General features: G+C 52.1%; 52 protein-coding genes and 1 tRNA gene (2 of these 53 cut by a window edge). 35 read left to right on the top strand and 18 right to left on the bottom strand.

The genetic code is table 11. The annotated features are described in order from the left end of the window. The 3 genes in view from NSU18_RS12850 to NSU18_RS12840 are tightly spaced (each overlapping or abutting the next) and all read right to left on the bottom strand, a layout consistent with a single transcriptional unit that may run on beyond the window. Positions 1–389, bottom strand: partial view of a Ger(x)C family spore germination protein gene (locus tag NSU18_RS12850; protein ID WP_341149192.1) — the beginning only. The gene continues 835 nt to the left of window position 1, outside the view; only the first 389 of its 1224 coding nucleotides appear in the window; the start codon lies at positions 387–389; its stop codon lies off the left edge, out of view. After that, a complete protein-coding gene (locus NSU18_RS12845) occupies positions 386–1483 on the bottom strand; it encodes a GerAB/ArcD/ProY family transporter (protein ID WP_341149191.1) in 1098 nt (365 codons plus the stop codon). Before NSU18_RS12845 ends, NSU18_RS12850 begins: the two co-directional genes overlap by 4 nt. Beyond that, entirely contained in the window at positions 1476–3086 is a 1611-nt protein-coding gene (locus NSU18_RS12840; protein ID WP_341149190.1) for a spore germination protein, read from the bottom strand. Before NSU18_RS12840 ends, NSU18_RS12845 begins: the two co-directional genes overlap by 8 nt. Before the next feature lie 187 nt (positions 3087–3273). Between NSU18_RS12840 and recQ the strand changes: the two genes are divergently transcribed. From recQ to NSU18_RS12815, 5 genes are all read left to right on the top strand, one after another. Next, a complete protein-coding gene (gene recQ / locus NSU18_RS12835; RefSeq protein ID WP_341149189.1) occupies positions 3274–5100 on the top strand; it encodes a DNA helicase RecQ in 1827 nt (608 codons plus the stop codon). A gap of 15 nt (positions 5101–5115) precedes the next feature. Continuing rightward, the gene (locus NSU18_RS12830) at positions 5116–7152 is read left to right on the top strand and encodes a B12-binding domain-containing radical SAM protein (RefSeq protein ID WP_341149188.1); all 2037 of its coding nucleotides are present in this window, start codon (positions 5116–5118) and stop codon (positions 7150–7152) included. Between the two features lie 14 nt (positions 7153–7166). Further along, a complete protein-coding gene (locus NSU18_RS12825) occupies positions 7167–7430 on the top strand; it encodes a hypothetical protein (RefSeq protein ID WP_341149187.1) in 264 nt (87 codons plus the stop codon). After that, positions 7423–8538 carry a nucleotidyltransferase family protein gene (locus tag NSU18_RS12820; protein WP_341149186.1) on the top strand — a complete coding sequence of 372 codons (1116 nt, stop codon included), beginning with the start codon at positions 7423–7425 and terminating at the stop codon, positions 8536–8538. The genes NSU18_RS12825 and NSU18_RS12820 overlap by 8 nt, the downstream gene beginning before the upstream one ends. 295 nt (positions 8539–8833) lie before the next feature. Then, positions 8834–9700 (top strand): hypothetical protein, encoded by an 867-nt coding sequence (locus tag NSU18_RS12815; RefSeq protein ID WP_341019352.1) that lies wholly within the window; start codon positions 8834–8836, stop codon positions 9698–9700. Between the two features lie 348 nt (positions 9701–10048). On the opposite strand, the gene NSU18_RS12810 is transcribed toward NSU18_RS12815, so the two are convergent. The 4 genes from NSU18_RS12810 to NSU18_RS12795 form a co-directional block, all read right to left on the bottom strand. After that, positions 10049–11011, bottom strand: coding sequence for an alpha/beta hydrolase (locus NSU18_RS12810; RefSeq protein WP_341149185.1), 963 nt, complete (start codon positions 11009–11011; stop codon positions 10049–10051). 87 nt (positions 11012–11098) lie between these two features. After that, positions 11099–12067 (bottom strand): type I phosphomannose isomerase catalytic subunit, encoded by a 969-nt coding sequence (locus tag NSU18_RS12805; protein ID WP_341149184.1) that lies wholly within the window; start codon positions 12065–12067, stop codon positions 11099–11101. 65 nt (positions 12068–12132) lie between these two features. Then, positions 12133–12732, bottom strand: coding sequence for a tRNA (mnm(5)s(2)U34)-methyltransferase (locus NSU18_RS12800; protein ID WP_341019356.1), 600 nt, complete (start codon positions 12730–12732; stop codon positions 12133–12135). Continuing rightward, positions 12732–13688 (bottom strand): TIGR01212 family radical SAM protein, encoded by a 957-nt coding sequence (locus tag NSU18_RS12795; protein ID WP_341149183.1) that lies wholly within the window; start codon positions 13686–13688, stop codon positions 12732–12734. The genes NSU18_RS12800 and NSU18_RS12795 overlap by 1 nt, the downstream gene beginning before the upstream one ends. 245 nt (positions 13689–13933) lie before the next feature. On the opposite strand from NSU18_RS12795, the gene NSU18_RS12790 reads away from it, so the two are divergent. Together NSU18_RS12790 and trmB are read left to right on the top strand one after the other, a co-directional pair. Continuing rightward, positions 13934–14107, top strand: a complete 174-nt coding sequence (locus NSU18_RS12790) for a hypothetical protein (protein WP_179090500.1) — start codon at positions 13934–13936, stop codon at positions 14105–14107. Positions 14108–14308: 201 nt separating this feature from the next. After that, positions 14309–15025, top strand: a complete 717-nt coding sequence (gene trmB, locus NSU18_RS12785) for a tRNA (guanosine(46)-N7)-methyltransferase TrmB (RefSeq protein ID WP_341019359.1) — start codon at positions 14309–14311, stop codon at positions 15023–15025. Between the two features lie 79 nt (positions 15026–15104). Here the strand turns inward: trmB and NSU18_RS12780 are convergent, their stop codons facing one another. Further along, on the bottom strand, positions 15105–16244 hold the full coding sequence (locus NSU18_RS12780) for an MGDG synthase family glycosyltransferase (RefSeq protein ID WP_341151036.1): 1140 nt from the start codon (positions 16242–16244) through the stop codon (positions 15105–15107). A 55-nt stretch (positions 16245–16299) separates the two neighbouring features. Further along, entirely contained in the window at positions 16300–16827 is a 528-nt protein-coding gene (locus NSU18_RS12775) for a phosphatase PAP2 family protein (protein ID WP_341019361.1), read from the bottom strand. A 412-nt stretch (positions 16828–17239) separates the two neighbouring features. Between NSU18_RS12775 and NSU18_RS12770 the strand changes: the two genes are divergently transcribed. The 4 genes from NSU18_RS12770 to rplT all read left to right on the top strand — a co-directional run bounded on the left by NSU18_RS12770 (position 17240) and on the right by rplT (position 19912). Then, complete coding sequence (locus tag NSU18_RS12770) at positions 17240–18481, top strand: glycosyltransferase family 2 protein (protein WP_341019363.1); 1242 nt, start codon at positions 17240–17242, stop codon at positions 18479–18481. Between the two features lie 284 nt (positions 18482–18765). After that, on the top strand, positions 18766–19263 hold the full coding sequence (infC, locus tag NSU18_RS12765) for a translation initiation factor IF-3 (protein ID WP_036696103.1): 498 nt from the start codon (positions 18766–18768) through the stop codon (positions 19261–19263). A gap of 57 nt (positions 19264–19320) precedes the next feature. Then, complete coding sequence (gene rpmI, locus NSU18_RS12760; RefSeq protein WP_036696104.1) at positions 19321–19521, top strand: 50S ribosomal protein L35; 201 nt, start codon at positions 19321–19323, stop codon at positions 19519–19521. Between the two features lie 31 nt (positions 19522–19552). Beyond that, entirely contained in the window at positions 19553–19912 is a 360-nt protein-coding gene (rplT, locus tag NSU18_RS12755; RefSeq protein ID WP_036649386.1) for a 50S ribosomal protein L20, read from the top strand. 86 nt (positions 19913–19998) lie between these two features. Here the strand turns inward: rplT and NSU18_RS12750 are convergent, their stop codons facing one another. Beyond that, positions 19999–20541: an acyl-CoA thioesterase gene (locus tag NSU18_RS12750; protein ID WP_036696107.1), complete on the bottom strand. Its 543-nt coding sequence runs from the start codon at positions 20539–20541 to the stop codon at positions 19999–20001. Between the two features lie 308 nt (positions 20542–20849). Between NSU18_RS12750 and NSU18_RS12745 the strand changes: the two genes are divergently transcribed. The 5 genes from NSU18_RS12745 to NSU18_RS12725 all read left to right on the top strand — a co-directional run bounded on the left by NSU18_RS12745 (position 20850) and on the right by NSU18_RS12725 (position 26205). Continuing rightward, on the top strand, positions 20850–21932 hold the full coding sequence (locus NSU18_RS12745) for a BMP family lipoprotein (protein WP_341019365.1): 1083 nt from the start codon (positions 20850–20852) through the stop codon (positions 21930–21932). A 178-nt stretch (positions 21933–22110) separates the two neighbouring features. Further along, complete coding sequence (locus NSU18_RS12740; protein WP_341019368.1) at positions 22111–23649, top strand: ABC transporter ATP-binding protein; 1539 nt, start codon at positions 22111–22113, stop codon at positions 23647–23649. Continuing rightward, a complete protein-coding gene (locus tag NSU18_RS12735) occupies positions 23642–24718 on the top strand; it encodes an ABC transporter permease (protein ID WP_341019370.1) in 1077 nt (358 codons plus the stop codon). Before NSU18_RS12740 ends, NSU18_RS12735 begins: the two co-directional genes overlap by 8 nt. Then, complete coding sequence (locus tag NSU18_RS12730; protein ID WP_341149182.1) at positions 24719–25669, top strand: ABC transporter permease; 951 nt, start codon at positions 24719–24721, stop codon at positions 25667–25669. Positions 25670–25857: 188 nt separating this feature from the next. Then, on the top strand, positions 25858–26205 hold the full coding sequence (locus tag NSU18_RS12725; protein ID WP_341019373.1) for a hypothetical protein: 348 nt from the start codon (positions 25858–25860) through the stop codon (positions 26203–26205). Positions 26206–26227: 22 nt separating this feature from the next. Here the strand turns inward: NSU18_RS12725 and NSU18_RS12720 are convergent, their stop codons facing one another. Further along, the gene (locus NSU18_RS12720; RefSeq protein ID WP_341019375.1) at positions 26228–26674 is read right to left on the bottom strand and encodes a GNAT family N-acetyltransferase; all 447 of its coding nucleotides are present in this window, start codon (positions 26672–26674) and stop codon (positions 26228–26230) included. Positions 26675–27261: 587 nt separating this feature from the next. On the opposite strand from NSU18_RS12720, the gene ilvB reads away from it, so the two are divergent. From ilvB to NSU18_RS12695, 5 genes are all read left to right on the top strand, one after another. Beyond that, on the top strand, positions 27262–29013 hold the full coding sequence (gene ilvB / locus NSU18_RS12715; RefSeq protein ID WP_341019377.1) for a biosynthetic-type acetolactate synthase large subunit: 1752 nt from the start codon (positions 27262–27264) through the stop codon (positions 29011–29013). Positions 29014–29018: 5 nt separating this feature from the next. Further along, complete coding sequence (ilvN, locus tag NSU18_RS12710; RefSeq protein ID WP_036696181.1) at positions 29019–29498, top strand: acetolactate synthase small subunit; 480 nt, start codon at positions 29019–29021, stop codon at positions 29496–29498. A gap of 187 nt (positions 29499–29685) precedes the next feature. Then, positions 29686–30678, top strand: a complete 993-nt coding sequence (gene ilvC, locus NSU18_RS12705; protein ID WP_341019378.1) for a ketol-acid reductoisomerase — start codon at positions 29686–29688, stop codon at positions 30676–30678. A gap of 106 nt (positions 30679–30784) precedes the next feature. Beyond that, positions 30785–32326, top strand: coding sequence for a 2-isopropylmalate synthase (locus tag NSU18_RS12700; RefSeq protein ID WP_341019379.1), 1542 nt, complete (start codon positions 30785–30787; stop codon positions 32324–32326). Between the two features lie 462 nt (positions 32327–32788). Further along, positions 32789–37621: a SpaA isopeptide-forming pilin-related protein gene (locus NSU18_RS12695; RefSeq protein WP_341149181.1), complete on the top strand. Its 4833-nt coding sequence runs from the start codon at positions 32789–32791 to the stop codon at positions 37619–37621. A 154-nt stretch (positions 37622–37775) separates the two neighbouring features. Here NSU18_RS12695 and NSU18_RS12690 read toward each other — a convergent pair whose 3' ends face one another. Next, positions 37776–38924, bottom strand: coding sequence for a response regulator (locus tag NSU18_RS12690; protein WP_341019382.1), 1149 nt, complete (start codon positions 38922–38924; stop codon positions 37776–37778). A gap of 212 nt (positions 38925–39136) precedes the next feature. Between NSU18_RS12690 and NSU18_RS12685 the strand changes: the two genes are divergently transcribed. The 4 genes from NSU18_RS12685 to NSU18_RS12670 all read left to right on the top strand — a co-directional run bounded on the left by NSU18_RS12685 (position 39137) and on the right by NSU18_RS12670 (position 41813). Next, positions 39137–39679, top strand: a complete 543-nt coding sequence (locus tag NSU18_RS12685; RefSeq protein ID WP_341149180.1) for an RNA polymerase sigma factor — start codon at positions 39137–39139, stop codon at positions 39677–39679. Next, positions 39676–40134 carry a zf-HC2 domain-containing protein gene (locus tag NSU18_RS12680; RefSeq protein WP_341019384.1) on the top strand — a complete coding sequence of 153 codons (459 nt, stop codon included), beginning with the start codon at positions 39676–39678 and terminating at the stop codon, positions 40132–40134. Before NSU18_RS12685 ends, NSU18_RS12680 begins: the two co-directional genes overlap by 4 nt. Before the next feature lie 70 nt (positions 40135–40204). Beyond that, positions 40205–40702 carry a hypothetical protein gene (locus NSU18_RS12675; RefSeq protein WP_341019385.1) on the top strand — a complete coding sequence of 166 codons (498 nt, stop codon included), beginning with the start codon at positions 40205–40207 and terminating at the stop codon, positions 40700–40702. Positions 40703–40721: 19 nt separating this feature from the next. After that, positions 40722–41813 carry a LiaF transmembrane domain-containing protein gene (locus NSU18_RS12670; protein ID WP_341149179.1) on the top strand — a complete coding sequence of 364 codons (1092 nt, stop codon included), beginning with the start codon at positions 40722–40724 and terminating at the stop codon, positions 41811–41813. 118 nt (positions 41814–41931) lie between these two features. On the opposite strand, the gene NSU18_RS12665 is transcribed toward NSU18_RS12670, so the two are convergent. Next, complete coding sequence (locus NSU18_RS12665) at positions 41932–42912, bottom strand: aldo/keto reductase (RefSeq protein WP_341149178.1); 981 nt, start codon at positions 42910–42912, stop codon at positions 41932–41934. Between the two features lie 228 nt (positions 42913–43140). Between NSU18_RS12665 and leuB the strand changes: the two genes are divergently transcribed. From leuB to NSU18_RS12640, 5 genes are all read left to right on the top strand, one after another. Beyond that, the gene (gene leuB, locus NSU18_RS12660; protein ID WP_341019388.1) at positions 43141–44223 is read left to right on the top strand and encodes a 3-isopropylmalate dehydrogenase; all 1083 of its coding nucleotides are present in this window, start codon (positions 43141–43143) and stop codon (positions 44221–44223) included. 237 nt (positions 44224–44460) lie between these two features. Further along, positions 44461–45000, top strand: a complete 540-nt coding sequence (locus tag NSU18_RS12655) for a peroxiredoxin (RefSeq protein WP_341019389.1) — start codon at positions 44461–44463, stop codon at positions 44998–45000. 321 nt (positions 45001–45321) lie between these two features. After that, positions 45322–45729, top strand: coding sequence for a hypothetical protein (locus NSU18_RS12650; RefSeq protein WP_341019390.1), 408 nt, complete (start codon positions 45322–45324; stop codon positions 45727–45729). 333 nt (positions 45730–46062) lie between these two features. Further along, a complete protein-coding gene (locus NSU18_RS12645; protein WP_036727689.1) occupies positions 46063–47166 on the top strand; it encodes an ATP-binding protein in 1104 nt (367 codons plus the stop codon). A gap of 130 nt (positions 47167–47296) precedes the next feature. Continuing rightward, entirely contained in the window at positions 47297–48829 is a 1533-nt protein-coding gene (locus tag NSU18_RS12640) for a leucyl aminopeptidase (protein ID WP_341149177.1), read from the top strand. Positions 48830–48937: 108 nt separating this feature from the next. On the opposite strand, the gene NSU18_RS12635 is transcribed toward NSU18_RS12640, so the two are convergent. The 4 genes from NSU18_RS12635 to NSU18_RS12620 form a co-directional block, all read right to left on the bottom strand. Next, positions 48938–49069: a hypothetical protein gene (locus tag NSU18_RS12635; RefSeq protein WP_256707444.1), complete on the bottom strand. Its 132-nt coding sequence runs from the start codon at positions 49067–49069 to the stop codon at positions 48938–48940. Between the two features lie 110 nt (positions 49070–49179). After that, on the bottom strand, positions 49180–49362 hold the full coding sequence (locus NSU18_RS12630) for a FeoB-associated Cys-rich membrane protein (protein WP_341149176.1): 183 nt from the start codon (positions 49360–49362) through the stop codon (positions 49180–49182). A gap of 43 nt (positions 49363–49405) precedes the next feature. After that, positions 49406–51418, bottom strand: coding sequence for a ferrous iron transport protein B (feoB, locus tag NSU18_RS12625; RefSeq protein WP_341019394.1), 2013 nt, complete (start codon positions 51416–51418; stop codon positions 49406–49408). Further along, on the bottom strand, positions 51415–51657 hold the full coding sequence (locus tag NSU18_RS12620; RefSeq protein ID WP_341019395.1) for a FeoA family protein: 243 nt from the start codon (positions 51655–51657) through the stop codon (positions 51415–51417). Before NSU18_RS12620 ends, feoB begins: the two co-directional genes overlap by 4 nt. A gap of 218 nt (positions 51658–51875) precedes the next feature. On the opposite strand from NSU18_RS12620, the gene NSU18_RS12615 reads away from it, so the two are divergent. From NSU18_RS12615 to NSU18_RS12595, 5 genes are all read left to right on the top strand, one after another. Further along, complete coding sequence (locus NSU18_RS12615; protein ID WP_200869575.1) at positions 51876–52835, top strand: aldolase catalytic domain-containing protein; 960 nt, start codon at positions 51876–51878, stop codon at positions 52833–52835. Between the two features lie 187 nt (positions 52836–53022). Further along, positions 53023–55146 carry a putative bifunctional diguanylate cyclase/phosphodiesterase gene (locus tag NSU18_RS12610; protein WP_341019397.1) on the top strand — a complete coding sequence of 708 codons (2124 nt, stop codon included), beginning with the start codon at positions 53023–53025 and terminating at the stop codon, positions 55144–55146. 86 nt (positions 55147–55232) lie between these two features. Beyond that, positions 55233–55306 (top strand) — tRNA-Gly (locus tag NSU18_RS12605). 278 nt (positions 55307–55584) lie between these two features. Next, entirely contained in the window at positions 55585–55899 is a 315-nt protein-coding gene (locus NSU18_RS12600) for a helix-turn-helix domain-containing protein (RefSeq protein WP_341147862.1), read from the top strand. A 5-nt stretch (positions 55900–55904) separates the two neighbouring features. Further along, the gene (locus NSU18_RS12595) at positions 55905–56837 is read left to right on the top strand and encodes an IS3 family transposase (protein ID WP_341149175.1); all 933 of its coding nucleotides are present in this window, start codon (positions 55905–55907) and stop codon (positions 56835–56837) included. A 258-nt stretch (positions 56838–57095) separates the two neighbouring features. On the opposite strand, the gene NSU18_RS12590 is transcribed toward NSU18_RS12595, so the two are convergent. Then, positions 57096–57671: the final stretch of a dipeptidase gene (locus NSU18_RS12590; protein WP_341149174.1), read on the bottom strand. Its footprint extends 780 nt past the window's final position; only the last 576 of its 1356 coding nucleotides appear in the window; the start codon falls outside the window, past its right edge; the stop codon is at positions 57096–57098.

Below are 57671 nucleotides of genomic sequence, written 5' to 3'. Positions count from 1 at the left end.
CGCAGGTGGACCAGATAACGCGGGTCGGCAATCTGCTGCTGCAGATTATTCATGGCATCGTCGAGAGAGATGCCGCGCACGCTGACTACCCAGACGGGACTCGTCTTGCCTTCCCCTGCGCTGCCGCCGGTGCCGGGGCCCAGCGGGACTCTGCCCGGGACGGCAATCTGAGCGGTGACACTGATCATCTCCGTAGGCAGAGAGTTATCATGGATGTGAGTCACCCGGTCTTCTTTTTGCGTATCGTCTGCAGAGATCTTGTCAATGGATAAGCCAAGAACCAGCGCACGGTCCTCAATCTCCACCTGATCCCAGCATCCGCTGAGCAGCGGGGCGGCTATCGCCAGCAATAGGAGCAGGGCGAGCGTGCGCGGAAGCTGTATATTCATGAGGTCACCTTCTTCTTGTGGCGTCTGAGCAGATAGACCGTCCAGAGCAGCAGCGGATAGCCGAACATTAGCATCATGCCGGCATTGCCGAGGTGAAGGGCCCACCGGTAAGATTCGAACACATTTGAAGGCAGCATAGCCAGGATGAACACTACCGGCAGCAGAATCGTGGAGGCCATCCGCTGGTCGCGGAACCGCAGCAGCTTGTGCAGCAGATAGGCAGATATGTAATAAGTGGTGTAGATCGTCGTGTAGACAGAGATGACCCAGATAATAATGAAGATCGCATCCAGCCGCTCCAGGAATCCCTCGCCAAAGGCCGCCGAACGGGCCATCTCCAGGGTAGGGTAGATCAGCAGCTTGGTCTCCTCGGCACCGAATATCCCTACAGAGGCAATGACGATCAGCACGTAGATTGCTCCCGACAGGAAGATGGCCCAGGCCCCCGCACGAACCGCATGCCCGGGCTTCTCCATGAATGGAATCAGCAGTACGATGACGAAGGAGCTTTGGAACAGGTAGGTGGCCTCCCGCACCCCTTTCCAGAACTGGAAGCTTGGGGGCATCAGGACAGGCTGCAGATTGAGTATATCCACATTTTTGAGTGAGAGCAGAATGGTGACCAGAATAGAGCCGGTAATCAGCGGCAGATAGAAGAAGTGGATATAGGAGAACTTCACAACGTTGCGCCTGGAGGACAGCAGACTGATGAGCAGCATCAGGAAGATGGTTGCTTCGATCGGTGTTTTTTTGTACAGCACGGTTGTGGCAACATCCCCGAATTGGCGTACAGTGAGGCCGGTGAGTACAATGAACAGCAGCATAATTACCACAGTGAAAATAGCAGCAAGCGGGCGTCCAATCAGGCGGCGGCTGAACACAAACAGGGTCTCCTGCGGAAACCGCTGACAGAGGGAGGCCAGGAGCCAGTAGCTGATGAAGGAGAGCAGTACACCGCAGAGCGCAACAAGGGGAGCGCTGCTGTTGCCTGCTTCGGTCATATAACGCGGGAAGCTGAGGATGCCCACTCCGATAATGGTGCTGCTGATCACGGCTGCTGCGCGCAGAGTCGTAATCTGGCGCGGATTATTCATCGGTCTCATCTCCCTGCCTGAGAATCTGGTCAATCTCTGCGGATGGCACGCTGCGGGGCAGTCTGTCTGTATCCCGGACATGCAGGAAGCTGGGGCGGCGGCGCATCCACCAGAGAGGTACCCGCACCAGCGTATCCTTCAGATCACGCCATTTGCCGGGAATGTAAGGGGACATATAAGGAACGCCGAAGGACTCCAGGAACAAGAGATGATTCAGAATCAGAATCGTGCCAATCATGACTCCATAGAGGCCGAACATACCGGCCAGAAGGATTAGCGGAAACCGCAGCATCCGCAGGGCGATCGCCGCATTGTAGGCGGGGGTGGCGAACGAGCCGATGGTCGTCAGAGCCACAATGACAACCGTGATCGGACTGGCCAATCCTGCGCCCACGGCAGCCTGTCCGATGACGAGCACGCCCACAATAGATAATGCTCCGCCGATCATCTGCGGCAGCCGGATCGTCGCTTCCCGCAGCACCTCCATCGATACCTCCATAATCAGCACCTCCAGCACAGCCGGAAACGGCACGCCCGCCCGGCCTCCCGAGATCGCCACAGCGAAATCAGTAGGCAGCAGCTCGGGGTTGAAGGAGATTACAGAGACATATAACGCAGGGAAAAATAGTGAGCTGGCCAAAGCAATCAGCCGGATGATCCGGATCAGGCTGCCCATAATGAAGCGTTCCGTATAGTCATCCACCGTCTGGAAGAACTGGTTGAAGAGGGCGGGAACAATCAGGGCAAACGGGGAGCCATCGACGAGAATGGCGACCCGTCCTTCCAGAAGGGCGGCAATAGTCTTGTCCGGCCGCTCGGTGCTCTGAACCTGAGGGAAGGGGGAGAGCGGCTGGTCTTCGATGAACTGTTCGATGTATCCGGCATCGAGGATGCCGTCGGTATGAATCAGCGAGATTCGGCGCATGACTTCAGCCACCAGAGCGCTGTCTGTGACACTGTCTATATAGCATAGAGCCACCCTTGACTGGGTACGCTCCCCAAGCGGACTGATCTCAATCCGGAAGTCTGTGCTCTGCAGCCGGTAGCGCAGCAGGGACAGGTTGTTCTCCAGCTTCTCCACATAGCCTTCACGGGGCCCGCGGATGACCTGCTCCGTCTGCGGCTGCTCGACCCCGCGCATTTCAATCTGGCGCATCTCCATACGGAGCGCTTCGGGAACCCCGTCGATCAGCAGAATCAGGTCACCCTTCACAGCCGCTTGAGGGAGAGCGGACAGATCGGCAGTTGTGGTGCCTTGAGTGACCTGGACGGCAGTACTCCAGATATAATGAATCATTCCGCCCGTATCTTCCGGGATCTCAGGCTTGCCTGGCGGCGGGGCCATCAGCGGCTTCAGTACATGCTCGCGCACCTGCTCCATATTCACGAGTGAGGAGAAGAAGAGCATGGCAGCAGGATAAGCCCCGAAGAGCAGGAATTCGCGTACCACCAGGTCGCCGTTCTCTCCGAGCCTGGCCTGAAGGTCCGGCAGATCGGTCTTTAGCTCTCCTGTCAGCTTGCTGCCGCTGGCAGGCTCCTGATCTGTAGGAGAAGACTGTTGCTTATCTATGTAGGAGGCATATTTTTCTTTCCAATCTTGCAAACGGGCGACCTCCTTTATGGGGCAGATGGATGAATCTATCTAAAGTGTTGCTTGATCGTGCGGTTTTTATGTAACTTCTATGCGGACGGCCCGGAAGGAGTGCTATGATATCTGCTTCAGGCGGTTGCTTGGCAGCCGGTTGCCCGGTAAACTAAAAGGTAGAAAGCCTTAAGGAGTTTGAAGCGATATGGAGATGCAAGGATCATTAATGGAGCAGGCCCAGGCCGAGCTGCAAAAATATTACGGTTATCCCGATTTCCGGGACGGCCAGAAGAAAATTGTGAACAATCTGCTGGAAGGCCGCGATACGCTGGGCATTCTGCCCACCGGAGGCGGCAAATCCATCTGTTATCAGGTTCCGGCGCTGCTGCAGCCGGGGCTTACCCTGGTCGTCTCGCCGCTGATTTCCCTGATGAAGGATCAGGTGGATGCTCTTACGACGGCAGGGATTCCCGCTGCTTACATCAACAGCACCCTGAGCGGCAAAGAAGTGAATGAGCGCATCCGCGCGGCCCGCCGCGGCGACTTGAAGCTGCTCTATGTGGCTCCCGAGCGTCTGGAGCTGGACTGGTTCCGCCTGGAGATGGCGGGACTGAACATCTCCTGCGTAGCTGTCGATGAGGCGCACTGCGTCTCGCAGTGGGGCCATGACTTCCGTACCAGTTATCTCGCGGTCTCTCCGTTCGTGGAGCAGCTGCCGCAGCGTCCGATTCTGGCGGCCTTCACCGCTACGGCTACCCCGGAGGTCATGGAGGATATGGTCCGGCTGCTGCGCCTGCGCGAGCCGGGCGTCTTCATGACCGGCCTTGGCCGCGACAACCTGGCGATGTCCGTGCTGCGCGGAGAGAACAAGCGCGAATTCGTGCTGGATTACGCGGCTCAGCATGCCCATCAGCCGGGCATCGTGTATGCCGCCACCCGCAAGGAGGTGGATGATCTCTACCAGCGCCTTCAGGCCGCAGGGATCACTGCCGGGCGCTATCATGCCGGAATGAACGACCAGGAGCGGGCGGACAGCCAGGAAGGCTTCCTGTATGACGATATCCGCGTCATGGTCGCTACGAATGCCTTCGGGATGGGGATCGACAAGTCTAACGTGCGTTATGTCATTCATTACAATATGCCGAAGAACATGGAGGCTTATGTTCAGGAGGCGGGCCGTGCCGGGCGTGACGGGGAGCCGAGCGATTGTATCCTGTTGTTCAGTGCGCAGGATATCATGACGCAGAAGTTCCTGATTGAGCAGAACCCGCAGGACCCGGAACGCAAAGCCAATGAATACCGCAAGCTTCAGCAGATGATTGAATACTGCTATACCACCCGCTGCCTGCGCAGTGCGCAGCTCGACTATTTCGGCGAGAGCCATGACGATGATCACTGCGGGATCTGCAGCTCCTGTACCGATGAGCGTGAGCTGGTGGATATCACCGTAGAAGCGCAGAAGATCTTCTCCTGCATCCACCGGATGCGGGAGCGTTACGGCGTGGCGCTGGTCTCCTCCGTGCTGAAGGGCTCGCGTAACCAGAAGGTGCTGCAATACGGCTTCGAGCAGCTGCCGACCCACGGCGCTATGTCCAGCCGCAGTGAGAAGGAGATTACCGAGATCATCAACATGCTGATCTCGGAAGGCTATCTGGCCTTGTCCGAAGGCCAGTATCCGGTGGTCCGGCTGCAGCCGCTGGCAGCCGAGGTGCTGCGCGGCCAGCGCCAGGTGCATCAGCGCGTGGCCCGCACGCTGGTCACCTCCGGCACGCGGGACCGCAGCCGCCCGCGCGATACTTCGCCGTCTGCGGTCAACGAGACGGTGTTCGAGCAGCTGCGCCTGATCCGCCGCGAGCTGGCGGGGCGCGAGCATGTGCCGTCGTACATCATTTTCAATGATGCGACGCTGCGCGAGATGAGCGTGGTCTGTCCGCAGACGGAAAGCGAGATGCTGAGGGTGAAGGGTGTCGGTGAAGTGAAGTACCGGAAGTACGGCAAGGCCTTCCTGGAGTTTTTTCAAAATGACATGTAAAGAAGGTTATAAGGCATGAGAATCATCCTGGCCACATTAAATGCCAAATATATTCATACATCGCTGGCGATCCGGCTGCTGAAGGCGTATAGCGAGCATGAGTTCAAGGATATCCTTTTGGCGGAATATACCATCAAAGACCCCGCGATGAACATCGTGTCTGACCTTTTTCAGAAGCAGCCGGATGTGATTGGCTTCTCCTGTTACATCTGGAACATCGAGGAGACCATCAAGCTGGTCGGAATTCTCAAGCAGGTCATGCCGGAGGTCAAGATTGTGCTGGGCGGGCCGGAGGTATCCTATGAGCCGCTCTACTGGATGAAAAGGGAGGCCGGAGTAGATTTCGTCGTGAACGGTGACGGGGAAGAGACCTTCCACCATCTGCTGCAGGAGATCCGGGATGAACACAAGTACCATTTCGTATACGGTGCAGCTTACCGCAAGGGCGAAGAGCTGATCGTCAATCCTCCCCGTCCCAAAAGCGATCTCAATACCCTGCCGACCCCGCACCGCTTCGCGGAGGATCTGCCGGAGCTGAGTAAGCGTATCGTTTATTTTGAGACAAGCCGGGGCTGTCCCTTCAACTGCCAATTCTGCCTGTCCAGTATTGAGGTGGGCGTGCGCTATTATGATATCGAACGGGTGAAGTCCGATCTGCTCTATCTGATTGAGGGCGGTGCCAAGGTGATCAAGTTTCTGGACCGCACGTTCAATATCAACCGCAATTATGCGATGGAGATGTTCCAGTTCCTGATCGATAATCATCAGGGCTGCGTGTTCCAGTTCGAAATTACCGCCGATATTATGCGTCCCGAGGTGCTGGATTTCCTGGCGCAGAACGCCCCTCCGGGCGTCTTCCGCTTCGAGATCGGCGTCCAGTCGACGAATGATGAGACCAATGAGCTGGTCAAGCGCCGCCAGAACTTCACCAAGCTGTCGCGCACGGTGATGAAGATCAAGGCCAGCGGCAACATCGACCAGCATCTCGATTTGATCGCCGGACTGCCAATGGAGGATTACGCCACCTTCCGCAAGACCTTCAATGACGTCTTCGCCATGGAGCCGGAGGAGCTGCAATTAGGTTTCCTCAAAATGCTGCGCGGCACAGGGCTGCGCGCCCAGGCCGCCAAATACGACTACACGTATATGGAGCATGCGCCATACGAAATTCTCAGCAGCCATGTCATGCCGTTCGCCGATATTATCCGGCTCAAGCGGCTGGAGGATGTGCTGGAGAAGTACTGGAACAGCCAGCGGCTGGCTCATTCGGTCAAGTACCTGATCCGCCATGTCTTTCCGTCCCCGTTCGACTTCTTCCAGGAGTTCGGGGACTACTGGGAAGAGCGGGGCTGGCAGAAGATCGGGCATCAGCTGGAGGATTTGTTCACCCGGCTGCATAATTTCCTGACGGACCGGGGCACGCCGTCTATGGGCATTGTCACTGGCCTGATGAAGCTGGACTACTTCCTGGGCCACAAGTACAAGCCACGCAAAATCTGGTGGGACGATGTGCTTGATAAAGCCGAGTGGGCGAAGCACCTGAAGCAGATCGCCAGTCAGCCGGAGCTGATCTCTGCCAAGCTGGCGGAGGCCGGACTTAGCGAGCGGGAGCTGCAGAAGTTCATCGTGCTCGACGAGCTGCCGTTCCGCCTTACGCCGGTGCTGGACTCGATCAGCGGGCTTCGCTATGACGGGGAGCTTGGCGCTGGGGCGCAGGCTGAGGCTGAGGCTGAGGCTGGTGCCGGGAACGGGAACGGGAACGGGAACGGGAACGGGAACGGGAACGGGAACGGGAACGGGAACGGGAACGGCCGGGAGATACTCGCGGCGGTTACAGCAGCGGCCCCGGCAGAACGCGGGGGAGCTGGAGCGGGCGGCGTGGCCGCTGCTGAGGCAGATCTGCTGCGTTCTGTGGCAGCAGCGGCCGGTGGTGTGCCAGCGGCGGCCCTTAACGATCCGCACCCTGGGGCAGGCGAAGGCCGCACGCTGCTGGTCGTCCTGTATCAGCAGGACGAGAGCCAGCGGGCACAGTATTACACGCTGCCTTTGTAGGTTAGGGACCCTGGTTGCACCGGACATGGGCTGATATAATCGAAAAACCGATCACATTCGGCGCAGCGTGGGCGCGTGAGCCAAATGTAATCGAAAAACCGATTACATTCGGCGTCGCGTGGGCGCGTGAGCCAAATGTAATCGAAAAACCGATCACATTCGGCGCAGCGTGTGCGCGTGAGCCAAATGTAATCGAAAAACCGATCACAATAAGCAATGCGGCCGCAAAGGAGCATGAGCGGGAGTTGGTTACCTATGGAGGGCATACGTTTGAATGAGCAGCACATATCATTGTTTAAGTTCGGTGACGAGCACAGGGAGCGATTCAGGGACCAGTTACTTGGCTTCCAGCTTCCGGCGGAGCAATTGCAGTTCACCGGGTTGCCGGGGGAGACTCTTCAGGATATCCGGGAAGATGCCGGTAAGGCCGGGGTGGTCATTGTTTACGAAGAACAGGCGGTAGGCTTCTTCATCCTTCATACTGGTGAAGGCATCTCGAATTTCTACCAGGACTACGAAGGGGCAGTTCTGCTCCGGGCTTTCCTGATAGATTACGCCAGTCAGGGCCGGGGGTTCGCCAAAGCAGCAATGTTGCTGCTGCCGGATTTTATCCGCTGTCACTATCCTGAAGCCCGGCAGATTGTGCTGGCTGTGAACGAGGAGAATTATCCTGCTAAGCAGTTGTATGCCATCGCAGGGTTTAAGGATAACGGCTTGAGACGCCGCGGCAGCAAGGGAGCGCAGAGGATTTTACAGTATGAGCTGTCACCCGAGTCCATAGTTTTGCCTATGAAGGAGCATGAGGAATTGTATGAACGCCTGACAGGCATATTCTCGCGCAGTATGCTGCTGGCGGATGTATTCAAGCGTGCCCAAGGATGGGTCCCGTTCCCTTATTACATAGGTGCAGGCTGCCTGGCCCAGACGGTATGGAATGAGCTTACCGGACGGGCGCCGGAATACGGAATTAGTGATATCGATATCGTTTATTTCGATGCGGAAGATTTGAGCTATGCTGCCGAGGATGAGGTGATTAAGAAGGGCAAGGAGATTTTTGAAGGGATATCGGTTCCGATTGATCTCAAGAATCAGGCCAGGGTCCATCTGTGGTACCCGCAGAAGTTTGGTGTGGAGATCGGGCCTTACCAGTCGCTTGAAGCGGCAATTGATACCTGGCCGACTACAGTGACTTCGCTGGGAGCAAGGCTTGAGCCGAACGGGGAATGGAAGATTTATGCCCCATTTGGTCTGGAGGATTTGTTTCAATTCGTTCTGCGACCCAATAAAACACTGATTACAGAGCAGGTTTATTTGGCCAAAATAGTGAAATGGAAGTCGAAATGGCCGGAGCTTACGGTGATTCCTTGGTCTTTTCATAATACCTAATTGAATTAAACCTGCTCCAATGTTACGATCAATAAAGAGATGCCAATAAAGGAGCTTAGACCCTATCATGTGGATTACTTTGTAAGTGTGAATGAACTGAAGGACGGGCTGGCAATAGTGGAGATCACTATGCTATTAGGCATGTCTTTCTGTCAACTTACAGGGTATGCAGGGTGAAGGGTTCGTACACCGGCTTCTGCGGATACCTTCGGGTATCCTTTTTTGTTGCCGGAAATAGCATCTCTATGGCTCTTAACCTGTTTATCCTCCTAATGAGTGAATGGGGGAACGATATATGAAACAACCGAAATTAGTCTTAATTGAAGGTCTGCCCGGCTACGGGAAGTCTACAGCGGCTCAACTGGTTTACGAAATTCTTACGGAGATGAATATGGGCGCTCAGCTTGTCCTGGAAGGAAATCTCAATCATCCTGCTGATTATGAGGGCGTAGCTTGCCTTACCCAAGCAGAATATGTTGAGCTGTCGAGAATCTGCGGCGGGAATTCAGGGGAAGTATTAAGCGCGCACACTACCTGTCAAGACAACAATTATCTGGTCGGATACCGGAAAATAATAAATGAACACGGTCCTTTCCTTCCGAAGGAATGGATGGACACATTGGCCGGGAAGGATGTATATGAACTGCCGCTGGCTCAGCACAGGAAGCTGATTACAGCAAGGTGGCGGCAGTTTGCCGAGATGGCCTTGCGTGGGCCGGATACGTATGTGTTTGATTGCTGTTTTATCCAGAATCCTGTGACTATGGGGATGATCAGGCACGATGCAGCCGAGGAGTACATGATAAGCTACATTCAGGAGCTGGAGGCCATTGTTAAGCCGTTGAACCCGCTGCTGATTGTTATTGAACAGGATGACCTGGAGCAGGCTTTCCGCAAAGCTGTCCGCGAGAGACCCCTGGAGTGGTCAGAAGGGTTCATCCAATATTACACCACACAGGGGTATGGGGTGAGGCAGGGAAACCGGGGCTTAGAAGGTACGCTGGAGGTACTTAGGAGCAGAAGCAAGCTGGAAGATAACATATACAACCTGTTAAGCTTGAATAAGACAAAAGTAAATAATTCTGCGTATGCGCTCCAGGCCTATAAGCAAGTTTTGAAGGAGAAGCTTGTCGCTTGGCGCAATCACCCGGCGGGTTCTTAACCCGCACAATTCAAAGAGAGGCATCCCGTACCTGACGGAGTGCCTCTCTTTTGTTGAAATATGGATTTTCTATATTTCACGCGACAACTTATCCTTCTATCTCCCACTGAAACTGTACCGCCCTTTAAAAGGACGGTGCTTAAAACCGAATACAATGGCTGGTACAAGGCATATCTACCAAACGTATGTGGAAAACAGCATACATTATGCTCGTTAGCAGGCACACGGCCAGAATGTATGTGAAAAACAGCATACATTATGCTCGTAAGCAGGCACACGGCCCAAATATATGTGAAAAACACTATACATTGTGTTCTATGCCACCGGCCCTGGTGGGGACTGTGAAAACTAATCCGCCGTGGGCGGAAGCCGCATGGATTCGGCAGGCAGGTGGCGGGCGAGCCAGTCCAGTACATCGGCCGTGACCTCGTCCCGATTGACCTCGTTTAACATTTCATGCCGGCCTCCCGGATACAGCTTGCATTCTACATCCTGAAGCCCCTGCTTCCGGTATAACTCAGCCATACGCATCACCCCTTGGCCGTTCATCCCCACAGGGTCCTTCTCGCCTGCGAACAGGTAGACCGGCTTGTCGCTGCATAAATGCTGAAGAGTAGAACTGGTATGCAGCTCCCGCAGCATATGGAAGAAATCACGGAAGAAGCGGGTAGTGCAGATCGCTCCGCAATACGGGTCGGCAATGAAGCGGTCTACCTCCTCAGGGTCGCTGCTGAGCCAGTCAAAAGCCGTCCGGACCGGAGAGAAGGAGCGGTTGTATGCGCCAAACACAATTCCGTTCATTAACACGCTGCGGTGGTGGTCTCCCTGGAGCCTTAACTGCAGCTTCGACAGGGATTCCGCCAGCTGCAGCATGCCCCGGGGACCATTGGTGCCGCTGAGGATGAAGCCGCTATAGATCTCATGGCCTTCCTCGCACATCAGCTTCTGTGCCAGAAAGGAGCCCATGCTGTGCGCGAACAGGAAGATAGGCATGTGCTCATGCCGGGAGCAGGCGAGCTCTGCAAGCTGAAGAAGATTGCGCCGCATCCAGTAGAAGCCGTTCTCCCCGCTGTCGCCGAGCAGATTGACTCTGCCGGCGGTAAGGCCATGTCCCCGGTGGTCATTGGCATACACAGCATAACCGGCTGCGGTGAGCGCCGAAGCGAACCGGGCATACCGCGCAGCCGTTTCACACATACCGTGTGCTATCTGCACAATCCCCCGGATCTCCGTTCCCGCCTCAGGCAGCCATTCATAGACATGGATTTTGACATCTAAGGGATCAGTCATGGTAAAAGTGTTCTCAGTCATCGCCTGTCCTCCTGAAAGTGAAATTCAGCATTCCTAGCGTAAAGAGTACCTGTTGCTTCTGATCCAAGTGAAACGCAGTCCGGCTGCTTAAGGCAGATAAGAGCGCAGGACGGCAGACTGTCCTTCAATGCTGTAAGCGCCCAGGCTTGACGGAAGCAGATAACATTCGCCAGCCGCATAAGGCTGGGAGCCGCCCTCCCAGATCAGATGGCCGCTGCCCTCGCAGATTACCAGAATGGTGAAGCTGTCATCCGTGGTGGCGAGCTGCCATTCGCCGGATACCAGTCCTTTTTCCACAATAAAATAAGGAGAGGAGGCCATTCTAAGCCATTCCCCGGCTACGGCACCATCTGTCTTCATCGAAGTTGCGCCTGCCCCCTCATAGGCAGTCACATTCAGGGAATCCTCGATATGCAGCTCGCGCGGCTTCCCGTCCAGACCCGGACGGTCATAATCGTAAATCCGGTATGTAGTGTCTGAGTTCTGCTGGATCTCCGCTACAACGACACCTGCACACAATGCATGTACAGTCCCGGCAGGGATATAGAAGGAGTCACCGGCAGCTACAGTCACTTCCTGCAGGCTGTCCATAACCGTTCCGTTCTCCAGCGCGTCCTTCAGCATCTCGCGGGTGACGCCTTCCTTGAGGCCGTAGATGATTTTGGCGCCTGGCTTGGCGTCGAGCACGTACCACATTTCGGTTTTGCCCAGCTCACCCTTGGGAAGTCCGGCATAATCATCCGTAGGGTGTACCTGTACGGAGAGGTTGTCGTTGCAATCCAGCAGCTTGATCAGCAGCGGGAATCTTCCGCCTTCTTCCGTAGTTCCCTTGCTGCCGAACCACTCGTGCCCGAACTGCTCACGGATGGCATCCAGGCCTTGTCCGGCCAGCTCGCCGTTGACTACAGAGGAGGTGCCGTTCGGATGATCGGCAATCATCCAGCCTTCGCCGATATGGCCTTCCGGCAGATTCAGGCCAAATTTCTCCAGCGCCCGGCCTCCCCAGACACGTTCTTTGAATTCCGGCTGAAATTTCAGAGGATATGGTTTCGTCATTACAACATCTTCCTTCCTGATAATAGAATGATCTTAACTTATAGAGGGTTTGCTGCCTTCAAGTGCTAGCCCCTTTGTCTCTTCTCTATAGCTACAACATACGGTGCAGACTCGCGCTGAAGCTGCCGGTACACGATGGTCTGCGCGTCCTGCTGGGCCAGTCCGGCGGCCCAGGCTTCGACAGCGGCGGCTTCGCGGCCGCCGCCTTCGTGGCCGGGATACAGCACGGCCGTGATGATCCCGCCCGGGCGAAGCAGCGCAAGCGCCGCCTCCAGCGCGGCCAGCGTGCTTGCCGGTTCGGTGATGATGGTCTTATCGGCATCGCCCGCAGGCAGATAGCCGAGGTTGAACATCACCGCCGAGACCGTTCCGCGCCAAGTGGGCGGAACGGCTTCAGCCATGGCTGCATGGCTCTGCTGCAGCAGCGTCACGGGAGCCAGCGCAGCCGGCGCTTCCTCCCGGGCCAGCCGCAGGCGCTCGCCGGCAAGAGCCAGCGCCTGCGGCTGGATGTCGAACCCGTACACCCCGCCGCGCGGCCCGGCCGCCCTGGCGAGGAACAGGGTGTCGGCGCCGGTGCCCACGGTGGCGTCGATAGCCCGTCCGCCCGGCGAGAGCCGCTCAGCGGTCAGCTTATGGGCGAAGCTAAGGACAGAGAGGAAGCCCATCAGCCCTTCCTCCAGTACTTACCCTGCCAGGTATCCCTGGCAACCAGTTCATGGTCAATGGCATTCAGCACTTCCCACTTCTTGAGGCTCCACATCGGGCCGATCAGAGCATCGCGCGGGGCATCACCGGTCAGCCGGTGGACAATCATGTCCGGCGGCAGAATTTCCAGCGAATCGGCGATGAGCTTCACATACTCATCCTGCTCCAGGAACCTCAGCAGCCCGGCTTCGTACTGCTTCACCATCGGCGTTTTGCGCATGAGGTGAAGCAGGTGGATTTTGATTCCCTGAACCCCCATATTAGCTACAGCAGCTACAGTCTCCAGCATCATCTCATGCGTTTCCTGCGGAAGCCCGTGAATGATGTGGGTACACACACGGATGCCGTGCCGCCGGAGCTTGGCAACAGCTTCAGTATAGCAGGCGGTATCATCTGCGCGGTTAATCAGATCCGAGGTAGACTGATGAATGGTCTGAAGCCCCATCTCCACCCATAGATACGTGCGCTGGTTCAGCTCCGCGAGATACTCGACTACATCATCCGGGAGGCAGTCCGGCCGGGTGGCAATGGCTAGGCCGACAACCCCGGGCTGCTGCAAAATGACTTCATAATATTCCCTTAGCTCCTCGACGGGAGCATACGTATTGGTATAGGCCTGGAAGTAGCCGATATATTTGGCATTCGGCCATTTCTGATGCTGGCGGTCGCGGATATGGTTGAATTGGGTGACCAGATCATCCCGGCGGCTTCCGGCGAAATCGCCTGACCCTCTGGCACTGCAGAACGTACAGCCTCCTTTGGCGATGGTACCGTCACGGTTCGGACAGGTGAAGCCCGCATCGAGCATGACCTTGAACACCTTGGTATCCATCTGCCCGCGCATTTCGTAGTTCCAGGTATGGAACCGTTTATCCCCCCACAGAAGCGGAGAGGAGGCCTGTTGAAGATTAGACATGTGCAGCTCCTTTCATTAACCTTCCCATTGTATCAAAAATCCGTGATGAACGTAACAATCCCTCCCGGAAATCCGCCGAAAAAAAACTGAAAATAGGCTGTGAATTACCGCCATTTGGCTTGAAAATGCTTACACATTATGTTATATTTAAAGTGTTAAAAAAGCCGCTGCAGCAACCACAATCATATGCTTGAATTCATAATTTCGTGTCGTCCGGTCCATACTAAACCTTAGAGGTGATAACGATGAATTCTCCAACGGTATTTGCTGATAACAAAGGTTCGATTGATGTGCAGCTGACTCCCGATGAAGCTCTTGCCCTGACAGGCGTAGAATTCAACGGCAACCACAAGATCAAGACAGAAGCGCAGCGGAAGATCCGCAATGCGTTCGAGAAGACCTTCGAGTTCGATAAATAAATGGCAGTCCGCTGAACGGCGGGCCGGTAATGCAGATACAACACGCACGGAACTTTCGACCAGTCCTAACAGGGGCGGGACGGAAGTTCCTTTTCTTTTGCTGAAATCCCTTTACTTTTGCCGGTAAGTTCGGCACAATATTGCAAGTGGCAGTTATCCTATTCACAGATAAGGCAATAAGAGATAAGCGGAGGAGTACCTATGCGTTTACGCGGAAGAAAAGGAATACGTGAAAGTCTTGAGGAGCAGACCGATCTGGTCATCCTGGAACCACGCAGCCTGAAGGGGCGCTGGTCCGAATTGTTCGGCAATGACCATCCGATTCATGTGGAATTCGGAATGGGCAAGGGGCAGTTTATCAGTCAAATGAGCTTCAAATACCCGGAGATTAATTTCATCGGCGTGGATATGTATGACGAGCTGGTGCGGCGCGCCGCCGAGAAGGCCCGGAATGTATGGGAGCCGGCAGGTGAAGAGACACCGCCGAACGTGAGAGTGGCACTGGCCAATATCGATTACGCAGAGGAAGTGTTCGCTCCGGGGGAGCTGGAACGGATCTATCTCAACTTCAGTGATCCCTGGCCGAAAAGCAAGCATGCCCGCCGCCGTCTGACGCATCCGCGTTTTCTGGATAAATACCGCGGGCTGCTTAGTCCGCTCGGTGAGATCCATTTAAAGACGGATTCCCGCAGCCTGTTTGAATTCTCGCTTAATGCCTTTGCGGACTACGGTCTGCAGATGAAGAATATTTCCCTTGACCTGCATGAGGGCGGCGTGATTAACGAAGAGCATGTAATGACCGAATATGAGACCAAGTTCTATGGCCGCGGTGTGAATATTCACCGCTGCGAGGCGATTGTCGGAAATGAGGCGCTGAAGCAATATCAGGCCACCCGTCTGGACAAGTACCGGCTCTAGGCTGCATTACCGGTTATTACAGCAAAAGGCAGTCCGGTTCATTCATACCGGACTGCCTTTTGCGTTCCATTTTAGTTCTCTACTTTCCATGTTCTGCGCGCGGTTTATCCAGCATATCAATAATGCTTTGGGCGCTTTGCAGCGGGTTGTACCTGGAGATAGCCTCCAGATGAGCTTTGCGCGCCGCACGGACATTTCCGTAATCATTCAGCAGCCGCTCCATCCACCGGTCAACTACATCGAGGGAGCTGATCGGCTCCCCCAAGCCGGCGTCAGTGAAGTAACGGCAGTTCTCTTCTTCCTGGCCCGGCAGCGGCGAATGGAAGAGCATTGGAATGCCCTTGGCCAAGCCTTCGCTGCAGGTCATGCCACCCGGCTTGGTGACCAGCAGGTCGGACACCTCCATCAGCTTGTCAATCTCCCGGGTGAAGCCCAGCAGCCTGATGTTGGGATGCCTGAACCGCGTGTCCTGCTTCATCTCCTGCAGCAGCTTGCCGTTCTGGCCGAGGCAGAACACAATCTGCACCTTGTCCCGCCATCCGGCCAGGGCCGCGTTCACTACTTCGTCATTCATCATGCCCCATCCACCGCCCATAACCATGACCGTTGGAATATTCAGCAGCTTGAACTGCTCTTGAATGTCTTCCCGTCCGTGCTGCTCCCAGAAGCTCGGGTGTACAGGGATACCGGTTACCCGGATTTTGAAGGCGGCAACGCCCCGGCGGCGCAGCTTCGCCTTGACCTCGGGGGTGGATACCAGATAGCGGTCGACCTGCGGGCTGATCCAGCTGCCATGGGCGTCATAATCCGTAATGACCGTAATCAGCGGGGCCTTGAGCGGCGGGTGAAGCCGTTTCAGGCGTGAGATAACAGCGCCGGGAATGAAGTGGGTGCAGACGATAATGTCCGGCTTCAGCTGCTTCACAATATTTTGGGCATGCGTATAAAACAAGTGGTGCAGGGCAAGTGTGGTAAGACGATTGAATGATTTCTGGTGACGGTACACATAGCCCATCAGCCGGGGCTGGGAGGTGACCGTCTTGCGGTAGGCCGAGACAATCAGCGGGGCCACCTTGGGATTCAGGAAGCTTCCCAGCTCCAGCACCTTGGTCTGCACCTCCGGAGACAGCTTCCGCAGGCTGCTCGACAGCGCATATGCAGCCTGGGTATGCCCGGCACCGAAGCCCTCCGACAGCAATAATATTCTTTTTTTGCGCAATGTATAGTTCACCTGTTCCCTAGAGGTATTCACTGGCCGGCGCGCTTCTCAGGCATCATATCCAGAGGGCAAGCGTACCGGCTGCGACTCCAGACCCAATGACTGCTCCAGCCAGGACATCAGACGGATAATGCAGTCCGAGGTAGATCCGGGAGAAGCCCACTGTGCAGGCCAGAGGAAGCAGAACCGCAGTCAGGACAGGGTAGGCTATCATATAAGGAACCGTTGAGGCGAAGATAGCGGTCGTATGGCCTGAAGGAAAAGAATGATCCTTAAGCGGATTACGGAACGTATTGGTGTCCGGCAGGGCCAGATAAGGCCGCAGGCGCGGGTAGAGCTTTTTGGCGATAGCGACGGGCACATGGCTTATCGCCAGCGCGGCCAGCGCTTGCAGTCCTGTAGTTCTCCATGGCTGCGGGCATATTGCCCAGACCAGAAGATTGATGCCGATCGCGCTTGTTGCACCTCCGAGATGAGTGAGGTAGAAGAGCCAGAAGTTCAGAAACGGATTGTGCATCCGTCCGTTAATCCATTGAAACACCCGCTGCTCCAGGAGATGCAGTTTCTTGAATAAAGGTCTCATATCATGTCCCTCCGATAGTCCGGCTAAAAGAGTTCTGGCGCAGCTTAAGCAGCAGATTTCACGGCCTGAAGCTGTCTTTATCATACTTTTTTAAGGTAGCCCGTTCAAGAAAAAGCTCAGGTCCGCTCGAAAAATGTCTCTTTTGACTTGGGAGCCCCAAAGCGACTACAATGATTCAAGCAGGAAGATCGCGTTTATAAGGTAACAGAGAAATAAGGAGCCAGCCAGTACACTGGAATCCATATTCATATCTTATGAAACGGGACCATACAAATTCGGAATCCTGCCCGGCTAAAAAGGGATATATCTTGTCTACTGTAAGGAATTGAACAAAAAGGGTCAGATAGAACGTTACAAGCCAGAGTAGAGAAAGAGAACATCTAGACTTGGAAAAAGGGGGCATCAAAAGATCATGACAGACGCACTGTTTGTTACGCTCCAAGTGATCTTGGCGGCAATTGCAGTTTATCAGTTTGCATTCTCACTGTTTGGACTGCGCAAGAAGAAGAACAAGGTTCATTATGCGCCACAGAAATCATTTGCCGTGCTGGTTGCTGCGCATAACGAAGAAGAAGTGGTCGGCGCCTTGATGGAAAACCTGAAGCAGCTTAATTATCCCCAGGAACTGTACGATGTATTTGTCATCTGTGACAATTGCACGGACAATACAGCTGCGATCGTACGGGAGCACGGCATGAATGCCTGTGTACGTACCAACAGTAACCTGCGCGGTAAAGGCTATGCCATCGAGTGGATGCTGAAGGAACTGTGGGCGCTACCGCGCCAGTATGACGCTGTTGTCATGTTCGATGCCGACAACCTTGCACATACAGAGTTCCTGACAGAGATGAACAACGATCTGTGTTCAGGCGGCCGGGTCATTCAAGGCTACATCGATACGAAGAACCCGGAGGATTCCTGGATCACGGCTGCTTACGGAGTATCCTATTGGTACATCAACCGGCTGTGGCAGCTGTCGCGCCATAATCTGAAGATGGCCAACTTCCTCGGCGGAACAGGCATGTGCTTCGAGACGAACCTGCTGAAGGAAATGGGCTGGGGCGCTACCAGTCTGGTGGAGGATTTGGAATTCACCATGCGCAGCGCCTCCAAGGGCGTATATCCAAGATTTAATTATGATGCCAAAGTATTCGATGAGAAGCCGCTTACCTTCAAGGCTTCCTCCAGGCAGCGTCTGCGCTGGATGCAGGGTCATTTCACCGTAGCCCGCCGATACTTCTTCCCGCTGCTGTGGCAGGGGATCAAGGAGCGCAGCCTGACGAAGTTCGACCTGGCACTGTACGGAGCGAATGTGTACATTGTGTTGCTTACGTTCCTGATGACTGCTGTAATGTTTGTGGATAATGCTGTGTTGGGCGGTCCGCATATTGCGAATATTTACGGACATCTGCCACTGTGGCTCGGGTACTTTGCCGTAGGGGCGAACATTCTGACCTTCCTGCTGGCTATGGCGCTGGAGCGGGTGAAGTTCAAGAAGGTTTATCTGTACCTGCTGGTGTTCCCGGTGTATCTGCTCTCGTGGTATCCCATTACGTTTTATGCGTTCTTCACGCAGAACAACAAGCAGTGGAGTCATACCAAGCATACGCGTGTAGTCCGGCTGGAAGAAGTACAGAGCAAGCAGGTTTCATAATCCGCACTGTAAATTAATAATTTCAGAAGGTGTTGACTCCTTCGGTCTGATGATGTATAGTATTCAAGTGTGCAAAACATAGGGATTGCAAGCAGAAGCACCGGCTTCTCACCTGACTGGCTAACAGCCTGCTGGTTTTGATCTCAATGCTTTATGAATGGTTACAATTCATGAACGTTGATCAAACGGGGTGTCGGGGAATTACCGGCATCCCTTTTTTATGGAGAACCGTAATATATTATCTGAAAAATATTCGGAGGTGGAGGATTATCAGTAAGGAACATATGATCAATGATGAAATTCGTGCCAAAGAGGTTCGGCTGGTCGGAGCAGAGGGTGAACAAATCGGGATCAAGCCGATCCGCGAGGCGTTACAAATGGCGATCGATCTGAATCTGGATTTAGTCAACGTAGCACCGCAGGCGAAGCCGCCGGTATGCCGCATCATGGATTACGGCAAGTTCCGTTATGAAACGCAGAAGAAAGAGAAGGAAGCCCGCAAGAACCAGAAGATCGTGGATCTCAAGGAAGTCTGGTTCCGCGCAAACATTGAGGAACATGATTATCAGACCAAGTTCCGCAATGTAATCAAGTTCCTGGGTGAAGGCGATAAAGTGAAGTGCTCCGTCCGTTTCCGCGGCCGTGAGATTACCCACGCTAGTATCGGCCAGAAGATCCTGGAGCGCGTGAAGAGCGAAGTAGAAGAAATTGCTGTTGTAGAGCGCCAGCCTAAGCTGGAAGGCCGCAGCATGATTATGATTCTGGCTCCGAAGCCCCAATAATCCTGGAGTCACTTGCATAGCAATCTGGCGCCGCATAATATTCAAGGAGGAAACACCATGCCTAAAATGAAAACACATAGCAGCCTGAAAGGCCGCTTCAAGATCACTGGAACTGGTAAAGTATTGCGTTACAAAGCTCACAAGAACCACTTGCTGTCCCACAAGTCGAAACGTGCAAAACGCGTATTGAACGGCAATCCGGTAATGGCCCCTGGGGATGTAAGACGTTTGAAACAAGGACTCGCTAACTTGAAATAGTTAATCACACATTTTTGGGAGGTTTATTAATATGGCAAGAGTTAAAGGCGGATTTGTAGTTCGTCGTAGACATAAAAAAGTATTGAAGCTGGCAAAGGGTTACTTCGGTTCCAAGCACCGCATTTTCAAAACAGCTAAAGAGCAAGTAATGAAATCGATGGTTTACGCATACCGTGACCGTCGTCAGACTAAACGTAACTTCCGCAGACTGTGGATCGTACGTATCAATGCTGCAGCCCGTTTGAACGGTCTGTCTTACAGCAAGCTTGTATACGGCCTGAAATTGGCTGGTGTAGAAGTGAACCGTAAGATGCTGGCTGATCTGGCAGTGAACGATCTGAACGCTTTCAACTCCCTGGCTGTTGTTGCCAAAGAGAAGATCAACGCGTAAGACGCTATAAACCGAAAAGCACCGCCTGCGGGTTCTCCCGTGTGACGGTGCTTTTTTTGCGCGGTGGGAACCGCCCGGACGGACGGCTATTCCCAGTATTTCGTTGTGCTAAGCAGTGAAGCGAGCTTCTTGCTGCTGGAGCGTCTCAGCTTGCGCAGCGCAGACCGCTCGTCCGCAGACTGGCAGATCAGCTTCTCTTCGTCGGTCTGGGCCACAATGGCCGGAACTGGAGCTGTAGTACCGTCTTCATTCATGGCTACGAAGGTCAGGAAGGAAGTTGCGGCAACGGCGCGTTCGCCTGTGTAGAGATTCTCAGAGATGATCTTGACGAACACCTCGATGCTGGTACGGCCCGTCCAGGAGACAAAGGATTCGAAGCAGACGGAATCCGTTGGCCGGATCGGCAGGAGGAAGTCTACAGAGTCAGCGGATGCCGTCACCACGTTGACCCGGCAATGGCGCATAGCCGAGATGGAGGCCACTTCATCAATGGTGCTCATCAGCTTGCCGCCGAACAGCGTCTTGTGATTGTTCACATCATTCGGGAAGACACGGCCGGTTTTGAATACGCGGGATTCATGACAGTATTTGAAGTCGGGTGCAGCTTGTGGTGTGTGTTCTTGTTCCATTTTCAGTAACTCCCTTTGCGTACAAGATGTAATCATACATGATAATAGAAAAGCCTTCCCTGTGCAATAATAATGTTAATGCACTTGGAGCCATAAGCTACATTTTGAGGTTTTCTAACATATAACGGACATAGAGGTAACGGCTTGTGTCAAGGTAAGCGATTTCTTGTTGAAAAATGCAAATTATTATTGACCTGAGGTCATTAATAGACTGGATTTTAGCTTTTTTTGCAGGTATAATTTGTACTAATGGTATGTCCAAAGCAGAACACAGAAGACATCCAATTTACTAAGGGGGATCACTTTCGATGAAGAAGTTTTACCAACTATCTTTGGTTATGGTTATGGCCTTCACTGTCATTCTGGCAGGATGCGGTAACAATAACAGCGCTAATTCCGGTTCCAATGCTGGAGCAACTACTGCACCAACCGACGCAGCAGCTGCAACAGAAGCACCGGCACCAACTGAAGCTCCTAAGGCTGTCAAGCTGGGCCTCGTAACTGACGTAGGCGGCGTAAATGACAAATCCTTTAACCAATCCGCATGGGAAGCACTCCAGTCTCTTGAAAAAGAAGCTGGTGCTGAAATCAAGTACCTGCAGAGTAAATCCAATGCAGACTACGAGCCTAACCTTAACCAGTTCGTTAAAGGCGGCTATGATCTGACTTGGGGTATCGGCTTCGACCTTGGTGATGCTGTACTGAAGGTTGCCAAAGAGAACCCGAATGCTAACCTGGCGATCATCGACAGCGTAGTAGAAGCTCCTAACGTTGAATCTGTAACTTTTGCTGAGAATGAAGGTTCCTTCCTGGTGGGTGTTGTTGCTGGTATGACAACCAAAACTAACAAAGTTGGCTTTGTCGGCGGTATGGAAAGCCCGGTTATCAAACGTTTCGAAGTGGGCTTCAAAGCCGGCGTAGAAGCAGTTAACCCTAATGCAAAAGTAACAATCACTTATGCAGGTGCCTATGACAAGCCTGATACTGGTAAATCCCTGGCTGCAACGCTGTATGATGCCGGCAACGACATTATCTTCCCTGCTGCAGGCGCAACAGGCAACGGTGTATTCAACGAAGCGAAATCCCGCAACAAAGCCGGCGGAACTAAAGTATGGGTTATCGGCGTTGACAAAGACCAGTCTCTGGAATTTGGCGATGATGTAACTCTGACTTCCATGATCAAACGTGTTGACGAAGCGGTTAAGAAGGTTTCCCAGCAGGTTGTTGATGGTACATTCAAAGGCGGTACTACAACTGTTCTTAGTCTGAAAGACAATGGTGTAGGCCTTCCTGAAACATCCAAAGCTAACGTTAGCGCAGATATTCTGGCTAAGGTTGACGAATACAGCAAGCAAATCATTGACGGAACAATCGTTGTTCCTGCTGAGTAATTCACTGCTTTAGCTTTACCCGATTTAACATAACGACGAAGCAGGGCCGGTTCAAGTACTGGCCTTGTTCTCTGTCAGCAACTGTTATAGACAATCACAACTGTACCGTCCTTGTGTGGGGCGGTACAGCCGTGTCTTGAAGGCAATATTATATCTATTCTGTGATGAGGGTGATTCCATGAGTGCTGCGGCTCCTGTCGTAGAGTTGAAGCAAATCACAAAACGCTTTCCCGGTATCGTTGCGAACGACTCTATCAGTCTGACGCTGGAAAAAGGGGAGATCCACGCGCTGCTTGGTGAGAACGGGGCAGGCAAATCGACCTTAATGAATATCGTATTCGGACTGTACCAGCCCGATGAAGGCAGCATCGAAATCGACGGGAAACCGGTTATTATTGATAACCCCAATAAAGCTATTGAGCTTGGCATTGGTATGGTTCACCAGCATTTCAAGCTTGTTGATCCTTTCACGGTTACCGAGAACATTGTTCTGGGCATGGAACCGAAGAAAGGTCTTAAAATTGACTATAAATCCGCTGCGGAGCAGGTTCGTAAGCTATCTGAGCAGTACGGGCTACAAGTCAATCCAAATGCCAAAATTCATGACATTTCGGTAGGCATGCAGCAACGGGTAGAAATTATGAAAACCCTGTACCGCGGAGCGGATATACTTATATTCGACGAGCCTACCGCTGTACTTACGCCGCAGGAAATTACAGAACTGATGGCGATTATGAAGCGGCTCGTTGCTGAAGGTAAATCCATTATCCTGATCACCCATAAACTGAAGGAAATTATGCAGATTTCCGACCGTGTCACGATTATCCGGCGCGGCAAGGTAATTGATACAGTGAAGACTGCCGGAACCAATCCGAATGAGCTGGCTGAGAAGATGGTCGGACGCGGGGTTACGTTCAAAGTGGACAAGCAGACACCGCATATTGGCGAGAGCATCCTGAAGCTGTCTAATGTCAGCAGCAAAAGCAAGGATGGCGTGCCTGTGCTGAATAACCTGAGCTTTGAAGTGAAGGCAGGGGAGATTCTCGGAATCGCCGGCGTGGACGGCAACGGCCAAAGTGAGCTGATTCAGGCCATAACCGGGCTGCGCAAGATTGATTCAGGTTCGATTCAGGTCTCCGGTAAGGAGATTGCCAATCTGTCACCGCGTAAAGTATCTGAAATGAATGTCTCCCATATCCCAGAAGACCGTCACAAGCATGGTCTGGTGCTGGACTTCTCGGTAAGTGAGAACATGGTTCTGGAGACGTATTATAAGAGTCCGTACAACCAGAACGGATTCTTGAACACAGATGTCATTAACAAGCATGCAGAAGACCTGGTAAGGCAGTTCGATGTGCGTACACCGTCCATAGAGAACAAAGCCCGTTCCTTATCCGGCGGTAATCAACAAAAAGCGATTATTGCGCGGGAAATAGACAAGAATCCGACTCTGCTGATTGCCGCACAGCCAACACGCGGTCTGGATGTCGGGGCGATTGAATTTGTACAGAAGCAGCTTATTGCCCAGCGGGACCAAGGCAAGGCTGTGTTGCTGATTTCTTTTGAATTGGATGAAATTATGAATGTGTCTGACCGGATTGCTGTTATTTATGAAGGACAGATTGTCGGAGAAGTATTCCCGCAGGATACGAATGACCAGGAACTGGGTCTGATGATGGCGGGCAGTTTGAAGCGGGGAGGTCATGCGGATGTCTAGACTCCGGAAAATATTCGCAACAGACAGCTATATCGTTCCGCTTGTAGCGATACTAATGGGCTTCCTGGTGGGTGCTATAGTCATGCTGTTTGGCGGTTATGATCCTATCGCAGCCTACTCTGCGCTGTTCAAGCGCGTGTTCGGCAGCCCGTATGATTTCGGTGAAGCGATCCGTGAGATGACTCCACTGATGCTGACGGGTCTGGCGGTAGCCTTCGCTTTCCGCTCAGGGATGTTCAACATTGGTGCGGACGGGCAGGTCATGATCGGAATGACGGCTGCTTCTGTTGTCGGCATTAAGCTTGGCGGAGTATTGCCTTCCTTCCTTTTAGTCCCGCTTGCGGTCATAGCGGCTGCTGTATGCGGCGGGCTATGGGCCGGTATTGCCGGATATCTGAAGGCCAAACGCGGAATTAATGAAGTTATTACAACGATCATGTTGAACTGGATTGCGCTCTTCCTGTCGAATTATATTGTCCGGACCTTCCTGCTGCTCCAGGGGCAGAACCGGTCGGAGGATAATCCGGCTTCCCTCTCCATGACCTTCCTTTTCTCCACCTTCGATAACGCCCGTCTGCACTGGGGAACTGTAATTGCCCTGGCAGCAGCTACCTTCTTCTATGTCTATTTGTGGAAGACCAAGCAGGGTTACGAGATGCGTGCAGTAGGTCTGAATCCGCATGCTGCAGAGTATGCAGGCATGAATGTTGGACGTAATGTAGTGAAGGCTATGTTCATCAGCGGCGTGTTCGCAGGACTCGCAGGCGCTGGTGAAGTGCTTGGCGTTTTCCATTATCAATCTGTATTTGCAGCTTCACCTGGCTATGGATTCGACGGTATCGCTGTTGCCTTGCTCGGATTGACTCATCCGCTGGGTGTCATTCTGGCTGCCATTCTTTATGGCACGCTAACGTACGGCTCGGCTGGAATGAGCTTTGGTGCCGATGTACCGCCGGAGCTGATCCGTATTGTAATCGGTTCGATCATATTCTTCATTGCTGCGCAAGGCATTGTGCGCTGGGTGCTCAAACCGTTTTACTTCAAGCGCAAGAAAGAGAAGGTGTTATAGATGGAAATCTTAGGCCAATTGCTCAATACAACGCTTGTATTTTCCACAGCGTTAATATTTGCCGCCCTTGGCGGCATCTTCTCTGAACGATCCGGTGTTGTGAACATTGGACTTGAAGGCTTGATGATGTTCGGTGCGTTTGCAGCGGCTGTAGGCGGGTATTATGCACAGGAAGCAGGCATGGGCGAATGGGCTCCTTGGGTCGGAGTGCTTAGCGCGATGGCCGTAGGGGTGATTGGTTCACTGATTCATGCAGTGGCCTCGATTACCTTCAAGGCGGACCAGACGATAAGCGGTACGGTCATTAACTTCCTGGCCGCAGGCAGCACGCTCTACATGGTTAAGCTGATCTTCGAGGGATCAGGCGAGACTCCGCTGATCGACGGATTCAGCAAAGTGGCGATTCCCGGGCTCTCGAAGATTCCGGTCATCGGAGAAGGGATCTTCAACTCGTATCCCACCACTTATCTGGCGATTATCTTAGTTATTGTTATTTATTTCATCCTGTTCAAAACTCCATTCGGACTTCGTCTGCGCGCAGTCGGAGAACATCCGAGTGCGGCTGATACGCTGGGTGTCAATGTCAACAAGATGAGATACATCGGGGTTATGCTGAGCGGACTGCTGGCTGGGATCGGCGGAGCCACTATTACGTTGACTACTACAGGCACGTTTGCGCATAATACGATCTCTGGACAAGGCTTCATTGCCATTGCCGCGATGATCTTCGGGAAGTGGAATCCGCTGGGCGCTTTTGGTGCAGCTGTATTCTTCGGCTTGTCCCAGGCGATCCGCAACTATGTCCAGCTGTTCGAATGGTCGAAGAGCATTCCGCAGGAGTTCATCTTCATGATTCCTTATGTGTTAACCATTATTGTTCTGGTGAGTGCAGTAGGCCGCTCCTCGGCACCTAAGGCGCTTGGTGAACCTTACGACCCGAGCAAACGCTAGGGCCATCAGCAATACCATACTTAGTACTGAACAGAACAGAGCGCATTTCCGGAATTCCGGAAATGCGCTTTTTTTGTAAACTTGCAGGCAGCTGCTGCCGATACTTCAAGCCCGGAGGCGGGCGGATGTACAGGCAAATACCGGGTGAGGCGAATAGACTGTTAAGAAACAAATACAGGAGGGATATTATGGCACACCCGGTTACGAAACAACAGGTAATCAAGCTGATTGGCAAACATATCGTGGCGGTAAAAAAAGACGGGTCCAAGGTGACGGGCAAACTGGTCCGCATCTCAGGCAACCGGCTGATCTTGCAGCGAATCAGTGGTAAAAAAGTACAAACCAAGGCACTGATTCCGCTCGTGTTGTTTGATTTGCTGGCCATCGGTACGGCTCCTTACGGTTACGGCGGAGGCTACGGCTATGGCGGCGGGGCTCCTTACGGGGGTGGTTATGGTTATGGTCCTGTTCCCGGCCCTTATGGCGGCTATGGCCCCGGTCCTGGTTATGGGATTCCGCCGATTGGATTCTTTTAAGCCATAGAGCTTGCCTGCTCTATCAGCGGAACTGTTTCTCAAGCTCGTAACAGTAATTTTGCGGTTGATAACGGGCTACGCTGTAGCCCAGTTTTTCATAAAAGGCCAGACCGGCGGTATTTCCGGTATCTACGGAGACCTTCGCTCTATGGCATGCACGGGATAGTGCAAACCGCTCTGCCCTGTCCATGAGCATATTACCGTAGCGTTTACGCCTTGCTCCCGGGGAAATAGCGAGCATATCAATGTATAACAAATCGCCGTGCAGCAGAAAATGCACGAATCCCAGCGGATCGCTGTCGTAGTCGGGACAAGCAACAAGTGTGACTCCCTGTCCCAGGCGGCGCGGCAGATCCTTCCTGACCTGATTAATGATCGTCTGCGGAAGATGGGATAACGGGACAAGCTGCTTTTCAATCAAGTCATAAATAATCGTGTCATCCTGCCTGGGTCTGCGGTAACGAATCATAAATATTGCCCCCTTTCCACGCATTGTCGTACATCATATGCCCCTGGCGGTGTGGGCGTTCCGGCATGAATAGAACAAGATTTTATGAAGAATTTAAGGTATAACCCGCAGATGGGTATTGACTAACCGTGTGAGGAATCATATAATGTGTCTAAACATTTAACGAGCATACATGTATCGGCAATGATGAGGACGAAGTTTTAAGGGCTCTTTTGTTCAGAGAGTGAGAGGAATTGCTGCAACCTCCACCAGAATCCCTTATATACGAGCTCACCTCGGAGCTGTTTCCCTGAAAGGTCCATCAGCAAGAGCGGTGGAATTATTAGGGGGAATCGTTTGGTCCGCGTTAGGGACTTCAGGTTACGAAGATTTGGGCCCTGCCTACATCGATGGATTTTTGTATCCTGATAAGGCATATCATCGAGAGATGTTATGCAAACATGGGTGGTACCACGGAAGCTAAACCTTTCGTCCCTCACGCGCTTCTTCTGCGCGTGGGAGGCGAAAGGTTTTTTTGTTGAACAGGGAGAAATTACGGCCTGTTCGTAAATATTAAGGCATGTGAACGATTGAAGGGAGGAATACTGATGAGCGCGCAATTACCGGAAGAAGTGCGGTCGATAGAGCAGTTACGTGAGAAATGGAAGAATCCTGAGGTGGTATCGGGGTCTGAGATCCTGCTTCGCAGCCTGGTACTTGAAGGTGTAGATACGGTATTCGGATATCCGGGCGGGGCTGTACTTTATATCTATGATGCGCTTTATGGCTTCGAGGATTTCAAACACATTCTGACACGCCACGAGCAGGGAGCGATCCATGCAGCTGACGGGTATGCAAGAGCGAGCGGTAAGCCTGGCGTATGTATTGCGACTTCAGGTCCGGGAGCAACCAATCTGGTGACCGGAATTGCTACAGCGTATATGGACTCCGTTCCGCTGGTAGTGATTACCGGGAATGTATTCTCCAGCCTGATCGGTACCGATGCGTTCCAGGAAGCGGATATTACCGGGATCACGATGCCGATTACGAAGCACAGCTATCTGGTGCGGGATGTTGAAGATCTGCCGCGTGTTATTCATGAAGCTTTCCATATTGCGAATACGGGCCGTAAGGGTCCGGTACTGATTGATATTCCGAAGGATGTATCCGCGGCTAAGACCTTGTTCACGCCGGTTCAGCAGCAGGGAGTTAACCTTCGCGGCTATAATCCGCGTACCGTTCCTAACAAGCTTCAGCTGGATAAGCTGGTGAAGGCCATTGCTGCTTCCGAACGTCCGATCATCATTGCAGGCGGCGGGGTTATCTACTCCGGAGCGCATGAGGCGATGTATGAATTCGTGAAGCGTTCAGAGATTCCTATTACTACAACCTTGCTGGGTCTGGGCTGTTATCCTAGCGCGGAGGATCTCTGGATGGGAATGCCGGGAATGCATGGCACATATACCGCTAATAATGCAATTCAGCAGTGCGACCTGCTGATCAATATCGGCGCCCGGTTCGATGACCGTGTGACCGGGAAGCTGGACGGCTTTGCGCCTAAGGCAAAGATTGTACACATCGATATCGACCCTGCCGAGATCGGCAAGAACGTATCGCCGGATATTCCAATCGTTGGCGATGTGAAGACGGTGCTGGAGATGCTGAACCCGGATGTGAAGCGTGCTTCGCAGGCAGATGCCTGGAGAACGCAGATCGCCCAGTGGAAGCTGGAGCAGCCGCTCCGGTATAAGGATTCAGATACCGAGCTGAAGCCGCAATGGGTTATCCAGATGATCAATGACACCACCAAAGGTGAGGCTATTGTGACGACTGACGTAGGCCAGCATCAGATGTGGGCTGCACAGTATTACAAGTTCAATCATCCGCGCTCCTGGATTACTTCAGGCGGCCTTGGAACAATGGGCTTCGGCTTCCCTTCGGCGATTGGGGCACAGATGGCTCATCCGCAGCGGCTGGTTGTCTCCATTAATGGTGATGGCGGGATGCAGATGTGCTCCCAGGAGCTGGCGATCTGTGCGATTCATAATATCCCGGTCAAAATTGTGGTTATTAACAATCAGGTGCTTGGAATGGTCCGCCAGTGGCAGAACCTGATCTATGAGAAGCGTTACAGCTATACTGATCTGGCGGGAAGTCCGGATTTTGTAAAGCTGGCTGAGGCTTACGGCGTGAAGGGACTGCGGGCAACCACCAAGGAAGAAGCCGGCGCTGCCTGGAAAGAAGCCATGGAAACACCTGGACCCGTCCTGGTAGAATTCGTTGTTCCAAAGGATGAGAATGTCTACCCGATGGTAACTCAAGGCTCTACCATTGATCAAATGCTGATGGGGGATGAATAACAGTGATGAGACATACGATTGCTGTGCTCGTAAATGACCAGCCTGGTGTGCTGCAGCGGGTATCCGGATTATTCGGCCGCCGCGGCTTCAATATTGAGAGTATTACGGTGGGGCAATCCGAAGAGGTCGGATTGTCCCGGATGGTAATTGTAACATTGGGTGACCAGCATACCCTGGAGCAGATTGAGAAGCAGCTGTACAAGCTGATTGATGTAATCAAGGTGGTTGATCTGGGCGCCAAACCAATGGTAGCCCGGGAGCTGGCACTGATTAAGGTGAAGGCAGAGCCGTCAGAACGGCCGGAGATTATGGGCGTAGTCGAAACCTTCCGTGCTTCTGTAGTAGATATTGGCTCAACCAGCCTGCTTGTACAGGTAGTTGGGGATACCACCAAGATTGATGCAATGATCGAGCTGCTTAAGCCTTATGGAATAAAGGAGCTGTCACGGACCGGAGTCACTGCGATGATTCGCGGGAATGCCTGATTGTCACATTTTACAGCTTTAACGAATTACTGCTTGCGTGCATTAATTTATTAAGATTAGCTCAGACTTGCCCGCGAAAGAGCGGGGGCTTGAGGAACGCGTCATTATATAGTAAGACTAATATGCAACGTGTTTTTGAAGCACCCGCTCTTTACGATGGGTCCCAAATTAAAGGAGGATTTTGACAATGGCAGTTACAACGTACTATGAAAAGGATGCAGAGCTTAGCGTATTGAAAGGAAAGACAATTGCGGTAATCGGGTACGGTAGCCAAGGACATGCCCAGGCACAGAACCTGCGTGACAGTGGTCTTCAGGTGGTTATCGGTCTGCGTGAAGGAAAATCGTTCGAAGCTGCCAAGAATGACGGGTTTGAAGTATTGTCTGTAGCAGAAGCGGTATCACGTGCAGATGTGGTGCAGATTCTTATGCCGGACGAAACACAGGCATCTGTATATAAGAACGATATCGAACCGAACCTTAAGAATGGTGCGGCTCTGATGTTCTCCCACGGCTTCAACGTACATTTCGGACAAATCGTAGCTCCTAAGGATGCCGATGTGCTCCTGGTAGCTCCTAAATCCCCGGGACACATGGTACGCCGTACTTATGTTGAAGGCTTCGGCGTTCCCGGCCTGATTGCTATTGAACAGGATGCAACCGGCAATGCCAAGGCTATCGGTCTGGCGTATGCTAAAGGCATCGGCTGTACCCGTGCGGGAGTCATCGAAACCTCCTTCCGTGAAGAGACTGAAACGGATCTGTTCGGTGAACAGGCTGTCCTCTGCGGCGGTGTGTCCGAGCTGATCAAGGCTGGCTTCGAGACATTGACTGAAGCCGGATATGCTCCTGAGATGGCTTACTTCGAGTGCTTGCATGAACTGAAGCTGATCGTTGACATGGTATATGAAGGCGGATTGTCCAGCATGCGCGATTCCATCAGTAACACTGCGGAATACGGTGACTATGTAACTGGACCACGCATCATTACTGCTGAGACCAAGAAAGCTATGAAAGAAGTGTTGTCTGATATTCAGCAGGGTAAATTCGCCCGCGACTTTATCCTCGAGAACCAATCCGGCCGTGCTTTCCTGACTGCTACCCGCCGCAACGAAGCCGCTCATCCGGTAGAAGTAGTCGGCAGCCAGCTGCGTGAAATGATGCACTGGATTAAGAAATAGGTCATATACTTACAATTGCAATGAACCATAGGTAACCCTCAGATGCGGCCGTAATTTTGCGGGCCGCATTTGAGGGTTTATGGACAATCTTCAGGAGGTGCTCAGCATGCGGAAAATTTATGTGTTCGACACGACGCTGCGTGACGGGGAGCAGTCGCCGGGTGTGAACCTCAATACGCGTGAGAAGGTAGAAATCGCTTATCAGCTGGAGAAGCTGGGAATTGACCGGATGGAGGCAGGTTTTCCTGCCGCTTCGCCGGGAGATCTGGCTGCGGTGAACGCAGTGGCCAGAGCGGTTAAGAATGTCACTGTAATCGGTCTGTCCCGTTCCAGAGAGAGCGATATTGATGCGGTCAAGGAAGCGCTGCAGGGGGCACAGGACCCTTGCATTCATATTTTCCTGGCAACCTCGCCGATACACCGTCAGCATAAGCTGCGCATGGAGAAGTCGCAGGTGCTGGAAACGGCTCAAGCGGCGATCCGCTATGCCAAGAAGTATTTTCCCAAGCTGGAATTCTCCCTGGAGGACGCCGGCCGTACCGAGCGTGATTTCATGGCTGAAATGGTGGCGATGGCGATCCGCGAGGGTGCGAACGTGGTGAATATTCCAGATACGGTCGGGTACCTGAATCCGGCGGAATACGGGGCCATCTTCAAGTTCCTGAAGGACACAGTACCGGATATCGACCGGGTACAGCTTAGCGCCCATTGTCATAATGATCTGGGGATGGCTACGGCCAATACCCTCGCTGCCATTCAGAATGGTGCAGACCAGATTGAGGGTACGATCAACGGAATCGGGGAACGTGCCGGCAATACAGCGATTGAAGAGGTGGCTCTGGCGCTGGAGACCCGCAGTGAGTATTTCGGTGCCAAGACCTCTCTGGTGCTGTCTGAAATCTCCCGTACCAGCCGTCTCGTCAGCAAGCTGACAGGGATGGTTGTGCCGGGCAACAAGGCGATTGTCGGTGCGAATGCCTTCGCTCATGAATCCGGGATTCATCAGGACGGTATGCTGAAGGAGAAGACGACCTACGAGATTATGACACCGGAAACGATCGGCCTTAAAGAAAGCAAGCTGGTGCTCGGCAAGCATTCGGGCCGTCACGCTTTCCGCGATAAGCTGAGTGATCTGGGCTATGACATTTCCGAGGAAGAGGTCAATGCCGCTTTTGCCAAGTTCAAGGATCTCGCAGATAAGAAAAAAGAAGTCTCGGACGAGGATATCCTTGCGCTTCTGGAAGAGAAGCTGATCGATACACCGGAGACCTTCAGCCTGCAGACGATCTATGTTACGTATGGCAATGAGGCAACTCCAACCGCCAAGGTAATCATTCACGGCCAGGACCCGCAGCCAATTGTGGCGGTTGCCGAAGGCAACGGGTCGGTAGACGCGATCTACAATGCCATTGACCAGGCTACAGGGGAAGAAGTTACACTCGGCGATTACTCGATCAAAGCCGTCAGCAGAGGTAAGGATGCTCAGGGTGAGGTACATGTCGTGCTCTCGCAAGGCGAGGTGGCTGCACAGGGCCGCGGACTTAGCACCGATATTCTGGAAGCGAGTGCCAGAGCCTACTTGGATGCACTGAACAAGCTGATTGAGAAGCGCAAGACCTACACCAAGCGTGAGCATGCCAATCTCTAATTCAACTCTTTAAAAGAAGCTTCACCGGACCAGTTCATTTATCCGGGGAGGCTTCTTTTTTTTGCTCAAAAATATGCTGAAATTTTTTTTGCGTAGCGTATGCCGGTTTAGAATCCAGCCGGAGAGGATTTGAAACAAGTTTTTGTATAAAAAGAATGAACAAGATGGGTCGGAAAAGTGAAAAAAAGTTCACAAACAAAGGCTGATTCCTCATATTCTGCGTTTGAAACCACTTTTTTGCCGATAAAATTATTTAATATTTTAATTATCTATAATTTATCTCATAATCTGTTCAGAAATTGTTCAGAGGCGGGAAGTAAAGTTACGAAAGTACAGTAAAAGCGAAATTGAAGGCCCACATACATACTAGTGACAGGGGGACGATCAGGAAGAAGCAGGCGGGAACGGTATTTGCGACGCTGGAACAATCATTTTGCAGAAAGAGAGAGAGGTTATAGTGATATGAAGAAAAAGACGATAGGCGCCTGGTTGGTTGTTGTAATGCTCATTACACAGTTTGCCAACGGTTTCGGGTTCATGACCAAGGTTAAGGCAGATGGGACGGACAGTATCATCACCAGTGTTACGATGGCCGTGTATGAGAATGGCACACAGGTCACGGATAGTGTCTATAAGCTTGATTCGGAGGTTAAAGTAGGCTTGACCTTCAAGCTTCCAGTAACGGACCCTGATACTGGGGCACATGGCTACAAGGGTGGAGATACATTCGTATATCAGTTGCCTTCCCAGTTAGCCATCGATAAAAATTACTCGGGTAAATTACTCTACGATGGAGTGGAGTCAGGCAGTATCGGGACCTATGCGGTAGGCACAGATAACAAAGTGGTGCTTACATTTAATAGTGAAATCGAAGGCTTGTTTAATGTAGGCGGTACTTTTAATGTGACGTCCAAACTTAGCTCCACCAAAGTCACTGGAACTACGACTCAGGAGCTGTTATTCCCGATTGCCGGGAACCTGAATAATACGATTGTTATTAAAGTCCATCCTAAGGGCGGCACCAGCATTACCAAGGACGGAATTCCACAGCCGCAAAAATACAATCCGTCCAGCATTCTCTGGACCGTTGATGTAAATACTGTGCAGGATGAAGTATATAAAGCGGTCGTTACGGACTCTCTTCTGGCAGGACTGGAGCTTGACCTAAGTTCAATTGAGGTCTATAAGCTTGCAGTGGATGTCCAAGGGAATACATCGCAACAAGGGAAGATCAGTTCGGATCAATATGATGCTTCAGGAAGTACGGCAAGCAGCTTGAACCTGAAGTTCACAAACACCATTACAGATGCGTATCGTGTGAAATTTTCGACGAAGATTACAGATACAGCGGTTAAAAGTTTCACCAATACCGCTAAGCTTACTGGTGAAGGAATCGATAAGAGTTCTTCCAAGACGGTTGATATTGTGCGCGGACTTCCGCTGAAGAAGACTGCGGGGAATTTTGATCCTGCGGATGAGACCATTCCTTGGGAGATCCAGTTCAACTATAATGAACAGACCATTACATCCGCTAATGCGGTGTTGCTGGATTATTTTAATGATTCCCAAAAATTAGTTGAAGGTTCATTAGTCGTATACAAAATTCAATTGGATCAAGACGGAAAAGAAGTAGGAAGCGGGACTCCTATCAATGAAGGACCCGATTATACTCTAACCTCGCCTTTGACCGACAAAACGGGCAAGACGGGTTTCAAACTGCAATTTAACAACGATATCAATACTGCATATAAAATTAAATATAAAACCAAAGTCAAAGATCGTGTATACGGATATACGGAAACCATCCGCAATGATGTGACCTACAACGGCGAGACCAAATGGGCTACACGTGATATTAACCAGCGCATCGTGGAGAAAAAAGTCGCTGATGTAGACTATTTGAACAAGACAGTAAAATGGACCATCGAGGTAAACAAAGATTCTAAAGTGATGAAGAATCTGGTATTGAAGGATACTTTTGATAATGGCGGGTTGAAATTAATCGAGCCAATCACAATTACCTCGACACCAGCTATAAACAGCTCAGATTATACGATTACACCTAACGGAACGGATTATGCCCAAGGCGCCGGATTCACCATCACATTCTCGAAGGCTATTGATAAGCCGTTTACGGTGACGTATTCGACCAGTTTTGACTATTACAAATTGCAGAGTGGTGCAACCAGCTTCAAGAACACCGCACAGCTCGATTGGAAGGATGCTAACGACAAGGATCACACCATTAAGGGTGATGCAACCTTTAATCCGCGGGATGAAGTCAAAAACAACGGTAAGAAGACTGGTGTATACGATGTAAATACCAAGCAGCTTACCTGGACAGTTGGGGCTAACTATAATAAACGTGTACTGGCAGCAGGGGCTACGCTAGTAGATACAATTCCTGAAGGCCAGAAAGCAACTAGCGTAACTGCAGTAGTTTACAAGATGAACTATGGAAAAGACGGGGAACATACGAAGGGGGCTGTGATAGACGCTTCCGAATACACGCTTAATGTTACCGACACGAAGCTGACAGTCAAATTCAAAGACCCGGTGGATTATGCATTCTATGTAGTCTTTAGTACAGAATTCATTGGCAGTGATGTAAATAAAGAACAGGTTAAGAATACAGCTACCTTGTACGATAAGGACAACAAGGCTGTATCAGAGCCTCTGGAAGTCACAGTAACCATTCCTAAGGGCGGACAATATGTAGCCAAAGGCTTTACCCAAGATAACAATGATCAGACTCTTCTGAACTGGAAAGTGGTCATCAACGCGAACCAGTCCGTTGTCAAAAATGTTAAACTGGTAGATAAACCTAGCGCAAATCAGGTGCTTTTGCCGGACAGCTTCCATCTCTTTGAGACAACTGTCGATCAGCAGGGGAATGCAGGAAACCAAGGTTATGAATTGAAGAAGGATGTTGATTACACCCTTACCTTCAAAACCGGCACAGACGGTAAAGAAAGCTTCGAGCTTGTCTTCCTGAACACAATCAGCAAACCATATATTCTGACTTATCAGACGGTTGTAACTGAGGCAGGAAATAATGTACAGCTGAAAAATGAAATCTCGTTTAGCGGTGACGGTGTAAGTCAGATTACAAAACCTGTTACTTCTGACAAGAGCATTCAAATTGTAGATACATCCGGTACAGGTAGTGGTGTAAAAGGCTCGCTAATAGTTACCAAAACCAATCAGGCCGGTGATGAAAAACTTAAAGGCGCTGAGTTCGCACTCTCACGGATAATTGGAACTGAACTGAAGGAGACTCAAAAACAGACTTCTGCAGAAGACGGAACCCTGACTTTTACAAATCTTAAGGCTGGTAAATATGTACTGAAAGAAACCAAAGCGCCGGTTGGCTATTCACTGGACAGCTCTGAGATTAAGGTGACGATTAATTCGTCCACGGCGGTGCAGCTAACCGTCAAGAATGATTTCTTCGGTTCACTCAAGCTGACCAAGATGGATGTGAATGATTCCTCCAAGAAGCTGGAAGGTGCAGTATTCGAATTGTTTAACTCCCAGGGTGCACTGGTAGGAACGAAAACAACCGATGCCAAGGGTGAACTGGAGTTCACCAAGCTTAAGGGCGGGGAGTATACCCTGAAAGAGAAAACAGCCCCTGCCGGTTATGTCCTGGATTCTAAAGTGATTAATGTGACCATTGATCCATCACAAGAGAAAAAAGTTACCGTGACTAACGCACTGATTCCTGCCGAAGTCTTCGGCTCACTGAAGATCACTAAGATTGCGCAGGAGGATGCGGGCAAGAAGCTGAAAGACGCAGAATTCGGATTGTATGATTCCACCAAGAAGCTTGTGACAAGCGGAAAAACAGACGCTGACGGCGTATTGGAGTTCAAATCGCTGAAGCTCGGAACGTATACCCTGAAGGAGCTTACTGCTCCGGTTGGTTATGTGCTGGATGAGACAGAGCATACCGTAACGATTGACTCCGGTGTACAAAAGATATTGGCCCCAATCACGAACAAACAGATTCCAGCCGAAGTCTTTGGTTCACTCAAGCTGACTAAGGTGGCTGAGCAGGATACCAGCAAGAAGCTGGAGGGTGCAGAGTTCGCGCTGTATGATTCCGCTAAGAAATTAGTGGCAAGTGGTAAAACAGACGCTGACGGCGTATTGGAATTCAAATCGCTGAAGCTCGGAACCTACACCCTGAAGGAGCTTACTGCCCCTGCCGGTTATGTTCTGAATGCAACAGAGCAGACTGTAACAATCAATTCCGGCGTACAGAAGGTACTTGCGCCAATTACGAACAAACTGATTCCGGTTGAAATCCTTGGTTCGCTCAAAGTAACGAAGGTTGCTGGTGAGGATACGAACAAGAAGCTTGCAGGAGCAGAGTTCGGACTGTATGATTCCGCCAAAAAATTGGTGGTCAGCGGAAAAACAGATGCAAATGGTGAACTGGTATTCACATCGCTGAAGCTGGGAAATTATATTCTGAAGGAAATTACAGCTCCGGAAGGTTATGTTCTGAGCGTAACAGAGCATCCTGTGACAATTGATTCCGGTGTGCAAAAAGTGCTGTTGCCGATTACTAACCAAAAGGTAACCACACCGCCGGCAGAATCGACACCGACACCAACGCCGGTGACACCAACAGCAACACCGAAGCCAGTTACAGAACCAACAGCAACACCAGTGCCAACATCACCGCCGGTGTATTATACACCGACACCTGTACCATCAAGCATTCCTGGAGTTATCGGTACACCAACGCCGACACCATCGGTGACGCCAGCACCAACGGCAACTCCGGCTGCATCAAGTACGCCAGGAGTAACAGCAACACCACAGGTGACGCCAGCAGTAACACCGGAGCAGCCTGGAACGGTTAGCACTCCAACGCCGCAAGCCACACAGGTGACTACGATTGAGGAAGTGCCTATCGACGGCGAGATTCCGCTGGGAGGTATCCCTAGCATCGGCGAAGAGCCGGCGCATGGTACGGTAACTATTACACCGGATGGCAAATGGACGTATACACCAGATCCAGGCTACACCGGCAAGGATAAATTCACAATTGTCGTTACGGATGAAGACGGCAATGAGGAAGAGATTACAATTGAGGTTGGTGTTGATGAAGTGCCTAAGGGCACGGTTACTGAACCAACTGACAAAGGCAACAACAGCGGACTTCCCGGCAAACTTCCACAGACCGGAGAAGAAAGTCCTCTCCCGCTGTATCTGACTGGCGGCGGATTGATTATTCTGGGATTTGTACTGTCCAGAAGATTCAATGCCCGCAAGAAAATGTAGGAGAGTACAACTGATCAGGCATTAACAGCTAATATGGCAGTATAGACAAAGACACCCGCAGCAGGCTGCGGGTGTCTTTGGTATAACAAATATAAAGTCGCTGAAATAATGCCGTCCCTGAATGGTCAGCATTGCCGTTTCTATTTACGGAGAATCACATACTTCTGAGGTTAAGATGCTTCCATTCCTCATACCAGCGCTTAATACTCGCTGGCGGCTTCACGCCGAGCTCCCGCTTCAGTAATGCCGTCAGAGTATGATATTGCTCCTCTACCGCTGAACGTTCCCCAATGCTGTCGTAGACCTTCATCAGCCCGAGATGCCCCTGTTCAAAATAAGGCTGGAGCTGCACCACTCTCTGGTACACGGTTACCGCTTCCGGTATCCGGCCGCTGCTGACATAGAATTCGGCGATAGTCATTGCGTGATGCAGCCAGATGGTCCGCAGACGCTGCCGTTCTCCTTCAGCCCAGAGGTAATCGTAATCGCTCAGATAGTCGCCCGAATAGAAGTCGAACAACCGCTGATGCTCCTCATAGTTGTCCTTATTGATGGCATCTTGAGTCAGAATACCCTTCTCCCATTCGTAGCTGTCTATCAGCAGGCTTCCGGTCTCCAGGGTGTAGCCTTCCCCCCCGCTGGCATTGCTGATCTGCAGATCAATCTCTGCCTGCTTCAGGCATTGCCGAACCTGATAAATCGTTGTATAAAGATGAGTGGAGGCTTTCTTAAGATTGAAATCGGGCCACAGCAGATCGGTTAAGGTATCTTTGCTTACGAACCGGTTGCGGTTGTGAAATAAATAAGCGAATAATTCCTGTGCCTTGGTGGTGCGCCAGCGGATATTGGGCAGCGGCTGGCCACCCAGTTCGAATCTTAAGGACTGGAAGCTGCGGATCATGACCGTCTGCGCAGGCTTACGCGAATCCTCCTGTGCCTGGCTGACACGCTCCTCCAGCCGCTCAATGGTCTTCAGCAGCCGGCCCCGCTGTACGGGCTTAAGAACATAGTCGAGCGCATATAGCTCGAACGCCTCGATGGCGTAGCTGTTATGGGCAGTCACAAATACGATGCTTGCCTGCGGGCACAGCCTTTGCATGGCCTCCGCAGCCTGGACGCCATTCATCTCAGGCATATCAATGTCGAGGAAAATCACATCAGGGCGTAGCAGCGGAGCTGCATTGACCGCCTCGGAGGGATCCGTATAAGCAGCGATTACATTTATAGTTGTCAGTTCTTCCAGCATCATTTTCAGCTTCATAAGAGCAAGCCGTTCATCATCTACCAGCAAGGCCTGAATCATATCTATCCCACCACTTCATTAAAGAATGTTGTCTTGTCATAGGCTGTTTAAGGATAAATTCGACAACAAAGTGGGTTATCCTCCCTCTATGCTTGCGCTTGTGTCTGATTTTTGAATAGAAATGCTGCTATTCTAAAATAATTTAAAAAACCTGCAGGGGAACCTTAAAGCCAGGCGTCTAACGATATGTAGCTGAAGGAGGGAAGAAAGACTTGGAAGAGACGGAGTGGATCAATGCTGTGCTAAGCGGGGAGCATCAGACCTTCGGGAATCTGGTGACCCGTTATCAAGGCATGGTATATAGCGTATGCATCAAAATTACAGGAGAAGCCGAGTCAGCCAAGGATATGGCTCAGGAAGTCTTCATCAAAGCCTATAAAGCCCTTCCCACCTTCAGAGGACAGTCTTCCTTCTCCACCTGGCTGTACCGGATTGCTTACCGCACCTGCCTGGACTGGAAACGGGCCAATGACCGGGAATGGCGGCACCGGAGTGCAGCAGATTACACAGAGAATGACTGGGTGACTTCACAGACACCTGAACAAGCAGTGCTTCGCAAGGAGGCTTCCCGTGAGCTGGGTGAGAACCTGAATAGTCTGGCGGAACCGTACCGGTCGGTTGTGCAGCTGTACTATTTTCAGCGACACTCGTATCAGGAGATCGCGGAGCAAAAAGGAATTTCGGTTAAAACGGTTGAATCGCAGCTCTATCGGGCCAGACAGATGATGCGCAAAAGCGGGGAGGAATGGCGATGAATTGTTCAACAGTAAAAGAATGGATGCCGCATTATATAGATGGACAGTTGTCACCAGAGGCCCAGCAGGCCATCTATCTGCATACCCTGACCTGTCCCGGCTGCGCGGAATGGCTGGAGGAGGCACGCGGGCTTGCGGCGATGTGGAGCGAGATGGAAGCCGGGCTTGATTTTAACGGACAGGAGCCCGTGTTGCCGCATGACTTCCCTGATTTGACCGGGGATGTTATGGCAAGGATCGGCCAGCTGGAGAACGGGCGCAGAGAACGGATAGTGAAATCTACCATGACCAGACGGCGCACGACCCGGGGAACCTCCTGGATGCATTACGGCGTGGCGGTTGGCCTGACGTTTCTCCTGCTGCAGCTAGGCGTATTTGAGAATTTGGCTTATGGCATCACTGAAATCAACGGGCATATGTCCACATCGGTCAGCTCCTGGTTTGGCCCGAGGTAACCATAAATAAATCCATAGCGGCTTCGCCGATTATCTATTTTATTTCACAAAACTTTTGGGAGGGTAACATATGATTAAGAAAAGACGATGGCTCACGTTTCTCCTGGCTATGGTTCCGGGACTGGGCCACATGTATCTGGGCTTTAAAAAAATGGGTCTGGAGTATATGATTGGAGCATCGCTCTGTATTATATTCATTCCGTCCATGCCCGCAGTGTTTCCGTTCGCACTTGCTGCGCTCTGGTTCTATCAATTATTTGATGCGCTGCAAAAGGCGGCTTGGATGAAGGTATCGGCTGCCGAGCATGAGCGGATGATGTTCCATCCGGATAGCTTTGGAGCGCCTTGGTCGATGGGCATGTCTGCAGCCCCGATGTACCCGCATGATGATGTAAATCCGGTGTGGGTCGGTATTGGGTGTGTCATCGCGGGCATTCTGCTGCTGCTCATCACTGCATTTCCCGCTCTGTGGGAGATTCTGAACGATATGAACATCGGAGCGATTCTGCTGTCGCTTGCCTTGATCGGGTATGGATTCAGAATGCTGAAGAATAATTCAAAAGTATAGTGAAATGGGGAATTGAAGGATGGGGAGATGGAAAGTCGGCAGCTTCACTGCCGCAATAGGGTGCATAATAGTAGGAGTTATTGTAGTCATGGCTCAGTATGGTGTAATCACGTACGATGTGCTGGGCTATATCTGGCCGGCCCTGCTTATCCTGTTCGGCCTGGAGATGCTGCTTAGGCTCTTCATTAAATCCGATGTCAAAAGCCGGGTAAGCGGCTGGGCCATTCTGCTGATCATTGTGCTTATCGCGGCAAGCGGGGCACAGACGGTGTTGGCCGGAGGATCGCTGAGCAGTATCTTCGGCAATACCAAGCTGGTTCCGGTGAACGGAAAGGTAGAAGTACAGCAGGATATTAAGAACGTGCGGATTAATCTGCCCCAAGGCAAGGTTAAGCTTCAGGGTGTGGACGGGAACACGCTTGCGTATGAAGGTAAGCTGGAGCTGCCGGGCAATACAGACAATGAAGCGGCGAGTGCCCTGGAGCGTAAATGGAGGGTGACGACCGAAGACGATACACTTGTGATGGAGCTGGAGGGGGATTCTGGATGGCTCTCCAATATCCAGATCGGCTTCAACAACAATGCGCCATATCTGAATGTCAGCATTCCGCAGTATCTCGCTGCTCAGGTAGAGACCAGTGACGGTTCTATCGAAGCCGGCGGGCTGGCCGCAGGCATTAATGTGGATACGAGCAACGGAACGATGGATATCCATGATGTCTCCGGCGGTGTGAAGGCTCATAGCAGCAATGGCACACTGACAGTAAAGAATGTACAGGGCGGAGCAGACCTGGTTAGCTCGAACGGTGCGATTACGCTGGGGAATATTGACGGCGCGGTGTCGGCCAGAAGCAGCAACGGCAAGATTACAGTCAATTCGGCAATCACGGGTGCATGGGAGCTGAAATCCAGCAACGGCAAGATTGTCTTGGGTCTTCCGGCTGTTGCGGATGCCAAGATTACGGCAGATACCAGTAACGGATCGCTTAAAGGCAATGTGAACTGGGGCGGCGACGATGAGAATCATGGAACGGCTGTACTTGGCAAAGGCACCCATGAGGTTATTTTGTCTACCAGCAATGGTTCTATAACAGTGGATACGGCACAATAAAAGACATAGAAACACAAAGAGCTGTTCACCGGTACATTATACTGGTGGACAGCTCTTTATTGTAAGTGAAGATATGACTTCCGGGAGGATTATGCGGGCTGCAGCCGGTTAGTCCGGATTACCATGCATATGCCTTCGGAGCCGCACCGCCGGGTCCGGGGAAAATCTCGTCAAGGCGTTTCAGCACAGATTCATCCAGAACGACCTCCAGGCTGCGCAGCGCGCTCTCGAATTGCTCCAGCGTACGCGGTCCGATGATCGGGGCTGTGACAGCAGGGTTCGCCAGCAGCCAGGCCAGAGCGATATTATCCTGCGGCTCGCCCAGCTCCAGGCTTAGCTCAGCAAAGGCCTCTAGCTGCTTCTTGTGCTGCTCTACACGCTCCGCTTTGCCGCCGCTGCGGCTGCCCTCAATCTTCTTCAGCGCATTGCGGCCAAGCAATCCCCCGTCAAGCGGACTCCACGGAATAATGCCAAGGCCAAGATGCTGTGCGGCAGGCAGAACCTCAAGCTCCGGCAGGCGGCAGGTCAGACTGTATTTGTGCTGCTCGGATACCAGTCCAAGGAACCCGCGGGCCTTCGCCTCCTGCTGGGCAACGGCAATATCCCAGCCGGCGAAGTTACTGGAGCCGGTGTAGCCGATCTTGCCTTGGCTGACCGCAAGCTCGAAGGCGCCCCACAGCTCGTCCCAGGACACGTTACGGTCGATATGGTGCATCTGGTAGAGTTCGATATGATCGGTCTGCAGACGCTGCAGGGAGCCCTCCAGATGACGGCGGATAATGTAGGCAGAGAGGCCGCCTTCATCATTGGGTCCATCCAGCTTGTCACTCATCGCCCCGTAGACCTTGGTTGCCAGGACAACCTTCTCACGGCGTCCGCCGCCCTGCTTGAACCAGCGGCCGATAATGGTCTCGGTCAGACCCGAGTTCTCACCCCAGCCATACACATTCGCGGTATCAAAAAACTGGACCCCCGCGTCCAGTGCCGCATCCATAATGCGGAAGGCTTCCTTCTCGTCGGTGATGGGACCGAAGTTCATCGTTCCCAGACAGAGGCGGCTTACCTTCATACCAGACTTGCCAAGCTTCGCGTATTGCATCTTAAAGATCACTCCTCTTCCATAGGATTAGAGATCCGATAATTTCACCTGCCCATTAATTGTAATCAATTGGCGGGACAAGGGCAAATTCACGCTCTGCTTCACTTATAGGCTATATCTATGAACGTGATAGAATCTATATCTTTGTCCTTTGTCCTTCGTTATGATACAACAATATACAGAAGAACTATGTCTGCGACCAGCAGGACTACCTAAGGAGTGACAGAAATGAGCGAGGTCAAAAAAATCGCCGTAATTGCCGGGGACGGTATCGGACCTGAAGTTGTGGCGGAAGCGGAAAAGGTATTGAAAAGAACGGAAGAGCTGTTCGGGTATGCATTTGAAACGGAGCACGCCCTGTTCGGAGGAATCGCCATCGATGAACGCGGAACTCCGCTGCCTGAGGATACGCTTGCAATCTGCCGAAGCGCCGATGCTGTATTGCTTGGAGCTGTAGGCGGACCGAAGTGGGATAACAATCCGAAGGAGCTGCGTCCGGAGACCGGACTGCTGGGTATCCGCAAGGCGCTTGGCCTATTCTCGAATCTGCGTCCGGCGGTGGTCTTCGATTGTCTGAAGGATGCTTCGACACTGAAGCCGGAGGTACTTGAAGGAACGGACCTGATGGTCGTACGTGAATTGACAGGCGGGATCTACTTCGGGGACAAGCTGCGCCGCCAGGGCGAGCATGGCGAAGAAGCGGTAGATACTTGTGTCTACAACGTCACTGAGGTGGAGCGGATCGTACGCCAGGCGTTCGAGATTGCCGGGAAGCGCCGGGGCAAGCTGGCGAGTGTCGACAAAGCCAACGTCCTGGAGACCTCCCGTCTGTGGCGTGAAGTGGTGAACAGACTGGCGCCGGAATATCCGCAGGTTGAAGTTGAGCACGTACTGGTGGATAACTGTGCGATGCAGCTGCTGCGCCGTCCTTCGAGCTTCGATGTCATCGTGACCGAGAATATGTTCGGAGATATCCTGAGCGATGAAGCAGCGATGCTGACAGGCTCCATTGGCATGCTGGCCTCCGCTTCACTGGGTGAAGGCAGCTACGGCCTCTATGAGCCGGTTCACGGCTCCGCGCCTGATATTGCCGGACAAGGGCTGGCGAATCCAATCGCTACGATCCTGTCGCTTGCACTGATGTTCCGTATGACCTTCGGCTACGAGAACGCAGCCGCTGCCATTGAAGCCGCAGTTGCGGAGGTACTGGATGCCGGTCACCGGACGAGCGATATCGCAGTTGATAAGAGCAAGGCGATCAGCACCACTGAGATGGGTGACCTGATTGTAGCCGCTATCCGCAAAGCCTAGTTCTACCACATAGATCCCTTTTGACGCAGAACAAAGAAAAACTTCACAAAATGTTGCTTATTTATAATTATTATAAAAAAGTAATCAATGTAATATTGACTTTGATTTTGTACGATGATAACATTTATTCTGTACCCGAAAGAATGTAACCATCCCATAAAATCAAGAAAAGCATATTGCATCCGGCAACGGTCCGGTAGCTGTTTTTCTTACATAATCAAAAGGAGGATTTAAGCAATGGCAGAACGTTTGGTAGGTAAACCCGCTCCTGACTTCTTCATGGAGACAGTAACAGGCGACGGTAAGGATTTCGGTAAGGTAAGCTTGTCCGACTATCGCGGCAAATGGCTTGTATTCTTCTTCTACCCGCTTGATTTCACCTTCGTATGTCCAACAGAAATCACAGCCCTGAGCGATGCTGCAGCTGATTTCGCTGAGCTTGATACCGAGATTCTTGGTGTGAGCGTAGACTCGATCCACAGCCACAAGGCTTGGCTGAATACACCTAAGGATATGAACGGTCTGGGTCCGGTGAACTTCCCGCTGGCCTCTGATATTACGAAGAAGGTTGCCAGCGATTATGGCGTCCTGATTGAAGAAGAAGGCATCGCACTGCGCGGATTGTTCATCATCGATCCTGAAGGTGAACTGAAGTATCAGGTTGTTAACCACAATGATGTGGGACGCAGCGTTGAAGAGACATTGCGTGTACTGCAGGCTCTCCAATCCGGCGGGCTGTGCGCTATGAACTGGAAACCAGGCGACAAGAACCTGTAAGCTTCCGGGCCTCATGAGCCGCGATCTTTGATATACTAAGAGGACCTCCTTGCGGGAAGCATGACTCCCTTCAAGGAGGTTTTTTGTAAAAAGATAAGAATGTATATGCTTCGCGCTATAATTTTCCTTATCTTTCTCGCTGAAACGGTACCGTCCTTTAAAAGGACGGCAAAGCCGTTTCCACTTGAGATAAGGACAGACGTTTGAAAATGGGCATAAAGGTTAATATATAGCTTGTAAGGGGAGGAATCTCTCCCGCTGCTTTGTAATATACTAATAGGAATTCAAATCAACGACAACACTCAAGGAGGGTGAACAAAAATGAGCTTTTGCTGTGGAGCGAGTATGGTTGGAACGAAGGGGACCCTAAAGCATTATCGCACGCAAGTCCATAATGTTCCCCTGCTTTTTTGTCCGGTATGCCACCGGGTAGAGGTACATTACAAAGTCGAGAATGAATATGAAATTCTGGCGGAATATGCCCATGGCGACGGCGTCACGGATGTGGATTTCCAGGATTATGTGATGGAGGAAGAGGAAGCGATCTTCGAGAACGTCATCAATATGGAGAGCGAGGACCCGCTCACGATCATACGCAGCCAGATCGATATGTCACTGGACCTGCTGGCGGTTGCCAAACAGATCGGCGACTCCAAATGGGAACGTGAGCTGAAGAAGCGTCTGGCTGTCATGAGCCAGCGGCGTCACCGGCTCCAGCAGAAGGCTTGAACATCTGTCTTGATCCTGCCACCGTCATGTTATAAATTAGTGAGCTCCCGCCCATGGCGGGGGCTCTTTTCAATGTATTTGCAGGAAACAAATCATTCCTCTCACACTTAAATGTGTCTTAAGAATCATTTTAAGAATATTTTTGTCATTCGACAGATTCTCTGATTGCGTTGTCTTCTTCTCTTGGATATGATTGGAATATAGTTGAAACGGTTGGATAATACAATACGATTTTCGAATGTTCTGGCGGCTTCGTCATATACTCAGATACATAGTAATTTGATGTCGCTTAAGCGTCTTCGTCAATTGCAGTAAAAGGGGGAACTTCGTATCGTGATAAGCCAATATCAGGAAAGCTTGCTATTATCGGCAAGAACGTTTCAATCTGGTCCGATGGATACCACATTTGAGGATGTGCTGGAGCACATCGACAGCGGAATTCTGCTTTTTGATGATGAGGGTGTGCTGACTTTCGTCAACAAGCAGATGTATGGTATTCTGGAGCTCAACCGTCACTCTCTTCTGGGCTGCACCTTGCATCATCTGTTATCCCATATTCAGCTTAGCCGCTTCAAGAAGAAGCAGGTTCTGCGGAGTTATCGTGAAATGGTGCTCAAAGGTAAGCCAAGCTATGAATTTGTGGATGAATATGGACGGTACTGGCGCGCAACCCTGTCCAGCGGCGAGGAAATGAAGGGCAGCTACCTGTTCACATTCAAAGAGATCTCCGACTATAAGCTGATTGAACAGACGGCCTACCAGAATGACAGCCTGGCCATGCTGGGCCGGTTATCAGCCTCCATCGCCCACGAGATCCGCAATCCCCTGACGGCTATCCGGGGGTTCATCCAATTGCTTCATCCCCATCTGCATCTGCTCGGCAAAGAAGAATATGCGAAGATTATATTAGCGGAGATTGACCGTGCCAATGACATTATTCATGAATTTCTGACTTCCTCCAAGCCTTCTGTACCGCAGATCAGCATGATTCCTGTCTCTGCCTTGCTGAAAGAAGTGGTCCTGCTGACAGAGAGCGAGGCGCTGATGAAGGGCTGCCAGATCAACTTGCAGGTGCTCCAGGAGGATCTGGTCATCTCAGGGGATATTAAGCAAATGAAGCAGGTTGTGCTGAATATGATCAGAAATGCGATGGAAGCCATCTCGGAGCGGGTGGATGATTCTGTAGGCCGGATTGAGGTAGGCGCCCGTAAAGAAGGAACAGAGGTGCGTATCTTCATCTCTGACAACGGAAAGGGAATGGATATCTGCACGCTTGACAGACTGTTCAATCCGTTCTTCACCACGAAGGAGAATGGGACGGGACTTGGACTTTCCGTCAGTGACCGGATCATCAAGAATCATGGCGGCTGCATCTCGGTCAGCAGCCGGCTGAATGAAGGAACAAGGTTCGTCATTTCGCTTCCGCTTACTCATTAATGCTTATCTTAAGCCCGTTGTTCTCGGTGGAGTGCATACGGGTTATAATCAATATGTAAGGGCTGATTCCTGCAGAGCACGAACAAGTGCGGGAGATCAGCCTTATCTGCGTTTATCGGAGGGATGAGGATTGATTTTTGAATGGAGTAGTGATCCCAGTGCAGCCATGGCGCGGGGAGAGGCTGTATGTCTAATGATCTCAGAGGCACAGGCACAGGGTGAAGGTCTTCCGGCGGACTGGGCCGCACGAGTCCGCCAATTGTCCGCAGCGGGGCTGTTCAGCGGCAAGCAAGGGCAAGTGTATATCCTGCCGGTCATGGAGCAACCCGGGCAGCCTGTGGTCATTCTGGCCGGAAGCGGAAAGGGCCAGACGGGTATGCACGAGCTGCGGCAGCTGATGGCGCAGACCGCCAAGGCGGCTTGCAGGCTGAAGGCCGCTGCGCTCGTTGTGCAGATACCGGCGGCATTAGGCCGGCGGGCTGGGGCGCTTAGGGCGGAGCAGGCCGGCCAGGCCATCGCGGAAGGGCTGGTCCTGGGCTCGTACCGCAGAAGACAATATAAGCTGGAACAGGCAGCTTACGCAAGTATAGATACGGTACTTCTGCGTATGGAAGGCAAGAGCGAAGCAGCAGAAGAGGAAGCCTGGAGACAAGGGATCAAGCGGGGGCAGGCTTTCGGGGAGGCTGTAAGCCTTGCCCGTGATCTGACCAACCGTCCGGGGAATCTGCTGACTCCGTCGGATCTTGCGGTGGCCGCTATTGAAATCGCTGAACGGCACGGGCTTCCGGCTGAAGTGCTGGATGAACGGGAGCTTGCGCTTAAGGGAATGGGCGGATTGCTTGCGGTCGGCGGCGGCAGTGTAAATGCTCCCCGCATGATTGTTATCCGCTATCAGGGAACGAATCAATGGGAGAACGTAACCGGTATAGTCGGCAAAGGGATTACCTTCGATACTGGAGGCATCTCTCTGAAGCGGGCACCGGGCATGGAGAGCATGCACAGCGATATGGCCGGGGCCGCAGCCGTACTGGCGGTCATGGATGCGCTGGGGCATTTGCGCCCTAAGGTCAATGTGGTCATGCTGATTCCGGCGGCAGAGAATATGCCGGCAGCGAATGCTTTTAAACCGGGCGATATCATTACTACCCTTAGTGGAAGAACCATTGAAATTATCAATACCGATGCGGAAGGGCGGATCATCCTGGGAGATGCGCTTACCTATGCACGGGAGTGGGGGGTACAGCGGATCATTGACGTAGCCACGCTGACAGGGGCTGTCGTGTCCATTCTGGGGGATGTGGCAACAGGAGCTGTAGCGAACGATCAAGCATTCCTGGAAGAGCTACTGTCAGCCTCAAGGCTGTCGGGGGAGCCGATCTGGCCGTTGCCTGTCTATCCTGAATTCCGGGAGATGCTGGCAAGCGAGGTTGCGGATCTACGTAATGCTGCCGGGCGGTATGGAGCTGCCAGCACGGCGGGACTGTTCGTTGGAGAATTCGCGGAAGGACTGCCGTGGGTGCATCTCGATATTGCAGGGACTGCCTTTCTGTCTGCGGAACGGGGAATGAATCCTAAGGGCGCCACGGGCGTAATGGTCCGCACCTTGCTGGAATATCTGCTGAGCGCTGCCGCTGAACCGGACCGCCGCTCCCCTGAAGCCTGAGCTTGAATCACCCCTGACAGACAAAGAGCCGCAGATTCTCAGTTTCCTGAGACCTGCGGCTCTTTGTTCACTTGGAATCCTGCTTCTCATAACTGCAGGAATGGCAGCCTATTTACGGGCCTTCATCTGAGCAGTGAGGGATTGGACGCCATTCATAATCTTATCCCGTGTATTCTTATTCTTCAGCAAGTAGGCGGCTCCCAGGGCTACCGTTGTAAACAGAGTCTTCTTGGTGTTCATGGTTATTCCTCCTTGGCAATAGTCTGGTTGTTAAAAGCTTATAACTAACATACCCGCATGCCAAGGTTTCTAAACGAAAGAATAACCGGCATATCCGCTAGAGCTGTATCCTAGCGCTTGCTGCCCAGTGTAGCACTGCTGCAGGACAGCGGTGAATCCATCGCTGCTGCGGGACAGGTCTTACCCTTGTCACAGCCTGCACAGGCCCCCTGCTTGCCCTTCTGTACATGACGGTAAATCATCCAGCCGGAATACCCGAATATTAGCGCCACAATCACAATATTAACGATCATTGCTGCCATCGCTTCCTCTCAATATATCTTGGACTTGCCAGGGCTACGACCATCCGAGCAAACGTCCTCCTTGATAAATCACCAGTGACACCGCATAAGCCAATACCAGAGAGTAACCCATGGAGAAGAATGTCCATTTCCAGGAGGCAGTCTCCTTCTTAATAACGCCGACAGTGGCCAGGCAAGGAATGTAGAGCAGGATAAAGGCCATGAAGCTGATCGAGCTAAGCGGTGTAAAGACTGAAGCAATTTGTCCTTCCAGTCCTGCTGCATCCGGGGCATGGTAGATGATGTTCATAGTGGAGACAACAACCTCTTTAGCGAGGAAGCCGGGCACCAGGGTAGAACCGGCCTGCCATGTTCCGAAGCCGAGCGGCTGCAGCAACGGGGCGATGAAGCCGCCGAATTTGGCCAGGAAGGAGTGATCCATGTCCACATTGAGGCCGCCAGGACCGGCATAGGACATCAGCCAGATCAGGACCGAGCCGGCCAGGATGATGGTCCCTGCTTTGCGCAGGAAGCCTTTGCCCTTCTCCCAGGTGCTGCGGCTTAGTGTCTTGAACTGGGGCATCCGGTAAGGAGGCAGCTCGATAATGAAGATAGACGTCTCATTCTTGAACAGATGCTTGGAGAAGAACTTACACAGAATCAGGGCAAATACAACACCCATTACATACATAGAGAGTACAGCTGTGGCTTGCTGGGCAGGGAAGAAGACCGCTGCGAACAACAGATATACCGGGAGCCGGGCAGAACAGGACATCAGCGGCATTAGCAGCGTTGTCAACAACCGGTCCTTGGGCTGTTCAATGCTGCGGGCCGCCATAATGGCCGGTACGTTGCAGCCGAAGCCGATAATGAACGGAATGAAGGCCTTACCGTTCAGTCCCATCCGTTCCATCGTGCTGTCCATCAGCAGGCAGACACGGGCCATATACCCGGAATCCTCCAGGAAGGAGATCATCAGGAACAGGATGAATATTTGCGGGACAAATACGAGTACGCCGCCCACACCGCCAATAAGACCATCAACGATCAGTGCGTGCGTGAATTCCGAAGCCCCGATGGTTCCCAGCAACGAATTCGTCCAATCGCTGAGCGGACCGCCGATAAAGCCATCCAGGAGATCAGACAAAGGCCCGCCGATCCAGTCGAAGGTAGTTTTGAACATGGCATACATAAAGACGATGAACAGGGGAAGTCCCAGAAAACGGTGGGTAAGGATAGAATCCAGACGTTCGGTCAGATTATGCGGTTTTTGCAGGGTAGAGTCTATGGCGTCAGCGCATACCATACGGATGTAGTCCATGCGGACGGAACGAATCCATTGGGGAAGAGTGAGTGCAAGCTTCTCCTGCTGCAGCCGGGTCTGAGCAGCATCTGCGATCAGCAGCAAGCCAGAAATATCGGTTCGCTTCTTCAGCAGCTCAAGGATAACCGGGTTCTGCTCCATCAGCTGCAGAGCAACCCAACGGAGATTAGGCAGACCAGAGATCTTCTGTAATTGTGCAACAATGGAGGCTATGGCTTGCTCAGCGATGTCGCCATAATTCAATTGGAAGGTAACAGGCGGGATATGCGAGGGCTGCTCCAGTACGCTAAGCACCTGACTGGTTCCCTTGCCTGTCCGGGCAATCAACGGCAGCACGGGGATACCGAGACGTTCATTAAGGATGTCGGGATTCACCTGGATACCGCGCGCCTTGGCGACATCGGTCATATTCAGTCCGAGGATCGTCGGCTTGCCGTATTCCAGCAGCTGCAGGGTAAGCAGCAGGTTCCGTTCCAGCTGCGACGCATCGACAATATTGATAAGCGCTTCAGGGGTTTCTTCGATCAGATATTGTGCAGCTACGCCTTCATCGCGGGAGAGGGGGTGAAGGGAGTAGATTCCGGGCAGATCGATCAGCTTGCCGGCTCCGTTCTTGAGACTGCCGATCTTTTTCTCAACCGTAACGCCTGCCCAGTTCCCCACGTATTCGTAGGAGGAAGTCAGGGTATTGAACAGCGAGGTTTTCCCGGTGTTGGGGTTCCCCACAAGTGCAATAGAGCTCATGATACCTTCACCTCTATCATAGATGCTTCCTTCCGCCGGATAGCAAATAGCTGACCGTTGCATTCAAGCGTAATCGGACCCATGAAAGGCCCTTTGCCCTTGAGACGGATCATTACACCCTCAGATACTCCCAGATCGGCCAGACGGCGGCGCAGGATAGGATTCATGCCTTCAATTTTTTGAATAGAGCCGGTAGTGCCTGGTTGCAAACGCAGCAAGGAGCAGGATGTTAGAACCATTGTTATCCCTCCGAAAGAGACTGATAATCAATCTCAATGATTTCTTGTAATGTAGCATTTTACTGCCATTTATTCTGTGATTAATGTCATTGTTTCTGATCGCGAAAATCGATATGAGGATTACTGAAATTTTCTTTACAATATCTTCTTCATTAAAGTATGATTGAACGATAATATAAGCATAGTACTTAAGAGATACCCCGAAGGGAGAACAGATTGTGAAGACTAATCATAGTAAAATTGTCGATTGTACCATCCGTGATGGGGGATTGGTGAATAACTGGGATTTTAGCATTGAATTTGTTCAGAAATTATATGCCGGTCTGAATGAAGCCGGTGTTGATTATATGGAAATCGGTTATAAGAACTCGCCGAAGCTGCTCAAAGGGGCAGAGGGTGCAGGCCCTTGGCGCTTTTTGAATGATGACTTCCTGCGCAAGGTCATTCCACAAAAGGGGCATACGAAGCTGTCGGCTCTGGTCGATATCGGCCGTGTGGACGAGAATGATATTCTGCCCCGCAGCGAGAGCATGCTTGATCTGATTCGTGTGGCTTGTTACAGCAAGGATGTGGACAAGGCTCTTCAGCTGGTGCAGACGTTCCATGATCTGGGCTATGAGACGACCATTAATATTATGGCCCTGTCCAATGTAATGGAGAATGAGCTGCTGGAAGCCTTCGAGCAGATCCGCGAGAGCGTAGTTGATGTAGTCTATATCGTGGATTCTTACGGCAGCCTGGATCATAATGACTTTCATTACCTGGTAGAGAAGTTCAAGACACATCTGCCGGAGAAGCGGCTCGGTGTGCATACCCATAACAATCTTCAGCTGGCCTTCTCCAATACGCTGATTGCAGCCGAGAAGGGGGTAGAGCTGCTGGATGCTTCCTGTTACGGGATGGGCCGCGCCGCAGGCAACTGTCCTACAGAGCTGCTGGTTACCCATCTGAAGAATACGAATTATACGCTCCGTCCTGTGCTGGATATCATTGAGAACCTGATGATCCCGCTGCGGGAGAAGGAAGAGTGGGGCTATATCATTCCGTATATGATTACAGGAACGCTGGATGAGCATCCCCGCTCGGCAATGGCGCTGCGATCTTCGGCCGATAAAGATAAGGCGGTTGACTTCTATGACACACTGACAACACCTGAGGTCAATTTCGGGGACAAATAACCGTCTGGAAGGAGAAAGCACTGGCCTCTATTTGTAGGCAGGTGCTTTTTTTCTGCCGGAGCTGCTTTCGTGCAATATTGTAGGTGATCAATGTAACTTTACGGAGCTGTCTGGCCGATATTTATACATAGGACATCATACACATCTACCTGACTTTATAGATATTATTTTTAGACGCGAGGGACTTATGAGACAAGAAGAGAGAAAGACGATTCATGCGGCTATTCTGGGGGCTGCGCTATTCCTTCTGATCCAGATTTTTCGTACACCGCTGGGCCAAATAGAGGACAAGGATTTACTGATGGCCTTTTACCTTATTTTGGGCTGTTGTACTGTCGCGTTCGGTTTTGCGATTTTTGCCCAGGGCTGGATGCTGTTCGCCAATAGTTTATCCAAGGCCAGGCTGTACACCTCTGCATTATTCCTGGGGGTGAGTATTTTTGACTTCCTGCATGTACTCGGGTTTGTAGGTATTCCCGGAATCACCCCTTTTATCAGCCAGGGGCAGTCCTTATGGCTTCTGACGTTCTCCCGGCTGGCCAGTGCACTGGGGATTATGCTTATTTTCAGCAGAGAAGACCAGCTTGTAGGAACCGGCGTCAAGGGGAAGGTGTTCAGGAATGCTTTTGTGGTGATTTTGCTGTCTTTGGCTGTGTTTGGTCTCGGCAACCTGATTGTCTCCGGGCTGGCGGATGAACCATGGGCAGAAACGGCAAGAGATCTGATGAATATGGCGATACTGTTCGTCTATTTGCTTGGTGCTTCGATTATTATCTATCCTGGCAAAAGCGAAAAGTCAGCCTCTCTGCTGATTATTATCCGTTCCCTTGTGTTCTTCTCCCTGGCTCAGGTCTTCTTCATGAATCTGTTCAGTGTCGGAGAATTGGATTATCTCTTCGGGATGCTCAGCAGCGCAGCGGCCTATTATCTTCTGCTGACCGGAGTCTACAGATTGACGATTGAGGAGCCGTTTCAGGAGAATCAGCAGGCGGAAGCGCGGATTAATTATCTGGCGTATCACGACGAGCTGACCGGTCTTCCGAACAGACGCCGCCTGATGCAGCGCATGGAAGAGGTGGTGCTCCAGAGTGAGCAGGACAAAAGCCGAGGCTTTTCGGGGCTGGTCATTATGAACATCAACCATTTTAAGAACATCAATGACTCTCTTGGTCATTATGCAGGAGATCTGCTGCTGCAGCTGGTCGCCCGGCGGATCGGGGACGAGGTTAGAGTCAATGAAGAGCTCTTTAGTATGGGGGCGGACGAGTTTGCTTTTCTGATGACGGAGCGGACGGGGCTGGAGAATTGTCTGGTCCGGGCGGGTGAGCTGCTGCGCCTGTTCGAGACACCGGTAGGTCTGGAGTCAGGTGAATACCATATCTCGCTTAGTCTGGGGGTAAGCATCTATCCCGGGGACGGAGATACGGCTGAGCAGTTAATACAGAATGCTGATACAGCGGTACACAATGCCAAGGAGCAGGGGGTGGAGATCCGCCGCTATATTCCGGCTATGCAGATGAAGGCGAAGGAACGCCTCAAGCTGGAGAATGATCTGCGCCGGGCGCTGGAGCGGGGGGAGTTCTATCTGGTCTATCAGCCCCAGGTGCTGCTTGAGACAGAAGAGATTGTCGGCATGGAGGCGCTGCTGCGCTGGAACCATCCCAAACGCGGCTTGGTCTCTCCGGTAGATTTCATTCCTATCGCTGAAGAGAGCGGGCTGATTGTCCCTATTGGGGAATGGGTGCTCAAGACGGCCTGTCTGCAGAATAAAATGTGGCAGGATGCCGGCTATCATCCGATTTGCGTATCCATTAACCTCTCCATGCGCCAGTTCCTGCAGCCTAATCTGGCCGGCAAAATTGATGCTATCCTGAAGGATATCGGTCTGGATCCCTGCTACGTGGATTTAGAGATTACCGAGAGTATGACCCTTGACAAGGAGACCGCCTTCGACCAGCTGAACCGTCTCAAAAGACTTGGCGTATGCATCAGCATCGATGATTTCGGCACAGGCTACAGCTCGCTGCATTATCTGAAGAATATGCCGATTGACCGCTTGAAGATCGACCGTTCCTTCGTATCGGATGTCATGGAGGACAGCAACAATGCCGCGATCGTCTCTACGATCACCTCGATGGCCCACCATTTGAAGCTCAAGGTTACCGCCGAAGGCGTGGAGAACAAGGAGCAGCTGCACTTTCTGCGCCAGCAGCATTGCCATGAGGCCCAGGGGTATCTGTTCAGCAAGCCGGTGAAGGCGGCTGAATTCGAACAGTCCTTCCTCAGGCCTCTGCTGGAAATGCCGTCGTAACCTCCTGCCCTCCAGTATCTGAATTTAATAGGGTTGCAATTTATTCGTAGTGATGCTACAATGTTTCTTGTACTCGTTTTTGAGTTGCGGGTGTAGTTCAATGGTAGAACTTCAGCCTTCCAAGCTGATAGCGTGGGTTCGATTCCCATCACCCGCTCCATATTTAACTTCCGAAATCCTTGTCCGCAAGGGTTTTTTTTGTTGTATAGGAAACAGTAGTTTAATGCTGCTGTGGAGAAGGTATTCTGTTGGGCTAAATGTATGTGAAAAACAGCATACATTGTGCTCGCAAGCCGGCACACGGCCTAATGTATGTCAAAAACAGCATACATTGTGCTAACAAGCAGGCGCACGGCCTGAATGCTCCACAGCCCCCTAAAGAAGTTGGAGTCCTCCCCCACAAAAATGTAGACTAGAAACAGGAGGAGGATGAACGGTATGGGACACTTAACAGGAACAAGAGAGAAAGCCGCGCAAGAGGTGTTGTCTGGCATTAAGGCAGCGGTGGTTGCCCGAAAGTATGGGGTGACCCCATCGACGGTGAATCAGTGGGTGAGAGATTACCGCGAAGCCCATGGGGAACAAGAGCATCCGTATCCCCAGGAGCAGGTGGAGGAATTGAAGCGCCTCCTGGACGTGGAGCAGAAATACGAGAAGGCGGTCAGGATCCTCGGCGAAAAGGAGCTAGAGATCGAAATTCTGCGTGAACTGCTAAAAAAGCCAACCCCTGCTTATCCGAAAAAATCGAGGTAGCCGACATGTTCATTAAGCAGGGGAATACCGCAGCGTTGGTACTCCGTCTCGTGGGGCTCGCAGAGTCTACGTATTACGACCGTAAGAAACGCAAGAAGCAGGAGGCACAGGCCGTACCTCAGGGACGCGGAAGACCCGTACCCGGCTACTCCCTGACCGAGTCTGGAGAGAAGATTAGCGACGAGGAAATCCAGGAATGGCTGCTGGAATTAATCGCTGGAGAAGAGCATGTGTACGGATACAAACTGCTGGCCAAGTGCTTGTGGAACCAGCGCGGGCTGAGGCTCAATCACAAGAAAAGCTACCGGCTGTGCCAGGCGCTGGATATCCTGCAGCCGCAGCGCCACAAACGCTTTAAGCATCCCCGGAAGCTGCCGGAGAACCGGGTCATTACCGGAGCAGGCCAGCTCTGGCAGATGGACATTAAGTATGGGTACGTGGCGGGCCGGGACCGGCATTTCTTTGTCCTGAGTATTATCGATGTGTTTACCCGTGTCATCGTCGGCTACCACCGCGGAGCGTCATGTGAGGCCAAGCACGCCTGCCAGACGCTGGGACGCGCCATGGAGCAACACTGCGCCCCTGGCAGCGCACGCCCGGTGATCCGCACCGACAACGGCCCACAGTTCGTCAGCCACCTGTTTGGCGACATGTGTGAAAGCTGGGAAATGACCCATGAACGCATTCCGCCTCGAACGCCAGATTTAAATGCTTTTATTGAATCGTTCCACAGCAATATCGACCGGGATTTGTTCCGAAAAGAGGCCTTCGACACCTTCGAAGAGGCCTATGAAGCCGTGGACCGGTACATGGACTTTTACAACAATCGCAGAATGCATACGAGCCTTCGGAACATGCCGCCAGCTACCTTTGCGGAGTGGGTCCTGACTCTAGAAGACCGCTCCCGCTTCTTCTGGCCGAGAGAAAAAGCGAAATAAAGAGCATAGCTACGACAAGTACCGATTTGATACGGAGGACTCCGGGATAAGGGGGTCGCACCGAATGTATGTCAAAAACAGCATACATTGTGCTCGCAAGCCGGCGCACGGCCTAATGTATGTCAAAAACAGCATACATTGTGCTGGTGTGAGTGCGCGAGACTGAATTTATGCAAAAACAAACAAAAAAAAGCCAGGCCCCCGATCTACCGGGGGCCTGGCTGTATGAAATGACAGATACGCTGTCGGTTCTGGACGTTAGACGGTCTTCAGGAACTCGACCAGGGTCAGCAGGCCCTTGTCGAAGTTCTCCAGGTTGAAGTGCTCGTCCGGTGCATGCAGGTTCTCGTCATCGAGTCCGAAGCCCATCAGGACGACCGGTGCCTTCAGGATGCGGGCGAAGCTCTCCATGATCGGGATGGAGCCGCCGTCTTTGGTGAAGAGGGCGCGGGTGCCGTAGACCTTGCCGTAAGCATCGGCAGCGGTCTGGAGGATCGGGTGCGACGGGTCGATGTTGAAGGCGCGCGCCTTCTCCATCTGCTTCACCGTAACCTTGGCGCCCTTTTGAATATTAGCCTTCAGATGGGCTTCAACGGCATCCAGAATGTGCTGCGGGTCCTGGTCTCCAACGAGACGGCAGGTAATCTTGGCATGAGCTTCCTTCGGGATCACGGTCTTGCTGCCTTCACCTTGGAAGCCGCCGTATACGCCGTTCAGCTCAAGCGTTGGACGCGCGCCGACCCGTTCCACGAAGGTGTAGCCTTCTTCGCCGTACAATTGCTCCAGGCCGAGAGCGGTCCGGATTTTGTCTTCGTCCACGCCTTGCTTAGCGAA

This window comes from Paenibacillus sp. FSL H8-0048, assembly GCF_038002825.1.
Taxonomy (GTDB): domain Bacteria; phylum Bacillota; class Bacilli; order Paenibacillales; family Paenibacillaceae; genus Paenibacillus_AQ.
The sequence above is the reverse complement of the archived record's forward strand: the minus strand, read 5'-3'. Positions and strand labels throughout refer to the sequence as shown.

Coding starts and splice junctions, on each gene's coding strand:
- NSU18_RS12845 (WP_341149191.1), bottom strand. CDS start 1,483: ATGAATAATCCGCGCCAGATTACGACTCTGCGCGCAGCAGCCGTGATC.
- recQ (WP_341149189.1), top strand. CDS start 3,274: ATGGAGATGCAAGGATCATTAATGGAGCAGGCCCAGGCCGAGCTGCAA.
- NSU18_RS12830 (WP_341149188.1), top strand. CDS start 5,116: ATGAGAATCATCCTGGCCACATTAAATGCCAAATATATTCATACATCG.
- NSU18_RS12815 (WP_341019352.1), top strand. CDS start 8,834: ATGAAACAACCGAAATTAGTCTTAATTGAAGGTCTGCCCGGCTACGGG.
- NSU18_RS12810 (WP_341149185.1), bottom strand. CDS start 11,011: ATGACTGAGAACACTTTTACCATGACTGATCCCTTAGATGTCAAAATC.
- NSU18_RS12805 (WP_341149184.1), bottom strand. CDS start 12,067: ATGACGAAACCATATCCTCTGAAATTTCAGCCGGAATTCAAAGAACGT.
- NSU18_RS12800 (WP_341019356.1), bottom strand. CDS start 12,732: ATGGGCTTCCTCTCTGTCCTTAGCTTCGCCCATAAGCTGACCGCTGAG.
- NSU18_RS12795 (WP_341149183.1), bottom strand. CDS start 13,688: ATGTCTAATCTTCAACAGGCCTCCTCTCCGCTTCTGTGGGGGGATAAA.
- NSU18_RS12790 (WP_179090500.1), top strand. CDS start 13,934: ATGAATTCTCCAACGGTATTTGCTGATAACAAAGGTTCGATTGATGTG.
- trmB (WP_341019359.1), top strand. CDS start 14,309: ATGCGTTTACGCGGAAGAAAAGGAATACGTGAAAGTCTTGAGGAGCAG.
- NSU18_RS12775 (WP_341019361.1), bottom strand. CDS start 16,827: ATGAGACCTTTATTCAAGAAACTGCATCTCCTGGAGCAGCGGGTGTTT.
- NSU18_RS12770 (WP_341019363.1), top strand. CDS start 17,240: ATGACAGACGCACTGTTTGTTACGCTCCAAGTGATCTTGGCGGCAATT.
- infC (WP_036696103.1), top strand. CDS start 18,766: ATGATCAATGATGAAATTCGTGCCAAAGAGGTTCGGCTGGTCGGAGCA.
- rpmI (WP_036696104.1), top strand. CDS start 19,321: ATGCCTAAAATGAAAACACATAGCAGCCTGAAAGGCCGCTTCAAGATC.
- rplT (WP_036649386.1), top strand. CDS start 19,553: ATGGCAAGAGTTAAAGGCGGATTTGTAGTTCGTCGTAGACATAAAAAA.
- NSU18_RS12750 (WP_036696107.1), bottom strand. CDS start 20,541: ATGGAACAAGAACACACACCACAAGCTGCACCCGACTTCAAATACTGT.
- NSU18_RS12745 (WP_341019365.1), top strand. CDS start 20,850: ATGAAGAAGTTTTACCAACTATCTTTGGTTATGGTTATGGCCTTCACT.
- NSU18_RS12740 (WP_341019368.1), top strand. CDS start 22,111: ATGAGTGCTGCGGCTCCTGTCGTAGAGTTGAAGCAAATCACAAAACGC.
- NSU18_RS12735 (WP_341019370.1), top strand. CDS start 23,642: ATGTCTAGACTCCGGAAAATATTCGCAACAGACAGCTATATCGTTCCG.
- NSU18_RS12730 (WP_341149182.1), top strand. CDS start 24,719: ATGGAAATCTTAGGCCAATTGCTCAATACAACGCTTGTATTTTCCACA.
- NSU18_RS12725 (WP_341019373.1), top strand. CDS start 25,858: ATGGCACACCCGGTTACGAAACAACAGGTAATCAAGCTGATTGGCAAA.
- NSU18_RS12720 (WP_341019375.1), bottom strand. CDS start 26,674: ATGATTCGTTACCGCAGACCCAGGCAGGATGACACGATTATTTATGAC.
- ilvB (WP_341019377.1), top strand. CDS start 27,262: ATGAGCGCGCAATTACCGGAAGAAGTGCGGTCGATAGAGCAGTTACGT.
- ilvN (WP_036696181.1), top strand. CDS start 29,019: ATGAGACATACGATTGCTGTGCTCGTAAATGACCAGCCTGGTGTGCTG.
- ilvC (WP_341019378.1), top strand. CDS start 29,686: ATGGCAGTTACAACGTACTATGAAAAGGATGCAGAGCTTAGCGTATTG.
- NSU18_RS12700 (WP_341019379.1), top strand. CDS start 30,785: ATGCGGAAAATTTATGTGTTCGACACGACGCTGCGTGACGGGGAGCAG.
- NSU18_RS12695 (WP_341149181.1), top strand. CDS start 32,789: ATGAAGAAAAAGACGATAGGCGCCTGGTTGGTTGTTGTAATGCTCATT.
- NSU18_RS12690 (WP_341019382.1), bottom strand. CDS start 38,924: ATGATTCAGGCCTTGCTGGTAGATGATGAACGGCTTGCTCTTATGAAG.
- NSU18_RS12680 (WP_341019384.1), top strand. CDS start 39,676: ATGAATTGTTCAACAGTAAAAGAATGGATGCCGCATTATATAGATGGA.
- NSU18_RS12675 (WP_341019385.1), top strand. CDS start 40,205: ATGATTAAGAAAAGACGATGGCTCACGTTTCTCCTGGCTATGGTTCCG.
- NSU18_RS12670 (WP_341149179.1), top strand. CDS start 40,722: ATGGGGAGATGGAAAGTCGGCAGCTTCACTGCCGCAATAGGGTGCATA.
- NSU18_RS12665 (WP_341149178.1), bottom strand. CDS start 42,912: ATGCAATACGCGAAGCTTGGCAAGTCTGGTATGAAGGTAAGCCGCCTC.
- leuB (WP_341019388.1), top strand. CDS start 43,141: ATGAGCGAGGTCAAAAAAATCGCCGTAATTGCCGGGGACGGTATCGGA.
- NSU18_RS12655 (WP_341019389.1), top strand. CDS start 44,461: ATGGCAGAACGTTTGGTAGGTAAACCCGCTCCTGACTTCTTCATGGAG.
- NSU18_RS12650 (WP_341019390.1), top strand. CDS start 45,322: ATGAGCTTTTGCTGTGGAGCGAGTATGGTTGGAACGAAGGGGACCCTA.
- NSU18_RS12635 (WP_256707444.1), bottom strand. CDS start 49,069: ATGAACACCAAGAAGACTCTGTTTACAACGGTAGCCCTGGGAGCCGCC.
- NSU18_RS12630 (WP_341149176.1), bottom strand. CDS start 49,362: ATGATCGTTAATATTGTGATTGTGGCGCTAATATTCGGGTATTCCGGC.
- feoB (WP_341019394.1), bottom strand. CDS start 51,418: ATGAGCTCTATTGCACTTGTGGGGAACCCCAACACCGGGAAAACCTCG.
- NSU18_RS12620 (WP_341019395.1), bottom strand. CDS start 51,657: ATGGTTCTAACATCCTGCTCCTTGCTGCGTTTGCAACCAGGCACTACC.
- NSU18_RS12610 (WP_341019397.1), top strand. CDS start 53,023: ATGAGACAAGAAGAGAGAAAGACGATTCATGCGGCTATTCTGGGGGCT.
- NSU18_RS12600 (WP_341147862.1), top strand. CDS start 55,585: ATGGGACACTTAACAGGAACAAGAGAGAAAGCCGCGCAAGAGGTGTTG.
- NSU18_RS12595 (WP_341149175.1), top strand. CDS start 55,905: ATGTTCATTAAGCAGGGGAATACCGCAGCGTTGGTACTCCGTCTCGTG.